Source organism: Leucobacter fengyongliangi, from assembly GCF_052386045.1.
The window spans coordinates 915,869-973,539 of record NZ_CM126356.1; the positions used below are offsets into that span (position 1 = coordinate 915,869).

General features: G+C 63.1%; 53 protein-coding genes, 2 tRNA genes and 1 pseudogene (2 of these 56 running past the window's edge). 50 read left to right on the top strand and 6 right to left on the bottom strand.

Annotated elements, in window-relative coordinates:
* From ACTNFK_RS04305 to ACTNFK_RS04365, 13 genes are all read left to right on the top strand, one after another.
* A protein-coding gene (locus ACTNFK_RS04305; protein WP_435936206.1) for an L-threonylcarbamoyladenylate synthase crosses the window boundary here: on the top strand, window positions 1-633 show its 3' portion. Its footprint begins 33 nt before the window's first position; only the last 633 of its 666 coding nucleotides appear in the window; its start codon lies off the left edge, out of view; the stop codon is at window positions 631-633.
* Window position 634: 1 nt separating this feature from the next.
* Complete coding sequence (locus tag ACTNFK_RS04310) at window positions 635-1,804, top strand: MraY family glycosyltransferase (protein ID WP_435936207.1); 1,170 nt, start codon at window positions 635-637, stop codon at window positions 1,802-1,804.
* Window positions 1,801-2,268 carry a Cg1360 family ATP-synthase-associated protein gene (locus ACTNFK_RS04315; protein WP_435936208.1) on the top strand — a complete coding sequence of 156 codons (468 nt, stop codon included), beginning with the start codon at window positions 1,801-1,803 and terminating at the stop codon, window positions 2,266-2,268. The genes ACTNFK_RS04310 and ACTNFK_RS04315 overlap by 4 nt, the downstream gene beginning before the upstream one ends.
* A gap of 183 nt (window positions 2,269-2,451) precedes the next feature.
* Window positions 2,452-3,273: a F0F1 ATP synthase subunit A gene (atpB, locus tag ACTNFK_RS04320; RefSeq protein WP_435936209.1), complete on the top strand. Its 822-nt coding sequence runs from the start codon at window positions 2,452-2,454 to the stop codon at window positions 3,271-3,273.
* A 49-nt stretch (window positions 3,274-3,322) separates the two neighbouring features.
* A complete protein-coding gene (gene atpE, locus ACTNFK_RS04325; protein ID WP_433645977.1) occupies window positions 3,323-3,547 on the top strand; it encodes an ATP synthase F0 subunit C in 225 nt (74 codons plus the stop codon).
* 37 nt (window positions 3,548-3,584) lie between these two features.
* Entirely contained in the window at window positions 3,585-4,136 is a 552-nt protein-coding gene (locus ACTNFK_RS04330) for a F0F1 ATP synthase subunit B (protein ID WP_433645976.1), read from the top strand.
* Window positions 4,136-4,915 (top strand): F0F1 ATP synthase subunit delta, encoded by a 780-nt coding sequence (locus ACTNFK_RS04335; RefSeq protein ID WP_435936210.1) that lies wholly within the window; start codon window positions 4,136-4,138, stop codon window positions 4,913-4,915. The genes ACTNFK_RS04330 and ACTNFK_RS04335 overlap by 1 nt, the downstream gene beginning before the upstream one ends.
* Before the next feature lie 54 nt (window positions 4,916-4,969).
* Window positions 4,970-6,598 (top strand): F0F1 ATP synthase subunit alpha, encoded by a 1,629-nt coding sequence (gene atpA, locus ACTNFK_RS04340; protein ID WP_435936211.1) that lies wholly within the window; start codon window positions 4,970-4,972, stop codon window positions 6,596-6,598.
* A gap of 84 nt (window positions 6,599-6,682) precedes the next feature.
* Window positions 6,683-7,573 carry a F0F1 ATP synthase subunit gamma gene (locus tag ACTNFK_RS04345; RefSeq protein ID WP_433645973.1) on the top strand — a complete coding sequence of 297 codons (891 nt, stop codon included), beginning with the start codon at window positions 6,683-6,685 and terminating at the stop codon, window positions 7,571-7,573.
* A 24-nt stretch (window positions 7,574-7,597) separates the two neighbouring features.
* The gene (atpD, locus tag ACTNFK_RS04350; RefSeq protein WP_433645972.1) at window positions 7,598-9,043 is read left to right on the top strand and encodes a F0F1 ATP synthase subunit beta; all 1,446 of its coding nucleotides are present in this window, start codon (window positions 7,598-7,600) and stop codon (window positions 9,041-9,043) included.
* Window positions 9,044-9,046: 3 nt separating this feature from the next.
* Window positions 9,047-9,316, top strand: coding sequence for a F0F1 ATP synthase subunit epsilon (locus ACTNFK_RS04355; RefSeq protein WP_433645971.1), 270 nt, complete (start codon window positions 9,047-9,049; stop codon window positions 9,314-9,316).
* 77 nt (window positions 9,317-9,393) lie between these two features.
* Complete coding sequence (locus ACTNFK_RS04360; protein ID WP_435936212.1) at window positions 9,394-10,203, top strand: YaaA family protein; 810 nt, start codon at window positions 9,394-9,396, stop codon at window positions 10,201-10,203.
* Window positions 10,204-10,232: 29 nt separating this feature from the next.
* The gene (locus tag ACTNFK_RS04365) at window positions 10,233-11,114 is read left to right on the top strand and encodes a PP2C family protein-serine/threonine phosphatase (protein ID WP_435936213.1); all 882 of its coding nucleotides are present in this window, start codon (window positions 10,233-10,235) and stop codon (window positions 11,112-11,114) included.
* Here the strand turns inward: ACTNFK_RS04365 and ACTNFK_RS04370 are convergent.
* Complete coding sequence (locus ACTNFK_RS04370; protein WP_435936214.1) at window positions 11,111-12,445, bottom strand: aminotransferase class III-fold pyridoxal phosphate-dependent enzyme; 1,335 nt, start codon at window positions 12,443-12,445, stop codon at window positions 11,111-11,113. The two genes, ACTNFK_RS04365 and ACTNFK_RS04370, sit on opposite strands and share 4 nt — an antisense overlap.
* Window positions 12,446-12,524: 79 nt before the next feature.
* On the opposite strand from ACTNFK_RS04370, the gene ACTNFK_RS04375 reads away from it, so the two are divergent.
* The 11 genes from ACTNFK_RS04375 (at window position 12,525) to ACTNFK_RS04425 (ending at window position 24,052) form a co-directional block, all read left to right on the top strand.
* Window positions 12,525-12,992, top strand: a complete 468-nt coding sequence (locus ACTNFK_RS04375) for an OsmC family protein (RefSeq protein ID WP_435936215.1) — start codon at window positions 12,525-12,527, stop codon at window positions 12,990-12,992.
* 42 nt (window positions 12,993-13,034) lie between these two features.
* Window positions 13,035-14,612, top strand: coding sequence for a methionine--tRNA ligase (gene metG / locus ACTNFK_RS04380; protein WP_435936216.1), 1,578 nt, complete (start codon window positions 13,035-13,037; stop codon window positions 14,610-14,612).
* On the top strand, window positions 14,609-15,520 hold the full coding sequence (locus ACTNFK_RS04385; protein ID WP_435936217.1) for a TatD family hydrolase: 912 nt from the start codon (window positions 14,609-14,611) through the stop codon (window positions 15,518-15,520). Before metG ends, ACTNFK_RS04385 begins: the two co-directional genes overlap by 4 nt.
* Window positions 15,517-16,377, top strand: a complete 861-nt coding sequence (gene rsmA, locus ACTNFK_RS04390; RefSeq protein ID WP_435936218.1) for a 16S rRNA (adenine(1518)-N(6)/adenine(1519)-N(6))-dimethyltransferase RsmA — start codon at window positions 15,517-15,519, stop codon at window positions 16,375-16,377. The genes ACTNFK_RS04385 and rsmA overlap by 4 nt, the downstream gene beginning before the upstream one ends.
* A gap of 30 nt (window positions 16,378-16,407) precedes the next feature.
* On the top strand, window positions 16,408-17,337 hold the full coding sequence (locus ACTNFK_RS04395) for a 4-(cytidine 5'-diphospho)-2-C-methyl-D-erythritol kinase (RefSeq protein ID WP_435936219.1): 930 nt from the start codon (window positions 16,408-16,410) through the stop codon (window positions 17,335-17,337).
* 72 nt (window positions 17,338-17,409) lie between these two features.
* Window positions 17,410-18,087, top strand: coding sequence for a DsbA family oxidoreductase (locus tag ACTNFK_RS04400; protein WP_435936220.1), 678 nt, complete (start codon window positions 17,410-17,412; stop codon window positions 18,085-18,087).
* 107 nt (window positions 18,088-18,194) lie between these two features.
* Window positions 18,195-18,380: a hypothetical protein gene (locus ACTNFK_RS04405; RefSeq protein ID WP_435936221.1), complete on the top strand. Its 186-nt coding sequence runs from the start codon at window positions 18,195-18,197 to the stop codon at window positions 18,378-18,380.
* 69 nt (window positions 18,381-18,449) lie between these two features.
* Window positions 18,450-20,297: an ABC-F family ATP-binding cassette domain-containing protein gene (locus ACTNFK_RS04410; protein ID WP_433645959.1), complete on the top strand. Its 1,848-nt coding sequence runs from the start codon at window positions 18,450-18,452 to the stop codon at window positions 20,295-20,297.
* Between the two features lie 88 nt (window positions 20,298-20,385).
* The gene (locus ACTNFK_RS04415; protein WP_433645958.1) at window positions 20,386-21,438 is read left to right on the top strand and encodes an extracellular solute-binding protein; all 1,053 of its coding nucleotides are present in this window, start codon (window positions 20,386-20,388) and stop codon (window positions 21,436-21,438) included.
* A 56-nt stretch (window positions 21,439-21,494) separates the two neighbouring features.
* Entirely contained in the window at window positions 21,495-23,030 is a 1,536-nt protein-coding gene (locus ACTNFK_RS04420; protein ID WP_435936222.1) for an ABC transporter permease, read from the top strand.
* Entirely contained in the window at window positions 23,027-24,052 is a 1,026-nt protein-coding gene (locus ACTNFK_RS04425) for an ABC transporter ATP-binding protein (protein ID WP_433645956.1), read from the top strand. The genes ACTNFK_RS04420 and ACTNFK_RS04425 overlap by 4 nt, the downstream gene beginning before the upstream one ends.
* A 9-nt stretch (window positions 24,053-24,061) precedes the next feature.
* Here ACTNFK_RS04425 and ACTNFK_RS04430 read toward each other — a convergent pair whose 3' ends face one another.
* Window positions 24,062-24,772 carry a TetR/AcrR family transcriptional regulator gene (locus tag ACTNFK_RS04430; protein WP_435936223.1) on the bottom strand — a complete coding sequence of 237 codons (711 nt, stop codon included), beginning with the start codon at window positions 24,770-24,772 and terminating at the stop codon, window positions 24,062-24,064.
* 149 nt (window positions 24,773-24,921) lie between these two features.
* On the opposite strand from ACTNFK_RS04430, the gene ACTNFK_RS04435 reads away from it, so the two are divergent.
* Complete coding sequence (locus ACTNFK_RS04435) at window positions 24,922-26,145, top strand: acyl-CoA dehydrogenase family protein (protein WP_433645954.1); 1,224 nt, start codon at window positions 24,922-24,924, stop codon at window positions 26,143-26,145.
* A 36-nt stretch (window positions 26,146-26,181) separates the two neighbouring features.
* Here the strand turns inward: ACTNFK_RS04435 and ACTNFK_RS04440 are convergent, their stop codons facing one another.
* Entirely contained in the window at window positions 26,182-26,694 is a 513-nt protein-coding gene (locus tag ACTNFK_RS04440; RefSeq protein ID WP_435936224.1) for a MarR family winged helix-turn-helix transcriptional regulator, read from the bottom strand.
* 64 nt (window positions 26,695-26,758) lie between these two features.
* Here ACTNFK_RS04440 and ACTNFK_RS04445 point away from each other — a divergent pair.
* The 6 genes from ACTNFK_RS04445 to mfd all read left to right on the top strand — a co-directional run bounded on the left by ACTNFK_RS04445 (window position 26,759) and on the right by mfd (window position 34,772).
* Window positions 26,759-26,830: transfer RNA gene (locus ACTNFK_RS04445), tRNA-Gln, on the top strand.
* Window positions 26,831-27,059: 229 nt separating this feature from the next.
* A complete protein-coding gene (gene glmU / locus ACTNFK_RS04450; RefSeq protein WP_435936225.1) occupies window positions 27,060-28,493 on the top strand; it encodes a bifunctional UDP-N-acetylglucosamine diphosphorylase/glucosamine-1-phosphate N-acetyltransferase GlmU in 1,434 nt (477 codons plus the stop codon).
* Complete coding sequence (locus ACTNFK_RS04455; protein ID WP_433645950.1) at window positions 28,490-29,467, top strand: ribose-phosphate diphosphokinase; 978 nt, start codon at window positions 28,490-28,492, stop codon at window positions 29,465-29,467. Before glmU ends, ACTNFK_RS04455 begins: the two co-directional genes overlap by 4 nt.
* A 408-nt stretch (window positions 29,468-29,875) precedes the next feature.
* Window positions 29,876-30,460, top strand: a complete 585-nt coding sequence (locus ACTNFK_RS04460; RefSeq protein WP_435936226.1) for a 50S ribosomal protein L25/general stress protein Ctc — start codon at window positions 29,876-29,878, stop codon at window positions 30,458-30,460.
* A gap of 89 nt (window positions 30,461-30,549) precedes the next feature.
* A complete protein-coding gene (pth, locus tag ACTNFK_RS04465) occupies window positions 30,550-31,170 on the top strand; it encodes an aminoacyl-tRNA hydrolase (RefSeq protein WP_435936227.1) in 621 nt (206 codons plus the stop codon).
* Entirely contained in the window at window positions 31,167-34,772 is a 3,606-nt protein-coding gene (gene mfd / locus ACTNFK_RS04470; RefSeq protein WP_435936228.1) for a transcription-repair coupling factor, read from the top strand. Before pth ends, mfd begins: the two co-directional genes overlap by 4 nt.
* Window positions 34,773-34,809: 37 nt before the next feature.
* Here mfd and ACTNFK_RS04475 read toward each other — a convergent pair whose 3' ends face one another.
* Window positions 34,810-35,313, bottom strand: coding sequence for a hypothetical protein (locus ACTNFK_RS04475; protein WP_435936229.1), 504 nt, complete (start codon window positions 35,311-35,313; stop codon window positions 34,810-34,812).
* A gap of 85 nt (window positions 35,314-35,398) precedes the next feature.
* Here ACTNFK_RS04475 and ACTNFK_RS04480 point away from each other — a divergent pair, with 85 nt between their 5' ends.
* From ACTNFK_RS04480 to ACTNFK_RS04505, 6 genes are all read left to right on the top strand, one after another.
* The gene (locus ACTNFK_RS04480) at window positions 35,399-36,136 is read left to right on the top strand and encodes a MazG nucleotide pyrophosphohydrolase domain-containing protein (protein ID WP_435936230.1); all 738 of its coding nucleotides are present in this window, start codon (window positions 35,399-35,401) and stop codon (window positions 36,134-36,136) included.
* Window positions 36,137-36,142: 6 nt separating this feature from the next.
* Window positions 36,143-37,444, top strand: a complete 1,302-nt coding sequence (gene hisS / locus ACTNFK_RS04485; RefSeq protein WP_435936231.1) for a histidine--tRNA ligase — start codon at window positions 36,143-36,145, stop codon at window positions 37,442-37,444.
* Between the two features lie 75 nt (window positions 37,445-37,519).
* Window positions 37,520-38,803, top strand: coding sequence for a phosphopyruvate hydratase (gene eno / locus ACTNFK_RS04490; protein WP_435936232.1), 1,284 nt, complete (start codon window positions 37,520-37,522; stop codon window positions 38,801-38,803).
* Between the two features lie 60 nt (window positions 38,804-38,863).
* The gene (locus ACTNFK_RS04495; protein ID WP_435936233.1) at window positions 38,864-39,376 is read left to right on the top strand and encodes an FtsB family cell division protein; all 513 of its coding nucleotides are present in this window, start codon (window positions 38,864-38,866) and stop codon (window positions 39,374-39,376) included.
* Entirely contained in the window at window positions 39,373-39,879 is a 507-nt protein-coding gene (locus ACTNFK_RS04500; protein ID WP_435936234.1) for a DUF501 domain-containing protein, read from the top strand. The genes ACTNFK_RS04495 and ACTNFK_RS04500 overlap by 4 nt, the downstream gene beginning before the upstream one ends.
* A 167-nt stretch (window positions 39,880-40,046) precedes the next feature.
* The gene (locus tag ACTNFK_RS04505; protein WP_435936235.1) at window positions 40,047-41,378 is read left to right on the top strand and encodes an NAD(P)/FAD-dependent oxidoreductase; all 1,332 of its coding nucleotides are present in this window, start codon (window positions 40,047-40,049) and stop codon (window positions 41,376-41,378) included.
* Window positions 41,379-41,389: 11 nt separating this feature from the next.
* Here ACTNFK_RS04505 and ACTNFK_RS04510 read toward each other — a convergent pair whose 3' ends face one another.
* Window positions 41,390-42,859 (bottom strand): helix-turn-helix domain-containing protein, encoded by a 1,470-nt coding sequence (locus ACTNFK_RS04510; protein WP_433645939.1) that lies wholly within the window; start codon window positions 42,857-42,859, stop codon window positions 41,390-41,392.
* A 139-nt stretch (window positions 42,860-42,998) separates the two neighbouring features.
* On the opposite strand from ACTNFK_RS04510, the gene ACTNFK_RS04515 reads away from it, so the two are divergent.
* From ACTNFK_RS04515 to ACTNFK_RS04545, 7 genes are all read left to right on the top strand, one after another.
* Window positions 42,999-44,822, top strand: a complete 1,824-nt coding sequence (locus ACTNFK_RS04515) for a phosphoenolpyruvate carboxykinase (GTP) (RefSeq protein ID WP_433645938.1) — start codon at window positions 42,999-43,001, stop codon at window positions 44,820-44,822.
* Between the two features lie 233 nt (window positions 44,823-45,055).
* Window positions 45,056-45,129 (top strand) — tRNA-Leu (locus ACTNFK_RS04520).
* A 168-nt stretch (window positions 45,130-45,297) separates the two neighbouring features.
* Window positions 45,298-46,548, top strand: a complete 1,251-nt coding sequence (locus tag ACTNFK_RS04525; RefSeq protein WP_435936236.1) for an alanine racemase — start codon at window positions 45,298-45,300, stop codon at window positions 46,546-46,548.
* Window positions 46,539-47,849 carry a D-arabinono-1,4-lactone oxidase gene (locus tag ACTNFK_RS04530; protein ID WP_445117208.1) on the top strand — a complete coding sequence of 437 codons (1,311 nt, stop codon included), beginning with the start codon at window positions 46,539-46,541 and terminating at the stop codon, window positions 47,847-47,849. The genes ACTNFK_RS04525 and ACTNFK_RS04530 overlap by 10 nt, the downstream gene beginning before the upstream one ends.
* A gap of 57 nt (window positions 47,850-47,906) precedes the next feature.
* Window positions 47,907-48,476, top strand: coding sequence for a LemA family protein (locus ACTNFK_RS04535; RefSeq protein ID WP_433645935.1), 570 nt, complete (start codon window positions 47,907-47,909; stop codon window positions 48,474-48,476).
* 12 nt (window positions 48,477-48,488) lie between these two features.
* Window positions 48,489-49,355, top strand: a complete 867-nt coding sequence (locus ACTNFK_RS04540) for a M48 family metallopeptidase (RefSeq protein ID WP_433645934.1) — start codon at window positions 48,489-48,491, stop codon at window positions 49,353-49,355.
* Window positions 49,356-49,487: 132 nt separating this feature from the next.
* Window positions 49,488-50,951: an aspartate ammonia-lyase gene (locus ACTNFK_RS04545; RefSeq protein ID WP_433645933.1), complete on the top strand. Its 1,464-nt coding sequence runs from the start codon at window positions 49,488-49,490 to the stop codon at window positions 50,949-50,951.
* A 58-nt stretch (window positions 50,952-51,009) separates the two neighbouring features.
* On the opposite strand, the gene ACTNFK_RS04550 is transcribed toward ACTNFK_RS04545, so the two are convergent.
* A complete protein-coding gene (locus ACTNFK_RS04550) occupies window positions 51,010-51,870 on the bottom strand; it encodes a fumarylacetoacetate hydrolase family protein (protein WP_445117196.1) in 861 nt (286 codons plus the stop codon).
* Window positions 51,871-52,033: 163 nt separating this feature from the next.
* Here ACTNFK_RS04550 and ACTNFK_RS04555 point away from each other — a divergent pair, with 163 nt between their 5' ends.
* The 6 genes and pseudogenes from ACTNFK_RS04555 to ACTNFK_RS04580 all read left to right on the top strand — a co-directional run.
* The gene (locus tag ACTNFK_RS04555; protein WP_433645932.1) at window positions 52,034-52,405 is read left to right on the top strand and encodes an FKBP-type peptidyl-prolyl cis-trans isomerase; all 372 of its coding nucleotides are present in this window, start codon (window positions 52,034-52,036) and stop codon (window positions 52,403-52,405) included.
* A gap of 148 nt (window positions 52,406-52,553) precedes the next feature.
* Window positions 52,554-53,394, top strand: a pseudogene (locus tag ACTNFK_RS04560) (solute carrier family 23 protein).
* A gap of 72 nt (window positions 53,395-53,466) precedes the next feature.
* Window positions 53,467-54,189 (top strand): GntR family transcriptional regulator, encoded by a 723-nt coding sequence (locus ACTNFK_RS04565; RefSeq protein WP_435936238.1) that lies wholly within the window; start codon window positions 53,467-53,469, stop codon window positions 54,187-54,189.
* Window positions 54,186-55,724, top strand: a complete 1,539-nt coding sequence (locus ACTNFK_RS04570; RefSeq protein ID WP_435936239.1) for an MmgE/PrpD family protein — start codon at window positions 54,186-54,188, stop codon at window positions 55,722-55,724. The genes ACTNFK_RS04565 and ACTNFK_RS04570 overlap by 4 nt, the downstream gene beginning before the upstream one ends.
* Window positions 55,725-55,734: 10 nt before the next feature.
* A complete protein-coding gene (gene prpB / locus ACTNFK_RS04575; RefSeq protein WP_435936240.1) occupies window positions 55,735-56,634 on the top strand; it encodes a methylisocitrate lyase in 900 nt (299 codons plus the stop codon).
* A 19-nt stretch (window positions 56,635-56,653) separates the two neighbouring features.
* Window positions 56,654-57,671, top strand: partial view of a bifunctional 2-methylcitrate synthase/citrate synthase gene (locus ACTNFK_RS04580; protein WP_435936241.1) — the 5' portion only. 101 nt of this gene lie beyond the right edge of the window; the window shows 1,018 of its 1,119 coding nt (coding positions 1-1,018); its start codon is at window positions 56,654-56,656; the stop codon falls past the right edge of the window.

Consider the following 57,671-nt stretch of genomic DNA (forward strand, 5'->3'; position numbering starts at 1 on the left):
CAGCTGCTCGCGGCTGCGCGCAGTGCGCGACAGGCGCTCGGTAGGGGGCAACTCGTCGTGCTGCCCACCGATACGGTGTACGGGGTCGCGGCCGATGCGTTCGCTCCAGAAGCGGTGCAGCGATTGCTCGACGCAAAGGGGCGCGGCCGGCAGTCGCCTCCACCGGTACTGATTCCGAACACCGCCACGCTTGACGCGTTGGCTGCAGAGGTAGTGGATCCGGTTCGTGCGCTCGCCGATGCGTTTTGGCCGGGTCCGCTGACCATCGTGCTTCCGGCCCAGCCGTCGCTGAGTTGGGACCTGGGGGAGACGGGTGGCACCGTCGCGTTGCGCATTCCCGATCTGCCGCTGACGCTTGAGCTGTTGCAGGAGACTGGCCCCCTCGCAGTCTCGTCAGCGAACTCCACCGGCGACCCGGCTGCGCGCACCATCACCGAGGCGCAAGACATGCTCGGAGATGCCGTGGCAGTGTATCTCGATGCAGGGCCAGTCGTCGGCGACGGCACCGCATCGACGATCGTTGACGCCACGGGTGTGACGAACGAGGGCGGCACCCTGCGTATCCTGCGCGCTGGTGGTGTCTCGCGGGAGTCGATCGCGACCTTACTGCCTCAGGTGACGATCGAAGGCTGAGATGCTGCCATTCCTGGTGGTCACCGCCGTCGCGGCAGGAGTCACCGCTGTCGCCTCAGCCGGAGTGTTGCGTCTGAGTCGGAGATTTGGGCTCGCGCCCGAGGTGCGAGAGCGAGACGTGCACAGCGCTCCCACGCCGAGGCTGGGGGGCGTGGCGATGTATCTCGGCATCCTCGCGGCTGCCTTGGTCGCGGCATTTCTCGTCAATTTCGACGAGGTCTTTGCCGAGACGACGCAACTCTGGGCTCTTCTGGGTGCCTGCACCATCATCGCTGTGGTGGGCGTGCTTGACGACCTCCTCGATCTTGACTGGATGGTGAAGCTTGCGGCTCAGCTTGCCGCGGCAGGTCTGCTCGCTTGGCAGGGTGCGCAAATTGTCTCGCTGCCTGTCGGAGACACGCTTATCGTGGGCTCGCCGACGGTGAATTTCATTCTCACGGTCTTCCTCATGACGCTGGTCATGAATGCGGTGAACTTCGTCGACGGCCTCGACGGGCTTGTCGCCGGCGTGGCCATCATCGCAAACTCCGTGTTCTTCATCTATACGCAACTCCTCGTCGCAGAGACGGGAGCTGACCCCTCCATTTCACTCGCCGCGCTCATAGCGGCAATCGTCGTGGGGATTGCGGCGGGCTTTCTCCCGTTTAACTGGCATCGAGCGAAGATGTTCATGGGCGACACGGGCGCCCTGTTGATCGGGCTTCTGATGGCCACCTCGACGGTGTCGGTGACGGGTCAGCTGAACCCAGGTCAACTCGACCAGAAGCTGGTGATTGCCAGTTTCATTCCCATCATTCTTCCCGTCGCAGTGCTCGCTCTCCCGCTCGCCGATTTTTCACTCGCTGTGTTCAGGCGGCTTCGTGCGGGCAAGAGTCCGTTCACGGCGGATCGGCTTCACCTCCACCACCGCCTGCTGAACATGGGCCATTCACCCGTGCAGGCAGTCATCATCTTCTATCTCGGAACGGTGGTCGTCTCGGTGGCGTGCCTGATGGTCTTCACCATGCAGGACTATTTGTGGCCGGCGCTCGTCGCGATCTTGGGGACAGCGCTCTGTGTGGTGGTGACGCTCCTACCTGTGTCACGAATACGTGCAATTCTCATCCAGCGCGGCTTGCTACGGTTGTCGCAGGCAGAACGCGCCACCAACGAGAGGACCACAGTCGAGTGAGTGACGAGACCACGCTTCCCGAAGAACGACGTTTGCCTACCTCTCAGCCCGTACTGCTGAGAGCGCTGGGGCTGGGTGCAATTGCCACAGGTGTGCTCATGGCGGGATTTGGTGTTGTCGGATACTTCGTGTCTGGGGCACCGGGGGCTCTGGGCGGCGTGCTTGGAGCGGTACTCGCGTTTGTGCTCCTCGGGCTCACGATTGGCAGCATTGCCTTCGCAAACGCGAAGTTCATCAACAGTGAGAACTTCGTGGTCATCTTTTTCGCGATCGTCATGGGCGCATGGCTCATCAAATTGGTGGCCTTCATCGTCGTCGTGATCGTTCTTCGCGATGCCACCTGGCTTGACACCAGAATTCTTTTCTTCTCCCTGATCGCGGGGGTGCTTGTCTCGCTCATTATTGACGTCTTGATCGTTACACGCACACGCATGCCCTACGTTTCAGACGCCCGCGGCGCGTGAGCGGCAGCCGCGAGGTTTCTGTGCTGAGCTACGAATCCGGGGCCTCGGTTTCGCCGAGGGAAGAATCCTTGATAGGATCGTTACGTTCCCTGCCGGGTCGCTATTGGTGCGTGCCTGTGCGTTCTGGGGGCACGACCATCGTTCGCCGCTGTGTGGATGCAATTCACACCCCGAATCAGGAGAATGGCGCTGTTCGCTAACGCTGTGCAACTCGTGACCCCGACCCTCAACTTTATGGCGGAAGAATTTCATGCTCCGTCGATTTCGGAGTTTTTTCCCGACATCGTTCTGTTTGAGGGCACACCGTTTGCGATGAACCGGATCATGATGATCCGCGTTCTCATGACCGTGCTGCTACTGGTGCTGTTCTGGCTGGGTACTCGCAAGATGCGAGTCATCCCGACCAGGGGCCAGTCGCTCACTGAAATGGCGCTCGACTTCGTCCGCGTCAATATCGCAGAAGACCTTCTTGGCAAGGTTGATGGTCGCCGCTTCTTGCCGATCCTCACCGCGATGTTCTTCACCGTTCTGGCGTTTAACATCACCGGCATTGTCCCGGGCCTCAACATTGCCGCTTCGGCGGTGATCGGCTTGCCGCTCGTGCTGGCGCTCGTCTCGTACGTCACCTTCATCTACGCCGGAGTAAAGAAGAGCCCCAAGAAGTTCTTCAAGAACTCGCTCTTCCCCGCCGGGGTACCGAAGCCGATTTACATCATCGTGACTCCGATCGAGCTCATCTCGACCTTCATCATTCGGCCAGTCACGCTGACGTTGCGATTGCTGATGAACATGATGGTCGGCCACCTGTTGTTGGTGCTGCTGTTCGCTGCAACTCAGTTCTTCCTCTTCTCCGGAGAGGGATTCTTCAAGCTGTTCGGTATCGGAACCTTCGCCTTCGGCTTTGCGTTTACCCTTTTCGAGATCATGGTCGCAGCTCTGCAGGCCTACGTCTTCACTTTGCTCACCGCTGTCTACATCCAGCTCGCGCTGGCTGAAGAGCACTAATACGGGTTCGGCAACCGCCGCACTCACCATACGGAAGGAAACACCTACTGTGTCTGTTCTCGCTGAAATCTCGGGAAACATCGCGACCGTCGGTTACGGCCTCGCTGCCATCGGCCCCGCCATTGGCGTGGGTATCGTTGTCGGCAAGACAATCGAGGGCGTCGCACGTCAGCCCGAGCTGGCCGGCCGTCTGCAGGTGCTGATGTGGATCGGTATCGCGTTCACCGAGGCACTCGCGTTCATCGCGATTGCAACGCCGTTCATCTTCGTCTAAGCCACTCACCTTTCCTTAGTCTCGAAAGGGAGGCTCGATGATTAACGCAGTGTATGTCGCTGCCGAGGAAGGCGCGACGCAAAATCCGCTCATTCCCGCGACCTACGACATCGTATGGTCGGCAGTTGTCTTCGCGATCATCCTCATTGCATTCTGGAGGGTTTTTCTCCCGAAGATGAAGACCATGCTCGACGAGCGTGCGGCCGCAATTGAGGGCAACATCGCAAAGGCTGATGAGGCTCAGGCAAAGGCCGAGGCTGCGCTGCAGGAGTACAACGCTCAGCTCGCCGGTGCCCGTCAGGAAGCTGGCGATATCCGAGACGCTGCTCGCGCAGATGCCTCCAAGATCGTGGCCAAGGCAAAGGAAGACGCAGTGGCCGAGGCTGCTCGCGTGACCCACGCCGCACAGTCGCAGATCGAAGCTGAGCGCCAGAGTGCCGTTGTATCACTCCGCCGCGAGGTGGGAACGTTGGCTATCGACCTCGCCTCTGGCGTGGTGGGCGAACAGCTGTCGAACGATCAGAAGGCTTCGGCACTGGTCGATCGCTTCCTCGCCGAACTCGAGGCCTCTGAGAAGGCAGCGAACTAGTGGGAAGCGCGTCACGCGAAGCATTGGCACGCGTCAAGTCGACGCTCGGAACCGAGCTGCTTGGCGCTGAGGCTGGCGGAGACTTGCTCTCTGCCTCGGCTCAGATCGGCTCGGCTCGGGCACTACTCGCAGCGCTCGCAGATGCCTCTGCCCCCGCATCGGAGAAGGCAAAGCTCGTTGAGCGATTGTTCTCTGCAGCATCCCCTGGCGCCCGGTCGGTTCTCTCGTCCGCGGTGTCACAAACTTGGTCGACACCGGCCGAGTTTGTTGCGGGCCTCGAAGAGCTCGGGCTTCGTGCGATTGCGAATTCCAACGCCGCGCTCGCCGACGAGTTGCTTTCGGCAGCGGGTGTGGTCGACTCGAGCCATGAGCTTGAGCTCAGCCTCGGCAACAAATTGGGTGATCCGTCGGCCAAGATCGTGTTGGTGGATCGCCTGTTTGCTGGCAAGATCTCGAACTCCGCACTGAACGTCGTTCGCCACCTGGTGGCGAACCCTCGCGGCCGCAAGCTCAGCGCGGCACTTCGTTCCAGCGCGCGAGTGGCAGCAGACCAGGGTGGAAACGAACTGGCTACTGTGACGATTGCGGCCCCACTGAGCGATGCTCAGCAGGAGCGACTCTCGGTGTTGCTCGCGCAGAACGCTGGCCGTCCGGTTCGTGTGACGACGGTTCTCGACCCCTCGCTGGTCGGAGGAGTCCGTATCCAGATCGGTAACGACGTAATTGACGGCAGCGTCCGCTCACGTCTCGCCGACCTCCGACTCAAGCTCGCAGGCTAGAGCACAACTTTTCACTCCGGGGCCGGCGGCTTCGGTACAGACAGAGGAAACGAAATGGCAGAACTCACAATCAGCCCAGACGAGATTCGCGATGCTCTCAAGGACTTCGCCTCCTCGTACGAGCCGTCGGGTGCAGCGACGACAGAGGTCGGCAGCGTCATCGACGCAGCAGACGGTATCGCCCACGTCTCGGGTCTCCCTGGCGTCATGGCAAACGAGCTGGTGCGCTTCGCAGATGGCACACTCGGACTCGCCCAGAACCTCGAGGAACACCAGATCGGTGTCGTCGTGCTCGGTGAGTTCACCGGCATCGAGGAGGGCCAGCAGGTTACTCGGACCGGAGAGGTGCTCTCAGTGCCCGTGGGCGAGGGATACCTCGGTCGCGTAGTCGATCCGCTCGGAAAGCCCATCGATGGCCTCGGCGAGATCACCGACATTGAAGGGCGCCGCGCGCTCGAGTTGCAGGCACCCGGTGTGATGCAGCGCAAGTCGGTTCACGAACCGCTGCAGACTGGCATCAAGGCAATTGACGCGATGATCCCGGTCGGTCGCGGTCAGCGTCAGCTGATCATCGGCGACCGTCAGACCGGTAAGACCGCAATTGCTATCGACACGATCATTAACCAGAAGGCCAACTGGGAATCCGGTGATGTCAATAAGCAGGTGCGTTGCATCTACGTTGCCATCGGACAGAAGGGCTCGACGATCGCCTCCGTAAAGGGAGCGCTCGAAGAGGCAGGCGCGATGGAGTACACCACGATCGTTGCGTCGCCCGCTTCTGATCCCGCTGGATTCAAGTACCTGGCCCCCTACACCGGTTCCGCCATTGGTCAGCACTGGATGTACGGCGGCAAGCATGTCCTCATCATCTTTGATGATCTGTCGAAGCAGGCCGAGGCCTACCGCGCAGTCTCACTGCTCCTGCGTCGTCCACCGGGGCGCGAGGCTTACCCGGGCGATGTGTTCTACCTGCACTCCCGTCTGTTGGAGCGTTGTGCAAAGCTCTCCGATGAGCTGGGTGCAGGATCGATGACCGGTCTCCCGATCATTGAAACCAAGGCGAACGATGTCTCGGCCTACATCCCGACGAACGTGATCTCGATCACCGACGGACAGATCTTCCTCCAGTCGGACCTCTTCAACGCGAACCAGCGTCCCGCGGTCGACGTGGGCATCTCGGTGTCTCGCGTCGGTGGCGACGCGCAGGTGAAGTCCATCAAGAAGGTTTCGGGCACGTTGAAGCTCGAGCTTGCGCAGTACCGCTCGCTCGAGGCATTCGCCATGTTCGCCTCTGACCTTGATGCGGCAAGCCGTCGTCAGCTCGACCGTGGCGCGCGTCTCACTGAGCTGCTCAAGCAGCCGCAGTACTCGCCGTACCCGGTTGAAGAGCAGACCGTATCGATCTGGGCCGGAACCAAGGGTCACCTTGATGATGTTCCGGTGGTTGATATTCTTCGCTTCGAGCGCGAGTTCCTTGACTACCTCGGTCGCAACTCCGAGGCGTTGAACACGCTCCGCGAGACCAACGTGCTCGACGACGCGGTACTCGCTGAGATCGAGGCGAAGATCGCAGCCTTCAAGCTGGAGTTCCGCACCTCGGCTGGCCAGGCTCTTCACGAGCAGTTCGATGAACTGCCCGAGGAAGAGATCAAGCAGGAGCAGCTGGTCGTTTCCAAGAAGTAGCGGACGCGGTTGGGGGCCGCCCTGCGGCCCTCAACGATCCAGACGGAACCAGATCACGCCAGACTTACCAGACACAGGAGAGACATGGGAGCGCAACTTCGGGTCTACCGGCAGAAGATTAAATCTGCCCAGACGACCAAGAAGATCACCCGTGCGATGGAGCTGATCGCGGCCTCTCGCATTCAAAAAGCGAAGGCGCGGGTCGAGGCGACCTCGCCCTACACCAACGCGATCACCCGCGCTGTCTCGGCAGTCGCCACGCACTCGAATTTCGATCACCCGCTGTTGACCGAGCCTGAGACGATTACCCGCGCTGCGGTCGTGATCTTCACCTCGGATCGCGGCCTCGCCGGCGCGTTCAACTCGCAGGTCCTGCGAGAGGCCGAAGAGCTCAGCGAATTGCTGCGCTCCGAAGGAAAAGCCGTCACGTATTACCTCATTGGCCGGAAGGCGCAGGGATACTTCAAATTCCGTAACCGCGCCTCCGAGCGGATCTGGAGTGGCGGAACGGAAAGCCCCGTATTCGAGACTGCGAAGGAAATCACTGACGCGCTGCTCGAGGCGTTCAACACTGACGCAGCCGAGGGCGGGGTTGATGAGATCCATCTCGTATTCAACCGCCTGATCAGCATGGTCAGCCAGGTGCCCCAGGTTCATCGCCTGCTTCCCCTGCAGGTTGTCGAGGGCGTCGCTCAGGCCGAAACGGGCCCGACATCGCTGTACGAATTCGAACCCGACGCGGAAACCGTGCTCGATCGTTTGCTCCCTGCGTACATTGAGTCACGCATCTTCAACGCCCTGCTTGAGTCGGCTGCCGCAAAGCATGCTGCGACGCAGAAGGCGATGAAGTCGGCCAGCGACAACGCCGACACCCTGATCCGCGATTACACCCGCCTTGCAAACAACGCGCGCCAGGCGGAGATCACACAGCAGATTTCCGAGATTGTTGGCGGCGCAGACGCGCTGTCTGACTAGCCACGCCACGAAGAAAGAGAAACCATGACCGATCAGGCCACCACCAAGGTTGCCGGGCGCATCGCTCGCGTTACCGGCCCCGTCGTTGACATCGAGTTCCCGCATGATGCGATTCCCGGGGTGTACAACGCTCTTCAGACCACGATCGATTTCGGCGATGGACAAGAGCCGCTGAAGCTCGTGCTCGAGGTTGCTCAGCACCTGGGCGACAACGTTGTTCGCGCCATCGCGCTGAAGCCGACCGACGGCCTCGTTCGCGGCCAGGAAGTCTTCGACACCGGCGAGTCGATCACCGTGCCCGTGGGTGACGTCACCAAGGGCAAGGTCTTCAACGTGACCGGCGACGTGTTGAACCTCGGCGAGGGGGAGACCATTGAGGTCACCGAGCGCTGGGGCATCCACCGCACGCCGCCCGCCTTCGATCAGCTCGAGTCGAAGACTCAGCTGTTCGAAACCGGTATCAAGGTGATCGACCTTCTGACCCCCTACGTGCAGGGTGGCAAGATCGGCCTCTTCGGCGGTGCCGGTGTCGGCAAGACCGTCCTGATCCAGGAAATGATCCAGCGCGTAGCGCAGGATCACGGCGGTGTGTCGGTGTTCGCCGGTGTGGGCGAGCGCACCCGTGAGGGCAACGACCTGATCCACGAGATGGAAGAAGCTGGCGTCTTCGACAAGACCGCCCTCGTCTTCGGCCAGATGGATGAGCCGCCGGGAACGCGTCTGCGCGTGGCACTCTCGGCCCTGACCATGGCGGAGTACTTCCGCGACGTGCAGAAGCAGGACGTGTTGCTCTTCATTGACAACATCTTCCGCTTTACCCAGGCCGGTTCTGAGGTCTCGACCCTGCTGGGTCGCATGCCCTCCGCCGTGGGTTATCAGCCCAACCTCGCCGACGAGATGGGTGTGCTCCAGGAGCGCATCACCTCGACCCGTGGCCACTCGATCACCTCGCTGCAGGCTATTTACGTTCCTGCAGACGATTACACCGACCCGGCTCCCGCGACGACGTTCGCCCACCTCGACGCGACCACTGAGCTCTCACGTGCGATCGCTTCAAAGGGCCTGTACCCGGCTGTGGATCCGCTGACCTCCACCTCGCGTATTCTCGACCCCCGCTACTTGGGCGAGGATCACTACCGCGTCGCTACCACCGTGAAGCAGATCCTCCAGAAGAACAAGGAACTGCAGGAAATCATCGCCATCCTTGGTGTCGATGAGCTTTCCGAGGAAGACAAGATCACTGTGGCACGCGCACGTCGTATCGAGCAGTTCCTCTCACAGAACACCTACATGGCGAAGAAGTTCACCGGTGTTGAGGGCTCGACGGTTCCGCTCAAGGAGACCATTGAGTCCTTCGACGCGATCGCCAAGGGTGAGTTCGACCACGTGGCAGAGCAGGCATTCTTCAACGTCGGTGGGATCAGCGACGTTGAAGAGAAGTGGGCGCAAATCCAGAAGGAGAACGGCTAAACCATGGCCGAACTACAAGTCAGCGTCGTCTCAGCCGACCGCGAGATCTGGTCAGGCATCGCCTCGCAGGTCATCGCGAAGACGGTCGAGGGCGAAATCGGTATTCTTGGCGGTCATGAGCCCCTGCTCGCCATGCTCGCTCAGGGTGAGGTTCGCGTCACCACGAGCGGCGGCGAAAAGGTTCGGGTCGATGCAGAGGGCGGGTTTCTCTCGGTCGATCACGACGTGATCACCATCGTGGCAAGCCAAGCTTCGATCGTGGCGAACGCCTAGCTTTTCGATTGAGCGTAAGAGGCCGGTCGTAGCTCGTTGAGCAACGGCCGGTCTTTTCGTGTGCCGAGGGGGAATCCATGCAGGTGTTCTTGCCGCCTTCCGAGACCAAGCGGGCTGGAGGTTCGGGGCATTGGGCAAGCTCAGCGCTCTCTCACGCGTCAGCGCTCGCACCCGCGCGGGATCTGGTGATGCGTGCGCTTCGCGAGCTGAGCGTTGACGAGGCAGCCGCGATCCGCGCACTGAAACTCGGTGCGAAGTCGCGGGCTGAATTGGCGCACAATTTGGAGCTTGAAACCTCGGGGATGCTGCCGACGATCGAACGATACACCGGTGTGCTCTACGATACGCTTGACGTGAGCAATCTCGATGGTGCCGCGCGCCAGTGGATCTCGGCGCACGTGTCGGTGCAGTCCTCCCTCTTTGGCCTGATCGGCGCCGATGACCCGATTCCTGCGTACCGCCTCTCTGCGAGCTCGCGATTGCAGGTCGATGGTGGCGCATCCCTGCAAGCGGTGTGGCGATCTGCGCACGAGTCTATTGACTGGCGTGGTTTGGGCTGGATCCTTGACCTTCGGTCGAAGGACTATGCCGCACTCGCGCCGTTGCCGCAGGGTTCGGGTGCCACACTGCAGGTGGTTCAGCGTTCCGAGAGTGGTGTGATCAGGGCATTGAACCACTTCAACAAGGCGGCGAAGGGCGACCTGGTGAGGCGACTGGCAAGCACCCAGGCACAACCCGAGAGCGCCGCCCAGTTAGTCGACTGGGCAACCGAGAACGGACTTGAGCTGCGCCTCGGGAGTGATTCTGCCGAGCTGATCCTGGTGACCGACGTGCGTGCCGGGGGCGCTCGCTCTCAGGCGCAGCGTTCGGCACTTCGCGCAGGGTAGGCTGAACAAGTGAATTTTGAGGGAACCCCGTGAGTGTGAGGGGCGCAAGCGCAGTTCGGCGGCGGGTCTCCTATTTCGAGGATGCCGTGTCGTTGATCGAACTGTCGTGGCACGGTCTTACCGACGTGGGGCACCGGCGAGAGGTCAACCAAGACAGTCTCGTCATGTCACCGCCAATCTTTGCGGTCGCGGATGGCATGGGTGGCCACTCGGCCGGCGAAGTGGCATCAGCCGCAGTTGTGCGGCGGTTGGCAGAACTTGGCGGCACGGTCTCGATCACTGAGGCCGACATTAACGGCGCGCTCAGCGACGCGGTCGACGACATCGAGCTTGACGCGGGCGAGACCGATCTCGGTGCGGGTACGACGGTCACCGGCGTCTCTCTCGGCGCGCTGGGGAACAGCCCAACCTGGACGGTCTTCAACATTGGCGACTCGCGCGTCTACCAATACTTCAAGGGTGCGCTCACGCAACTCACGGTGGATCACTCCGTGGTGCAGCACCTGCTTGATACGGGCGCGATCACGGCCGAAGAGGCCGAGATCCACCCGCACGCGAATGTAATCACCCGTGCCGTCGGTTTCAACGAGCAGCCAGCCCCCGACTACACCCAATTGGCGGTGGTCGCCGGTCAGCGACTGCTGCTGTGTTCAGACGGACTCACGAAAGAGCTGACCGAGGTGGGGATTCAGCATTTCTTGGCGACGGCCAAGAGTGCTGAAGAAGCCGCACACCAGCTCGTCCAGCGCGCGCTCGACAACGCCGGGCGTGACAATGTCACCGTCATCGTCATCGACGTGCACGCGGTCGGGGATTCCCGAGACACTAGCGACCAGGCGAGCCTGTCAGCGTCGGGCCGCGACACGAACTCGAATCGCGATGCCGACACCGCAGAGATTCCGACGCTCTAAGCTGCCTCCGCGGCAAACGCTTCGTCGAGCACTCGCAAGACGGTCGCGATGAGCTCATCGGTGAACTGCAGGGAAGGCAAGAACCGAATCACGTTCGAGTAGATACCCGCGCTCAACAGCAGCACGCCCTGCCCCATGGCCCGCTCGATTACTCGCGAGACCAGCTCGGGGTCATGCTCAAGTGTGCCCGGCTTCACGATCTCGATCGCGAGCATCGCACCCTTGCCGCGCACCTCAGCGATCGCCGGGTGCTGGGCAGCGAGCTCTCGGAGCCCGGAACCAAACACCTCTTCGATGTGCTGTGCACGTGCAAGCAGACCCTGCGCTTCGATTTGTTCGAATACCGCGACGGCCGCGGCGCAGGACACGGGGTTGCCGCCGAAGGTACCGCCGAGACCGCCCGGTTGCGAGGCATCCATGATCTCTGCTCGACCGGTGATGCCGGCGAGCGGCAACCCACCAGCGATGCCCTTGGCGGTGAGAAGGATGTCGGGCTGTACGCCGAAGTGCTCGATCGAGAAGACTGCCCCAGACCTGGCAATTCCGGCCTGCACTTCATCTGCGATGAACACGATGCCGTTGCTGCGGCACCACTCGGCGAGCGCGGGCAGGTAGCCGTCGGCTGGCACCACAAAGCCGCCCTCACCCTGAATCGGCTCGACGACGAGGCACGCGAGATCTTCGGCCCCGGCCACCTTTTCGAGGTACGCAGTCGTGCGAGCGGCGGCCTCGGCACCACTCAGACCGTCTCGCAGGGGGTAGGAGTTCGGCGCCTTGTAGATGTCGCCGACGCGCGGGCCGTAGCCAGCAGCGTATGGGGCACCCTTGAAGTTCATGCTTGAGGTCAAGAGTGTGCGGCCGTGATAGGCGTGCTCGAGCACGGCGACCCCGGGCCTCCCCGTGTACTTGCGGGCGATCTTGACACCATTCTCGACGGCTTCAGCCCCGGAGTTCATCAGCAGCGTCTTGTACTGGCCCTCGCCGGGCACGTGCTTCGCAAGATGCTCCGCGACCGCGATGTAGGGCTCGTAAGGCGTCATGGTGAATAGAGTGTGCGTCACCTTGTTCAGCTGGGCAGTCGCGGCGGCGACCACTGCCTCATCCGTGTGGCCAATGGTCGTCACGCCGATTCCACCGCACACGTCGACGATGTGGTTGCCGTCGACATCAACGAGGATCGACCCGTGCGCGCGATCAATGTAGATGGGCATGACGCTGTGCACCCCTGGCGGTACCACTGCCTGGCGCCGCTCGTGCAGTTCTCGGCTGCGCGGGCCGGGAATTTCGGTGACGATGCGGGGTTCCTGAGCGATGGCAGTATCAGCAGTCATGCGAACGAGTTTACTCCCGTTCATGTTTCAACTCCGTTACCCCCGGTCGGCGCGAGATGCGCCCGCGTACACTCGACACATGGGTGACACGCATGAGTATCGGGTGGGCATCGAGTGGCAGGGTAACCGCGGCCGGGGCACCATCGGATACCGGGACTACGGCAGGCAATTGGTGATCCGCGCCCCGGGAAAGATCGAGTTGCCCGGGTCTGCAGACAAAACCTTTCATGGCGATGCTGACCGCTGGAATCCCGAGGAACTGCTCGTCGCTGCACTCGCGCAGTGTCACATGCTCTCGTACCTCCACATGGCGGTTCGTGCCGGCGTGGTCGTGACGGCCTACACTGACGACGCGCTCGGGGTGATGCGTCAGGAGGGGCTCGGTGGAGCTTTCGAAGAGGTGCTGTTGCGGCCGCTGGTCACGGTAGCGGAGGCTTCGATGGTGGATCGCGCCCGCTCTGCCCACGCGGAGGCCTTCACGCACTGCTTCATCGCCAACTCGGTGAACTTTCCTGTCAGGCACGAGCCCACGATCCGCGTCGGTTGAGCGTCGGGGTGGGCATGTCCGAATCGAAGTAGAATGGAATCCATGGCCAAGTCCCCGTCGTTCTCTATTTCCACGCCGATCTTCTATGTGAACGATGCACCCCACATCGGGCACGCCTACACGGAGGTTGCCGCAGATGTGCTGGCCCGGTGGCACCGCCAGGCGGGTGACGATACCTGGTTCCTCACCGGTACCGACGAGCACGGCCAAAAGATCTTGCGCACGGCAACCGCGAACGGTGTCGAGCCCAAGGAGTGGGCGGATCGTTTGGTTGAATCGGCCTGGAAACCCCTGCTCGACACCATCAACATCTCAAACGACGACTTCATTCGCACCACCGACGAGCGCCACGAGCACGGTGTCAAGGTGTTTCTGCAGAAGCTCTACGATGAGGGCCACGTCTACGCCGGCGAGTTCGAGGCGTTGTACTGCGTCGGGTGCGAGGAATTCAAGCCAAAGAGCGAGATCGTCGACGGCGCGGGAGCGTTTGAGGGGGAGAAGGTCTGCGCGATCCACTCGAAACCTCTGGAACTGTTGCAGGAGAAGAACTATTTCTTCAAGATGAGCGCGTTTCAGGAGCGTCTGCTCGCACTGTATGAGGAGCGCCCAGATTTCGTGCAGCCCGCGAGCGCGCGCAACGAGGTCATCGCGTTTGTGCAGCAGGGCCTCGACGACCTCTCTATTTCGCGCACCTCGTTCGACTGGGGTATTCCGATTCCGTGGGACAGCTCGCACGTCACTTATGTCTGGTTCGACGCGCTGCTCAACTACATCACCGCCCGCGGGTATGGTGAGGGAGAGATTCGGCACTGGCCCGGCGTGCAGATCGTCGGGAAAGACATTCTGCGCTTTCACGCGGTGATTTGGCCGGCGATGCTGATGGCAGCGGGGCTTGAGGTGCCTCAGCACGTCTTCGCGCACGGGTGGCTGCTCGTCGGCGGCGAGAAGATGTCGAAGTCAAAGCTCACCGGCATCGCGCCGAACGAGATCACCGACACCTTTGGCAGCGACGCGTTCCGCTACTACTTCATGCGAGCGGTGTCGTTCGGGCATGACGGGTCATTCAGCTGGGAAGATCTGTCGGCGCGCTACCACTCCGAGCTGGCCAACGGCTTTGGCAACCTGGCGAGCCGCGCGCTCGCGATGAATAAGAAGTACTTTGCCGGGGTCATGCCGGAGGCGGGTTGCGAAGAAGCGCCGGATACCGCTATTCGTGAGCTCGCCGCGCGGGTCTCGCGCCTCGCCGACGAACGCATCGAGGCCTTTGCCATTCACGAGGCCATTGCCGAAATCTGGCAGCTCGTCGATGCGCTCAACGGGTACATCACCGACCAGGAGCCCTGGGTGCTCGCGAAAGACGAGGCCCGGCGCGAACGCCTCGCCACGGTGCTCGCCACCGTGACTGAGGGCCTGCGCGTGCTGGCAGAGTTGCTGCACCCGGTCATTCCGGAGGCGACCGCAAAGCTTTGGGCCGCGCTCGGCGCGGAGGATGCCCTGGGCTCGCTTGAGGCTCGGCCGCTGCGCAACGCTGGCGAGTGGGCACAGCTTCCAGCGGGCACCGCCCAGCAGCCACTCGCGGCGCTCTTCCCACGCATCGAAACCGAGGGCACCAAACAGTGAGCGACGCTGCCCCGAGCGGCGGGTTGCGCGCCCGCAGCGCGAGCCCGGGCCGCGATCTCACGAGGCCTCCGGCACCCGAGCCGCTGCCCGTGGCGCTCTACGACAATCACACTCACCTCGAATTTGAAGACGGGGTGGATCAGCTCGACCCGATCGAGTCCCTGGAACGTGCCACGGCTGTCGGTGTGCGCGGTGTCGTGCAGGTGGGTACCGACCTGGAGACGAGTGGTTGGGGGGCGCGCCTGGCGGCGACCGATGCACGCGTGCTTGCGGCCGTGGCGCTGCACCCGAACGAGGCTCCCAAGCTCGCCGCTCAGGGACTGCTCGATGAGCACCTGCGCGGGATAGCTGAGCTCGCCGCCGAGCCGCGCGTGCGCGCGATCGGAGAGACGGGTCTCGACTTCTTTCGCACCGGAGAGGATGGCCGCGCAGCGCAGGCTCGTGCGTTCGAAGCGCACATCGAAATCGCGAAGGAGCACGGCCTCGCCTTGCAGATTCACGACCGAGATGCCCACGACGAGGTTGTCGCCACCCTGCTGCGGGTGGGTGCCCCGGAGGGAACGGTGTTCCACTGTTTCTCGGGCGATGCGGCGCTTGCTCGGATCTGCAACGATCACGGCTGGTACCTGTCCTTCGCCGGCACCATGACGTTCAAGAATGCACCAGCTCTGCGGGAGGCACTCGCGGTCGCCGATCCCTCGCGGGTGCTCGTCGAGACTGATGCGCCGTTTCTGACGCCCGAGCCGCTTCGGGGTCGCCCAAACGCCCCGTACTTGTTGCCCTACACGGTGCGCCGGATGGCGGAGGTGCTGGGTGATCCGCTCGAGGAACTGTGCGGGCGGCTCGCGGAAAACACTGAGCGCGTGTACGGACAGTGGTCGCCAGAGGCCGAAACGGTGACCCCGTGAGCCTGCTCGGGCCCGCCGAGGTACGTGAACTCGCTGAGCGGCTGGGGGTGACGCCGACGAAGAAGCTGGGCCAGAACTTTGTGATCGACCCCAACACGGTGCGCAAAATTGTGCGTCTGGCGGGTGTGGAGAAGGATGACCGGGTCATCGAGATCGGGCCTGGACTGGGGTCGCTGACACTCGGAATCACCGAGACCGGGGCCGACCTCACCGCGATCGAGATAGACCATCGGCTAGCGGCAGAGCTCCCGGGAACCGTGGCCGCGATGCAACCGGAGGCGGCTGGCCGCTTTCGTGTCGTGCGCTGCGACGCGCTCGAGCTTGGCCGCGAACACCTGAGCGAACTTCCCGGGGCACCCGAGGTGCTCGTGGCGAATCTGCCCTACAACGTGTCGGTCCCGATCCTGATGCACCTGCTTGAGCTGATTCCCGAGCTTCGCGCGGGCCTCGTGATGGTGCAGGCGGAGGTCGGCCATCGCATTGCCGCAGGTCCCGGGTCGCGCATGTACGGTAGCCCGAGCGCGAAGGCAACCTGGTACGGTGACTGGGCGATTGCGGGCAACGTGAGTCGGCGCATTTTTTGGCCCGTACCGAACGTGGATTCCGTGCTGGTGTCGTATCGGCGGCGCGAGGTTCCTCTGGGCAGCGAGGCAGATCGAGTTGCTGTGTTCGACCTCGTGAACGCCGCGTTCGCGCATCGACGCAAGATGCTGCGGCAGTCGCTGCAGCCGGTGCTGGGAGATCTGGACCGCGCGACCGCGGTCATGGATGCGGCGGGTGTGGATCCCACGACCCGCGCTGAGCAGCTCAGCATTCAGGACTTCCTGTCGATCTCGCGCGCGGCAGCTGCGGTGTGACGCGCGCGCCAGTTCTAGTACGTTAGAGGCATGGTGGAGACACGTTCGGTGACGGTGCGCGCACCCGGAAAGATCAACGTGTATTTCCGCGTCGGGGCCCTGCAAGACGACGGCTATCACGAGGTCGCGTCGCTTTACCAGGCAGTGTCGCTCTACGAGGACATCACTGCCGAGCCAGCCCCGAATTTTTCCGTGCGTTTTGTGGGGCCGATAGACACCTCCGGGCTGCAGATCGATGAGTCGAATCTCGCGATCCGCGCGGCCAAGCTTCTCGCTGAACACACTGGGTACACCGGTGGTGTGCAGCTCACCGTGCACAAGCGCGTTCCGATTGCGGGTGGGATGGGGGGCGGATCCGCTGACGCGGCGGCGACGCTTCTCGCGTGCGACGAGCTCTGGGGCACCGGGGTGGGCCGTCATGGGCTCGTTCCGCTCGCCGCGCAGCTCGGCGCTGACGTGCCCTTCGCGCTCGAGGGCGGCACCGCGGTGGGTACTGGCCGAGGTGACGAGCTGAGCCCCGCGCTCGCACGCGGCAGCTTCCACTGGGTGCTCGCGTTTTCTGACGCGGGCCTGAGTACCCCCGTGGTATACCGCACCCTTGACCAGCATCGCGCCGATCACGTTGCCGATCTTGCACCCGCGCCCTCGCAGGTGAGTGTCGACACGGCAGTGCTGCAGGCGGTGCGGGCCGGTGATGCAGAGACGCTCGCCGACTCGATGCACAATGACCTGCAGGCGGCCGCGCTCCGGCTCGCGCCCGAACTCAGCGAGTTGCTCGAGCTGGGGGAGTCCCGTGGAGCGCTCGCTGGCATCGTCTCCGGCTCCGGGCCGACGGTGGCATTCCTTGTGGCCTCGTCGGTCGCCGCAGCCGAGCTGCAATCGATGCTGACACGAGCGGGGGTGCGCTCGCTCGCGGTGACTGGCCCCGTCGCCGGTGCGCGCCGACTCGATGTGCCGTGATCCACTCTCTCGTGTGATTCGGTATCTGAAGCGAGAGGGAATACCTGCGCACGTCGTACGGTTCTCCTTGATGTGAGTGAAACTATCCGCGTAGATATTTGGTCTGATATTGCTTGCCCGTGGTGCTATATCGGGAAGCACCGATTCGAGGCGGGCGTCGCGGCGTTCACCGCGCAGTATCCCGACGTTGAAATTGAGGTCGAGGGGCACAGCTACGAACTGGCGCCAGAAACCCCCGAAAACTTCCAGGGGAGCGAGATTGACTTCCTCGCGAAGTACAAGGGCATGTCGCACGAGCAGGTGGAAGACATGCTCGAGCAGATGACCGCATTGGCTGCTTCCGAGGGGCTCCTGTTCGACTGGGAGAAGCTGCGCCACGCGAACACCAGTCGCGCACACCGAGTGCTGCACCTCGCAAAAGAGCAGGGTTTGCAGCTCGAGATGCAGGAGCGGCTGTTTCGCGCCTACTTTTCTGAGGGGGCCGAGATCGCCGACCCCGACACGCTTGCCGCGCTCGGCGAAGAGGTGGGCCTGGACGGCGACGAGGTGCGCGATGCGCTGGAGGACGAGGATTACGCCGACGCGGTGGATCAGGACATCACCCGCGCACGCATGCTCGGCGTCAACGGCGTGCCATACTTTCTCCTCGAGGGGAAGTACGGGGTGTCGGGGGCGCAGTCGGCCGACACGTTCCGCAGCGTGCTCGACCGGGTGCTGGAATTCCAGCGGACCGGCACTGAGCCGGAATAAGCGCACCTGAGTATGCGTCACCTCGGAAGCTGAGTAGAGCAGACGAGGTGGTGGGAGTGACCGTCAGGATCATCCGTTACATTTTCCGTATCAACCAAGGAGTGACCATGTCAGAGCGCATCACCGAGCCCCAGATCCCCACTGAGCAGGCTGAGAGCTTCGAGCAGACCGTGCCCGCCTCGTTCACCGGAGCCGCTTCGTTCGCCGACGCGGAGAGCCGGGAGATTCTGAATCTCTTGGGAGAGGGCGACTCTGCTGGCGCGTGCTGTGGTGGCAGCTGCTGTTCTGCGTAGCGAGTAACGACGCGGCTTCTGCTGCGCTTCGATTCTCGGCACAGGTGGAACGCCTACACTTGAGAGGTTATGGCACATTTGCTTGGGGCTGAGGCCCTCCATCTCGAAGTTCCGACCAAGGTCGTCTTCGATTCCGTCACGCTAGGAATCGCCGAAGGCGATCGCATTGGCATCGTCGGCCGCAACGGCGACGGCAAGTCAAGCCTACTTATGATGCTCGCGGGGAGGCGAAGCCCAGACGGCGGCAAGGTGACCGTGCGCAGCGGCACGACGATAGGCGTGCTCGATCAGGCCGACGTGTTTGCTCCGGGCGAGACTGTCGGCAACGCGGTCGTCGGCAATCTCCCTGAGCACGAATGGGCGGGGAATCCGCGGGCGAGAGATGCCATTGCGGGACTGGTTAGTGACCTGGACTGGGATGCGCCACTCGATGAACTCTCCGGAGGACAGCGCCGCAGGGTTGCCCTTGCCCGGTTGCTCGCTGGCGACTGGGACATTCTCGCGCTTGATGAACCAACGAACCACCTCGATGTCGAGGCGATCGCTTGGCTCGCAGAACATCTGAAGCGGCGGTGGCCGAAGAACCAGGGTGCGCTCCTGGTCGTCACCCACGACCGGTGGTTCCTTGACGAGGTGTGCAACACGACCTGGGAGGTGCACGACCGTATCGTTGAGCCCTTCGAAGGCGGGTACGCGGCCTACATCCTGCAGCGCGTCGAGCGCGATCGGCAGAATGCGACGATCGAGCAGAAGCGCCAGAATCTCGCGCGCAAGGAGCTCGCCTGGCTTCGTCGTGGCGCCCCGGCGCGTACGACGAAACCGAAGTTCCGCATTGACGCCGCAAACGAACTTATCTCGGATGTCCCCGAGATTCGAGACACGGTGGCACTGCAGTCGCTCGCGGTGACGCGACTCGGTAAAGAGGTCGTCAACCTGCTCGACGCGGGCGTAAGTTACGGTGAGCGGGAGGTACTGCGCGACATCGAATGGCGACTGGCACCGGGCGAGCGCACGGGCATTCTCGGAGTCAACGGAGCCGGGAAGTCCACGCTCCTCGGCCTGATTTCGGGGGCAGTGGATCCCACCTCCGGGGTCGTGAAGCGTGGGAAGACGGTGCAGGTTGCCACGCTCACCCAGCGACTCGACGAACTTGAGGCGCACCTCAACGAACCGGTGCGTGAGGTCATCTCTCGCCTGCGCACGAGCTTCGTGGTGGGCAGTGGCTCAAAGGCGCAGGAACTCACCCCGGGGCAGCTCCTTGAACGAATGGGATTCACGAACGCACAGCTCTCTACCCCCGTGAAAGATCTGTCGGGTGGCCAGAAGCGTCGACTGCAGTTGCTCTTGATCCTGCTGTCCCAGCCCAACGTGTTGATCCTTGACGAGCCCACGAACGATCTCGACACCGACATGCTTGCAGCCATGGAAGATCTGCTGGACTCGTGGCCGGGCACCCTCATCGTTGTCTCACACGATCGCTACTTCCTCGAGCGTGTGACCGATCAGCAGTACGCCATCCTCGGCGGGCGTCTGCGTCACCTTCCCGGCGGGGTGGATGAGTACTTGAAGCTTCGGGGTGCCGAGGACCGCGCGCGCGAAGCAGGGGGTGCTCCTTCCGCCACGTTGCGGTCGTCGCAGTCTGATTCGATGGCGGCCGCTGGGGGTGTCTCTGCTCGCGCAGCGGGTTCTGAGCTGAGCGGAGCCGAACGGCGCGCGGCCGAGAAGGAAGTGCAGTCCATCGAGCGCCGTCTCGCAAAGCTTGACAAGCTCATTGCGTCGGTGCACGTGCAGATGGCTGGAGCGGACCCGAGCGACTACGAAGCAGCTGCGCGACTCGGCGACGAGGTCGCGCGGGCAACGTCAGAGCGCTCCTCTCTTGAAGAGCGCTGGTTCGAGCTGTCAGAGCTCACCGGCTGATCCGGGCGCACGCATGCGAGTAAGGTAATCCTTAACTAGTTTTTTCTCTCGGGGCGTGCGCCTCGTTTCTGAACCACGGAGTGTGCTCATGCGCCAGAATCGTCGCCTCCCTCAGATCGTGGCGGCTGCCAGCACCGCCCTCCTCCTCGTCGGATGCGGTACGGGAGCGAGCGGGGGATCCGCCCCCGTGACTGGGGAGCCGGTGAGTGACGGCGTGTTCACGCTCTATTCGGGCCGGAGCGAGTCTTTGGTGCAGCCCCTGATTGACCTGTTTGAAGCGCAGAGTGGGATTTCCGTTGAGGTGCGCTACGGCGACACCGCCGAGCTTGGGGCTCTGCTCCTCGAAGAGGGGGAGAGCTCTCCGGCGCAAGCATTCCTGTCACAGGATGCCGGCGCGCTGGGGGCCCTCGCAGAGGCCGATCTCTTCGCCCCCTTACCATCCGAGATTGCGGATCGGGTTCCCGCAGGTTTCACCTCAACCGATGATTCGTGGGTCGGTGTCACCGGGCGGGCACGCGTGATCGTCTACGACAGCGACGTACTCACGTCAGAACAGGTACCCGCGAGCGTGGAGGCGTTTGCTGCACCGGAATGGTCCGGCAGGCTCGCCATCGCGCCCTCCAACGCGAGCTTTCAGTCGTTCATCACCGCGTACCGGGTGCTCAAGGGAGAATCTGTGGCCGACGAGTGGGTCGCCGCTGTCGCGGCAAATGATCCGCAGCTGTTCGAAAACAACGGCGCGATCCTGACCGCTGTGAACGACGGTGTGGCCCCGGTGGGTCTTATCAATCACTACTACTGGTACAGGCTGGCATCAGAAGTCGGCGACGACCAGATGCGTGCCCAACTTTCGTTTCCGCAGGCTGGCGATCCCGGATCGATTGTGAACGTCACCGGTGCGGGCCTCTTGCGATCAGGTGCCACCGATGCCGATGCACTTGAATTCATCGATTTTCTGGTCTCTCCTGACGCGCAGCAGTACTTCGTCGACGAGACGTTCGAGTACCCGCTGATCTCCGGGGTCGCGGCTCCTGAGGGCTTGCCCAAGCTTGATTCTTTGCTCAATGAGGATCTCGACCTCGCTGATCTGCGGACCCTTGAGGTCACGCAGGCGCTGCTTGCAAAGTACGGTCTCATCTAACGCATGTTGGGTTATCGGGTCGTCTCGTGACGCTGGCGAGAGGTGGGAGGTCTCGCGTGCGGCTAATCTCTCGCGGCGTGGCAAGGCCTCCGCTGTGGCTGCTGGGGTTAGCCACTCTCTGCGCCGGGGCTGCGGCGATCCCACTGGTCTACCTGATTGTTCGTGCCGCGGATGCCGGATTTACAGAGTTTGTCGACACGCTGTTTCGCGCGCGAGTTCTGCAACTTACGCTGAACTCGGTGGCTCTCACCCTGGCGGTGACCGGGACATGCCTCGTGATCGGCATAGCGGTCGCGATCGCACTCAATCGAATCCATCTTCCCGGAGGGCGTGCGTGGGTGCTCGCTGCGGCACTCCCGTTGGCAGTACCTTCCTACCTCGGGGCCTACGGCTGGCTGGTGTTGGCCCCCGCGTTCAACGGATTCTTCGCGAGTTGGCTCGTCATGTCTGCGGTGTGCGTGCCGTATGTGGTCTTGCCAGTGGCTGCGGTGCTCAGAAACACCTCCGGAGATCTCGAAGCGGTGGCTCGTTCGCTCGGGCGCGGTGCGGTCGGTGCCTTCCGCGCCGCAACGTGGCCGAGGGTGCGGGCGGCCGCACTTGCCGGCGCGCTCCTGGTTGCGCTGTACACGCTGTCGGATTTTGGTGCCGTGTCGATGCTGCGTTTTCAGACGCTGACTTGGGGTATCAAATCGGCGTATGGGGCCAGCTTCGATCGGCACCAGGCGGCAATCCTTGCGCTCGTGCTCGTCGCACTCGCACTCGCCGTTGTTGTCGCTGAACGACGAACCCGCAAGCCAGCAGCCTCGGCAGCCGGCCGGAAGATGCCAGTGCGGAAGGCACGCGCGAGCTGGTTGTCGCTCGTACTTGCTCTGGTGCTCCTGTCTCCGATCTCTGCTGTGGGAGTGCCAATGAGCGGGCTCATCATGCAACTCGCGCAGGCGGAAACCATTCGCCGGATCGACGGGCCACGTCTGCTTGAAGCAATCGGTATGACCGTTGCGCTTGCACTCGCTGGCGCGATAGTGGCGGTCGCTCTCGCTCTCCCGATCGCGGCGCTCGCAGCGAGGTACCGCGGGCGCCTGGTCAACACGATCGAGTCCATCGGATATCTCGGGCACTCGTTGCCCGGAATTGTGGTCGGTCTCTCGCTGGTGTTCTTCTCGCTATCAGTGATTCCCGGCCTGTACCAGACCGCTTTCATGTTGGTGTTTGCATATGCGGTGCTCTTCATGTCGAAGTCCATAGGATCTGCGCGCAGTGGGCTCGCGGCGGTTCCCGAGAGTCTCACCGATGTCGCCCGGACCCTCGGACTTTCCGCGCGTGCGGCGTGGTGGCGGGTGACCTGGCGACTCGCAGCCCCGGCAATTGGGGTGGGTGCGTTGCTCGTAGGGATTGCCATCATGAAGGAACTCCCCGCGACCCTGCTCCTGCGCCCGACGGGGATTTCGACGCTCGCCGTCGAATTGTGGAATCGTACCGGTGTGCTCGAATTTGGCAGTGCCGCGCCGTATGCGGCCGCACTGGTGCTGCTTGCGGCAGTGCCAGCGTTTTTCCTGTCGGGTGTTCGGGGCGCGCAGATGGAGGAGACATGAGCTGGGTCACGGTCGAAGGTGTTCGTGTGAACTATGGCCGCCACGCGGTGCTCGATGGGATCGATGTAACCATTCCACAGGGTGAGATCGTCGCGGTACTCGGCCCGAGCGGATGCGGCAAGACGACCCTGTTGCGCTCGATCGCAGGGTTACTCCCGGTCTCTGAGGGCAGCATCTCTCTCGGGGGCCGGGTGATGTCGTCTGCAAAACTCAACGTGGCTCCAGAGCGCCGCGGAATAGGGTGGGTGCCCCAGGACTCATCACTGTTTCCGCACCTGAGTGTTGGTGAAAACATCGGATTTGGCATCCCCCAGGGGAGTGATCGAGCCAGCCGCATCGCGACTCTCGCGGCAATGGTCGGGCTCTCGGAGCACGTGGATCGGGCACCATCTCAACTCTCCGGGGGTCAGGCGCAACGGGTGTCACTCGCCCGCGCACTCGCCATTCGGCCAGCGGTGCTCCTGCTCGACGAACCCTTTGCGGCTCTCGATCCGATGCTTCGCTCGTCGCTGCGCACAGAGGTCGCGGAGTTGCTGCGCAGCCAGAATTCAACCGCCATTCTGGTCACGCACGACCAGGAGGAAGCGCTGTCACTGGCGGATCACGTCGCAGTGATGATGGGCGGGCGAATATTGCAGTGGGGGACGCCGGTGGAGGTGTACGAGCGACCAGCCACCCCGTGGGTTGCGCGCTTCGTTGGCAACACCGTCGAGCTCGCCGGTCGCTGGCTTGGTGGGGAGGTTTCGTGCGCTCTTGGGAACCTTCAAGCGGTGCTCATGGACGAGGAAGTTACGGAGGGCGAGCCCGTGCGTGTCGTCGTGCGACCGGAGTGGATCACCATTGGCGAGGGAGGCGTTGAATCCGTGGTGACTTCTGTCTCGTATTCGGGCCACGATGGAACCGCCACCCTGCAGCTGCCAGATGGCAGCCGAGTGCGGTCACGTCTGGCAGCAACTGAGCTTCCCGTTGTGGGTGATCGCGTCAAGGTATCAGTACGGCGGGGCGCACTTGCCTATCGGTGAACCAGCGCGTCACGCACGTGACTCGAGGGTTCTGCGGAGCGCGTCGATGATCTCATCCGTGCTTGCCTCCGAATCAAACGCGGTCACAACGACGCAAGAGGGAGGGGAATCGGGGGCGCCAAACCATGGTGCGTAGAGCGCTACCAGCTGCCGTAGCTCGGCATCGAGCCCCGCGACGATGCGAGGGTCGGGATCGCGAAGCCACCGCCGAAGCGCGGCGTTGTGCACGGCAACCACGCTCGCCGCAAGCGCAAATGGTGCCCAGCTCGGAGCGCTGGAGGCAGCGATCCCCGCGAGATACTCGGCGAAGACGCGCTCGTAGCGGTGGGAGATAACCAATTCGCGCTCGCGCAAGGAAGGTGTCTGGCGGAGCAGCTCCGATCGCAATCTCGCTGCTTCGGAGTCTCGGGTGAGCAGGAGCAGCACACCGACGGTCGCGCGTCCGATTGCCTCGGCGGGCACAGCGGCACTCCGACCCAATTCCTGGGTGAGTCTCTCAAGGGCGAGGTCGTGATCGATGAAGATGATGTCGTCTTTGCTGCCGAAGCGGCGAAAGAAGGTGCTGCGACTGATGCCGACGGCATCTGCCAAGTCACCCGCCGTCGTTGACTCGTAGCCGCGCTCTGCGAGGAGACGAATGGCGGCCGCGCCGATCGCGGTGGCCTCGGTGCCGAGAGGATGCTGCATACCCATACGGTGAAAGCTACCATCTCGGGTCATTGGTACCGAGTCTCTCGGCAAAATATCAAGCTATTGTGTCAATTACTGTCGATTATGTGGAAATTCGCACTTGCGCTGACACTCGGTCTCAGGCACACTCATGAGGGAACGCGGCCACGACCGGGGGTGCGTTGATCGGAGGGAACCCCATGGGAGAACGAAATCAGCACGTAAGTCTCGGCACCGAGGAGCCGGAGTACGATCTGTGGGAGCCGCTCGATCCAGACGTCGCGGGAGTGTTTCGTGGCCTTTCGGCACCCGACCTGGAGTATCGGGATCGGGCGCGAGCCTTTGTGCAAGACGAAGTCCGGCCGGTCATCGATGGGTACTGGGACCGTGCCGAGTACCCGCTGCACCTGGCGAAGCGACTGGGCGATCTCGACCTGCTGCGTGATGGGATCGACGTGCCGGGGTTTCCCGAGCAAAGCCTTCTGGCGGCGAGCCTCACCACTATGGAGCTCGCCCGCGGTGACGGATCGATCTCGACCATCGTGGGAGTGCAGGGGGCGCTCGCGCTGCGATCCATCGCTTTCTGCGGTTCCGACGAGCAGAAGCAGCGCTGGCTGCCCTCGCTTGCGCGAGGAGAAGAACTCGGCGCGTTTGCACTCACCGAGCCGACACACGGCTCCGATTCCGTGAGTCTCGAAACCAGTGCCCGTGCGGACGGAGACGAATTCGTCATTCACGGGCACAAGAAGTGGATCGGGTCTGGCAGTGTCGGGCAGATCGCAGTGGTGTGGGCTCGAGGTGACGACGGCCGAGTGCAGGGGTTCTTGGTGCCACAGAATGCACCCGGGTATCACGCCATCACAATTGAAGGAAAAATTTCGCTTCGCGCGATCTGGCAGGCTCACATCGAGTTCGACGGTGTGCGGGTCGGCGCTGACGCGAAGCTGCCGGGCGCGAATAGCTTCGCAGACACCGCTCGCGTGTTACAGGCGACGCGGCTCGGGGTCGCTTGGGCAGCTCTCGGACACGCGACCGCTGTGTACGAGACGGCGGTGCACTACGCGAATCAGCGGGTGCAGTTCGGGCGTCCGCTCGCTGCCTCGCAGGTCGTGCAGGGTCGGCTCGCCGAGATGCTGAGTCAACTCACCAGCCTGCAGACCCTCCTCATGCAGCTCACTCGCGCCGAGGAAACGGGCGACCTGACCGGGCCCGGTGCCTCGTTGGGTAAGTACACGGCGACGCGCACTGCGCGTGCCATGGCAGCCCAGGCCCGCGACATGCTGGGCGGTAATGGGATCCTGTTGCAGCACCGCGTTGCGCGACACTTCGCAGATATTGAGGCGATCCACACGTATGAGGGCACCGAAACGGTGCAGGCACTCATCATAGGTCGGGAGATCACGGGGATCTCGGCGTTCGTGTGAGCCGTCGCGGTGAAGCCTGTCGCTCGTGGGCAGGCTTCACTCGTCGCCGGGACTAAATCTATCCACGCTCAGCGCGAGCTTGCGCAGGAGTGTCGCGAGGCGATCTCGCTCGGCGCGAGGAACGCCGCCGAGTAACTGTTCCTCCGCATCACTCAAACGGGTCATGGCTGCATCGACGAGAGTCTGGCCCTGTTGCGTCATTTCAACGAGCACTCCGCGACCGTCGTTCGGGTCGGTGAGTCGACGCACGAGGCCGCGATTCTCCATTCGGTCGATACGGTTCGTCATCGTGCCGCTGGAGACCATGGTCTGCTGCACCAGGACCTTCGGGCTTTGCCGAAACGGTGCTCCGCCTCGACGCAACACTGCCAAGACATCAAACTCCCACGATGCAAGCCCCGAACGTTCGAATGCATGGACACGTGCGCGGTCGAGGTGCTTTGTGATACGTGTCATGCGTGAAAACACCGCCAGTGGGGCCAGATCAAGGTCGGGCCGGGCAGTTGACCAGTCCTGCAGAATGCGGTCGACCTCGTCCTCGTGCTTCATCCTTCCATTATGGCGCGAGCACCCCTCTCGATCTGGCAAACTAGATGGGTGCCGCACGGCACGATCCGCCTTGGTGTAATGGCAGCACGACAGCCTTTGGAGCTGTTAGGTCCAGGTTCGAGTCCTGGGGGCGGAGCGACCGAAGCAAAGCGTAGCTTTGCGTGGTTGCTCCGAAAGCGGCGCTCACCAGCGCCGTCGAGAACTGAAAAGCGCAGCTTTCCTGTTTAAATGGGAGCGACCGAAGCAAAGCGTAGCTTTGCGTGGTTGCTCCGAAAGCGGCGCTCACCAGCGCCGTGGAGAACTGAAAAGCGTAGCTTCTCGGTCTGTCGGGAGCGAGGAACACGTCTGCAGGAAGGACCGCACCCATGGCAGGACGTTCACTGGCGGTAGTCATACTGGCCGCGGGGCAAGGCACCCGCATGAAATCCGCACTTCCCAAAGTGTTGCACCCGATCGGGGGTCGGCCGCTCATCTCGCATGTGCTGGATGCCGCAGCGGGCCTGAGCCCCGAATCGATCATCGCGGTCGTGCGTCATGAGCGGGCGAGGGTGACCGAAGTCATCACCAATCATGCGCCGCACACGACCATCGTCGAGCAAGACGAGGTTCCCGGGACCGGGCGCGCGGTTGAGCAGGCGCTCGCCGCATTACCCGCAAGCTTTGATGGCTCAGTGGTCGTCTTGTCGGGAGATGTTCCGCTCATCGATGTGGCGACGCTCGAGAGATTGACGCGCGGGCACGTCGAGCACGGGCGCGGCATGACGCTGCTCTCGGCGGTCTCCGAGGATCCGACCGGACTCGGGCGCATCTTGCGCGATGGGAACGGCGCGATGCTCGGCATTGTCGAAGAGAAGGATGCCAGTGACGCACAGCGTCGCATCACCGAGATCAATGGCGGAATCTACGTCTTCTCTCGCCATGCGCTCCAGCGTGCGCTTGCCGAAATCGATACGAACAACGCGCAGGCGGAAAAATACCTCACCGATGCCGCCGCGCGGATTCTCGCGGCGGGAGGCGTGGTTGACGCAGTCGCGACCGATGATCCGTGGCTGATTGCAGGAGTGAACGATCGGGTCCAGCTCGCCGATGCTGGTCGAGAGCTCAACCGCCGCATCATTGAGGCCCATCAGCGTGCCGGTGTCACGATTCAAGATCCCGCCACGACGTGGATCCATGCCGATGTCACCATTGAGCCTGATGTCGAGCTGTTGCCGGGCACACACCTACATGGCGCGACGAGCATCGCAACGGGTGCCATCATTGGGCCAGACACAACGCTCGTCGACTGTGAGGTTGGCGAGAACGTGCGTATTCGCCGGAGCGAGGCCACGCTCGCAGTCTTTTCTCCCGGTGCGCAGGTCGGCCCGTTCAGCTACATCCGTCCTGGCACGGAGCTTGGTGCCGGCGGCAAGATCGGCGCGTTCGTGGAAACGAAAAACGCGAAGATCGGTGATGGCAGCAAGGTTCCACACCTGAGTTACGTGGGGGATGCCACGATCGGTGCGGATTCGAACGTCGGTGCCGGCACCATCTTTGCGAATTACGACGGTGTGGCGAAGCATCACACGGAGGTCGGCGATGCCGTGCGAATCGGGTCGAAGAACGTATTGATCGCTCCAGTTACGATTGAGGATGGCGTATATACCGCGGCGGGGACTGTGGTGCGCAAGGACGTGCCCTCGGGTGCACTCGCCATGAACGTGGCGCCGCAGCGCAATGTTCATGGTTGGGTCGCCGAGAATCGCCCTGGAACAAGCAGTGCACAGGCAGCGGAATCGAATGGGAAAGAGCGGGCATGAGCGCAATTCAGATGGTCGGGCAGAAGAAACTGGTCCTCGTGTCAGGCCGGGCGTACCCCGAGCTTGCCGAGCGCGTCGCAGAGGAACTGGGCGCGGAACTCGTACCCACCGATGCGCGTACCTTCGCAAACGGGGAAATTTATGCTCGCTATGACGAGAGCGTGCGAGGCTGCGATGCCTTCGTGATTCAGTCGCACACGCACCCCATCAATGAGTGGCTCATGGAGCAACTCATCATGGTGGACGCGCTGAAGCGGGCCTCCGCAAAACGCATCACCGTCGTCGCGCCCTTCTATCCTTACTCACGTCAAGATAAGAAGGGGCGAGGGCGCGAGCCGATTTCGGCCCGACTCGTCGCCGATCTGTTCAAGGCAGCGGGTGCGGATCGCATCATGTCCGTGGATCTGCACGCTGCGCAGATCCAGGGGTTCTTTGATGGCCCAGTGGATCATCTCTTCGCGATGCCCGTGCTGCTCGAGCACTTCAAGAAGACGATCGATCGCGACGATCTCACGGTGGTCTCGCCCGACATGGGGCGCGTACGCGTGGCAGACATCTGGAGCGACAAGCTCGGCGCCCCCCTCGCGATCATTCACAAGCGGCGCGACCCGTTGGTGCCGAATCAGGTGTCTGTGCACGAGATTGTCGGCGAGGTGAAGGATCGCTGGTGCGTCGTTGTTGACGACATGATCGACACCGGCGGCACGATCGCCAAGGCTGCTGAGGCGTTGAAGGCCGCTGGTGCACGTGGGGTCACCATCGCCTGTACTCACGCGATCTTCTCGGGGAAAGCCACGGAGTACCTGTCGCAGGATTTCATCGACCAGGTGGTCGTGACCGATACGCTGCCCATCCCGCCGGAAAAGCGTTTCGAGAAGCTCACCGTGCTCTCGATCGCCCCGCTGCTCGCGCAGGCGATCCACGAGGTGTTCGAGGACGGTTCCGTAACCTCCATGTTCGAGGGCGCGGCGTAGCCAAAACGCATCGCGTTTTTGCAAGCCGCGGTGCCGCCAACGGCGGCAGCCTACGGAGCGTAGCGCGGGGTGGCGGCGTAGCCAAAACGCATCGCGTTTTTGCAAGCCGCGGTGCCGCCAACGGCGGCAGCCTACGGAGCGTAGCGCGGGGTGGCGGCGTAGCGAAAACGCATCGCGTTTTTGCAAGCCGCGGTGCCGCCCTCGGCGGCAGCCCACGGAGCGTAGCGCGGGGTGGCAGCCTGGAGCGTGTAGACTTACTAGCTGTACTTCGGCGAGGGATGCGCAGGCATCCGTAATCGACGCGGGCGAGCCTCCAGTGAGGCCTCTTGCTGCGTCAACTCGGCAAGACATCACACACTGGCGGGTTGCCCCGCCTCGTTTGGGCGAGAGCCCGCAAGGAGAACACTGATGAGCGAGACCTTTAAGCTTGAGACCGTCGCCCGCGAGACCTTCGGCAAGGGAGTCGCCCGTAAGCTTCGCGCTGCCGGTCGCACCCCCGTGGTTGTTTACGGTCACGGCACCGAGCCGATCCACCGTTCGGTTGAAACCCACCCGCTGGGCCTGATCGTTCGCCACTCGAACGCGCTGATCGAGCTCGACATTGACGGTGCGAAGCAGCTCGTTCTCGTCAAGGACGTGCAGAAGGATCACGTGCGTCAGATGATCGAGCATGTCGACCTGGTTGTCGTGAACCAGGGCGAGCGGGTCGAGGTTGAGATCCACCTGAGCATCGTGGGCGAGCCCTTCGCTGGCGCGAACGCGCTGCAGGAGATGAACACCCTGCGTCTGAGCGTTGCGGCAATTTCCATCCCCGAGTCGCTGGAGATCAACGTTGAGGGCCTCGAAGACGGCACCCAGATCCTCGCCGGTGGAGTGATCCTCCCCGAGGGCGCAGAGCTGCTCGACGACCCGGAGCAGCTCGTGGTAAACATCGTGTCGCCGCGCACGGCTGCCGAAGATGAGGCAGCCGAGGCCGCAGCCGCAGCTGAGTAGCACATTCCGCTTCGCGGGAAACCTCGAGCCCGCCGGGCGACCACACGGTCGATTCCGGCGGGCTCGGTTCGTTCAGTAGGAGAATTGTGATGTGGTGGCGCAAGCGCAAAATCGAGGGGGAAGAAGTGTCTGACGCGTGGCTGGTTGTTGGGCTTGGAAACCCGGGCGCGAAGTACGAGGCAACCCGGCACAATGTCGGGCAGATGGTGCTTGATGTGCTTGCCGCGCGCGCGGATGCCCGTTTCGTCTCGCATCGTACGAACTCCCGCGTGGCTGAGGGGCGGGTCGCGCCTGGCGGCCCGAAGCTGATCTTGGCAAAGTCAAACGGTTTCATGAATACCTCTGGCGGCCCGGTGAGCGGGTTGGCCCGGTATTTTGACATCCCGGCCGATCGCACGGTCGTGCTTCATGATGAGCTTGATCTGCCTTTCGACACGGTGAAGGTCAAACAGGGCGGCGGCCACGGGGGCCACAATGGTCTGCGTGATATCGCGAAGGCGCTGGACACCCCCGAGTTCTTGCGCGTACGAATCGGGATCGGCCGCCCGCCCGGTCAGCAGGATCCCGCAGATTATGTGTTGAAGCCCTTTGCCTCTTCCGAACGTGATCTGCTCGCAGTGCTACTCGAAGACGCGGCAGACGCGGCCGAGATGCTGACCACCGATGGCCTGTTGGCGACACAACAGAAGTTTCACGGGAGGGCGAAGTGAGCCTCGCGGGTCTCGAGCGGCTGCTCGAGCGCTCAGAGTCCTTCGTTCGTGCGCTGAACTACGCTGACCGCGACGCGGAATTCGCGATCAGCGAGTCGCTCCGGCCGGCGCTCCTCGCGGGGTTACTGCATCGTAAGCGAGAAAGCGGCGGCTTTGGGCCGCTTCTGCTCATCGCCGCGACCAGCCGCGAGGCAGACTCGCTCCGCGCCACACTTGCGGCGATCATGCCGGAGGCGCAGACCGTCGAGTTTCCCGCATGGGAGACGCTTCCGCACGAGCGACTCAGCCCGAGCGCGGAGACCGTGGGGAGGCGTGCGATCGTGCTGCATACGCTGCGCGAGCACGATGGCACCCGGCCACTCGTAATCGTCGCCTCGGTGCGCGCGGCGCTGCAACCCGTGTCGCCGCATGCCGCGCACGCGGATCCGATTGTGCTGCGTGCGGGCGAGGAGTCGCTCGGCCTTGACTCCATCTCCCGCGCCCTGGTCGACAGTGCCTACACCCGGGTCGACATGGTGACTCGCCGGGGGGAATTTGCGGTGCGCGGCGGGATCCTTGACGTGTTTCCACCGACGCTTGACCACGCGGTGCGCCTCGATTTCTTCGGAGAGGAGATCGACCAGATCCGTCGCTTTGCAGTCTCCGATCAGCGCAGCGCGGGTGAGGCGATCGCCGAGGTGGAATTGTGGCCTGCGCGCGAGCTGCTGCTGACCGATGATGTGCGCGAGCGTGCGGCTGCGCTGCTGCCGCAGTTCCCGGCCCTGAGTTCGCTGCTCGAGAAAGTGAGCCAGGGAATCGCTGTCGAGGGCATGGAGAGTCTCCTGCCCCAACTGGTTCCCGAACTCTCGCCATTCACGGCACTCTTGCCCGCGGGATCCGCTGTGGCGGTCATTTCGCCCGAGCGTGTCGCGACCCGCGCCATCAGCCTTGTTGAGACCAACCGCGAGTTCCTGGAGGCGGCCTGGGCGGCCGCAACAGCGGGTGGTGAGGCGCCGGTGCCTACCGATGACCACGGCATGCTCACGATGCGTGAACTGCGAGATGCTGCGGGAGAGAACTCCTGGTGGACACTGTCGAGCTTCGAGCAGGATGAATCGGTTGACTTCAGTCTCGTCACGGTGCGCAGCGAGCAGCTCCCGCGGCCGGTTCCCGGAGCCGAGGCGACAGCCTCGGCGATCCACCATCTGAGCGAACGTCTTGGCGAGGGCTGGACGGTGATCGTCAGTGCACAGGGCGTGGGCCTCGTCGAACGCGCACGCGACGTGCTCGCCGACGCAGGCATCGCCGCACGCATGGTCGATGAGCTTCCCCCGGAGCTGGACGAGCGCGTTGTCTATGTCGTGCCGGGCACGGCCTGGGCCGGCTTCGAAAGCGCCGAGGCGCGGGTGCTCTTCTCGACCGAGGTGGAGTTCTTTGGTCGTGCGGTGAGTTCGCAGCAAGGAGCCGGGCAGAAGCTCCCGAAGCGCCGCACGAAGAACGTCGTCGACCCGCTGAAGCTTGTCGCTGGCGACTACGTGGTGCACGAGACGCACGGTATCGGCCAGTTCGTCGAACTGACGCAGCGCATGGTGCCGACCGGCATGGGTCGCGACGCGGGGAAGGCACTGCGGGAATATCTGGTGCTCGAATACGCTTCCTCCAAGCGAGGGATGCCCAGAGACAAGCTCTACGTGCCGACCGATCAACTCGATCAGCTGTCGCGATACGTGGGCGGTGAGGCGCCGCCGCTGTCGAAGATGGGCGGAAGCGACTGGTCAAACGCGAAGAAAAAGGCACGCAAGGCGGTTCGCGACATCGCGGTGGAGTTGGTCAAGCTCTACTCCGCGCGTGTGGCTGCGGGCGGCCATGCCTTTTCGCCCGACACGCCCTGGCAGCACGAGCTCGAAGAGGCGTTCCCGTACGTTGAGACAGTGGATCAGCTCACCACGATCGACGAGGTGAAACGTGACATGGAGCGACCGATCCCGATGGATCGACTCGTCTCTGGCGACGTCGGCTTCGGGAAGACCGAGATCGCGATCCGCGCCGCGTTTAAGGCAGTGCAAGACGGCAAGCAGGTAGCGGTGCTGGTTCCCACCACCCTCCTCGTCAAGCAACACCTCGAGACCTTTCAGGATCGTTTCGCCGGGTTCCCGGTGCAGCTGCGCGCGCTCAGCAGATTCCAGACGGAGAAGGAATCGAAGGACACGATCGAGGGGCTCGCCGCGGGCACCGTCGACGTGGTCATCGGAACCCACCGATTGCTGACCGACACAGTGCGCTATAAGGATCTCGGTTTGCTCGTGATTGACGAGGAACAGCGGTTCGGCGTGGAGCATAAGGACAAGCTCAAGAAACTGAAGACCGGTGTCGACATTCTCGCGATGAGTGCCACCCCGATCCCGCGCACCCTGGAAATGGCCGTCACCGGCATCCGTGAGATGTCGACTCTTGCAACGGCGCCGGAAGATCGGCACCCGATTCTCACCTTCGTGGGCCCACGCAGTGACAAGCAGATCACCGCCGCGATTCGTCGTGAGCTCATGCGTGAGGGTCAGATCTTCTTCGTGCACAACCGGGTGCAGTCGATCAATCGCGTGGCAGCTCAGATCTCGGAACTCGTGCCCGAGGCGCGAGTGGCGGTTGCGCACGGCAAGCTCGGTGAGGCACAACTTGAGCAGATCGTGGTCGACTTCTGGGAGCGGAAGTACGACGTGCTCGTCTCGACCACCATCATCGAGACCGGTCTCGACATTGCCAACGCGAACACCATCATCATCGACGCGGCCGACAAGTACGGCCTGAGCCAGTTGCACCAGCTGCGTGGACGCGTCGGCCGCAGCCGGGAGCGGGCCTACGCCTACTTCCTCTACGACCCCGATCGTCCGTTGACCGAACACGCGCACGAGCGGCTCGAGACGATCGCCACGAATAACGAGCTCGGTTCGGGCATGCAGGTGGCGTTGAAGGATCTCGAACTGCGCGGCGCAGGAAATCTGCTGGGCGGTGAACAATCCGGCCACATCGCGGGGGTGGGGTTCGACCTGTACCTGAGAATGATTGGCGAGGCCGTGGCAACGTTCAAAGGCGAGGATGTCATCGGGGCGACAGAGCTCGTGCTCGAGCTGCCGGTCGACGCGCACATCCCGGAGGACTACGTCGAGAGCGAGCGACTTCGACTTGAGGCGTACCAGAAGTTCTCGGCAGCGGCCCATCCGCAGGCACCCGAAGACCACGTCGCACTCGTTGTCGAAGAACTCACCGATCGCTACGGGGAGCCTCCCGCAGAGGTGCAGCGACTCGCCGCGGTGTCCGCCCTCAGGCGACGAGCTGCGCGACTCGGCCTGACGAAGGTCGTCGCGAGCGGATCCGCGCTGCGTCTCGAACCGGTGACGCTGCTCGACTCACGGCGCATGCGCATGAACCGCATGTACCCGGGTTCGCGTTACACGGAGGCGACAAAGAGTCTGCAGGTGCCCCTGCCTGGTGGCACCGCATCAGCGCGGAGCCCGCTTGCCGGGGTAGGGCAGAAACACATGGGGGACGAGGGCGACGTCGCCGCGTGGACCGGTCGCGTGCTCGCCACGCTTCTGGAACCCGACGCACAGGCGTCTGCGGGGTAGCCGTCTCCCGAGGATGAGCCCGGTCTCTCGCAGCTCGCTACTGGAAGTTGCAGAGCGTGCGGAGGTCTTGCCCAGCCTCGGTGAGTGCAGCCAATTGCCCGTTGAGCGCCGCGAGGTAGGCGGGCACCCCCAGAATCGAACCCGGTTGTTCGATGTCTTGAAATCCCGTGAATCCGTCTGTGATCCGTCCGATCGCCGCGGAGACTTCTGAGTTCGTGATGGTCTCCTGCGTCAGCTCAAACGATCCAGACAGCGACTGCGTGAGGAAACCAAACGATGGCATTTCGCCGCGCAGGAGATCTTTGCCAGCCTCTTCCAGGCCGGCCTTCACCGATTCCTCCGCCATTACCACCAGACGATCCACTTCGTCGCGAGAGAGACCGCAAGCCTCACTCACCGACTGCTCGGGGGCCATGGTTGGTGCCTTATAGGGTGCCGCCTCCTGTGCGGCTGGCTCGGCGGCACACGCCGACGCCGATGCGACGAGGGACACCGCAGAGATCGCGAGGGCGAGCCGCGCCACGTTCATTCCCTTGACCATATGGTGATCCTAACGAGCGAAAGATGGCGTTCGCTGAGTGCCCGATGCCACGCGAAGGTGGGTGTGCAGGCGGTAGGGTGCCGCTATGGGCACGCCACAATCTAACCCTGTAGTTCCACCACCCAGTGCCGAACTCGGCGGCATTCGCGCAACCATCCGACAGCTAGTGTGGCCGGGTGGGTGTGCCTGGCACGCCACACAAACTCACGAATCGCTCACTCCGTTTCTCGTTGAGGAAACCGCGGAGCTGATTGACGCGATCGACCGACAGCGCCCGCCGAGCGAAATTGCAGGTGAGCTGGGCGACGTGCTCTACCAGGTGCTGTTTCACGCCGCCATCGCCGAGCGAGACGGTGAAGGATACGACTTCGACTCGGTTGCGCAGGCGCTGAACGAGAAGCTCATCGCGAGGCACCCCCACGTGTTTGGTGATCGAGGATACATGTCGGTTGAGGAACTGAACGCCGAGTGGGAGCGCCTGAAGGAGGACGCCGTGGGGGAGCGGCGCGGTTCGCGTGGTGCGCTCGACGGCATCCCACGTGACATGCCGACGCTGGCCCGCGCCGCGAAGGTGGTGGAGCGGCTGAAGCGCGCTCGATTGTTCGACCCCGGCAGTGCGGTCGCGATCCACACCCCTGCGATGACGCCGGAAGGCTCTGAACCGACGCGAACTGCCGATTCGGTGGATCGCGACGACTCGGGCAGGGAGATCGGCGACGCGCTGCTTGCGCTGGTCGTTCGGGCGAACGCGGAGGGTATTGATCCAGACCGTGCGCTGCGGCTCGCGACCGCGCGACTGGTCGACCGGCACGTGGGAGAATAGGGAACCATGGCCACACAGGTAAACCCGCCCCGCGGGATGCGCGATTTTCTGCCCGCGGACAAGGCGCGGAGGGAGCACGCGCTCGGCGTGATCCGCGGGGTCTATCGCGCCCACGGATTCGATGAAATTGAGACTCCCGTCGTGGAGGACTGGGCGCGCCTACACGCGGGGCTCGGTGGCGACAACGAGAAGCTGTCGTTCTCCATCCTCAAGCGAGGCATCACGCCTGACGCGCTTGCCGCAGCGGCATCGACGGGCACCCCCGATGATCTCGCGGACCTCGGCTTGCGTTTTGACCTCACCGTGCCGCTCACACGCTTCTACGCAAGTCATCGAGCCGAGCTGCCGCCTGTTTTTCGCGCCATCCAGATCGCGCCGGTGTGGCGTGCGGAGCGGCCGCAGAAGGGGCGATACCGGCAGTTCGTGCAGGCCGACATCGACATCATTGGCGAACGGAGCATGCTGGCCGAGGTCGAACTCATCACGGCCACCTCGCAGGCGCTCTCGGCGCTCGGTCTTGAGGGGTGCGTGATTCGTGTGAATGACCGACGCATTCTGTTTGGTCTGCTCGACCACTGCGGCTTTGCGGCTTCGCTGCACGACCGGGCACTCATCAGTATCGACAAGCTCGACAAGATCGGAACCTCAGGGGTTATCGACGAGCTGACTGAACTTGACGCGACCGGTGCGGCGGCACTGGGCACCGTGCTCTCGCGGGTCGAACCGCTGCTTGCTGGCGACGGTATTGCGTTGACCCGCGAGTCGATTTCATCCGCGTTGCCCGAGGGGGCCGCGCAGGCAGGGGTCGACAATCTGGCCGTGATCGGGGATGCGCTCGTGGGGGCGCTGCCCGTAGGGGTCGAGATTCGCTTCGACCCGACGCTCGTGCGAGGGATGGGCTACTACACGGGCACGATTTTCGAGGTCGCGCACCCTGGGTCGGGGAGTTCCGTCGGTGGCGGAGGTCGCTACGACGGAATGGTTGGTCGCTTCCTCGGTCAGGACGTTCCCGCGGTCGGGTTCTCCATTGGGTTTGAACGAGTGGTCGACCTGATTGAGCTGCCCGAGCACGAGGGGCCCGAGTCGGTTGCGCTCGTCTTCGACGCTGATGCCAATCCGGCCGACCTGTCCGCGTTGAAGCGTCAGCTCATCGGCGAGGGGCATCGGGTGCGGCTGGAGCGTCGACAGAAGAACATGAAGGCGCTGCTCGACAGGCTCTCGGGTGAGGGCTTCACGCGCTTCGCCAACGTCCGGGCGGGCGAGCGTGAACGTGATTCGTTGGAGCTACGCGAGCTTGGGCGCGGTTAGACTTACTCCCGGCGCGCACGCGCCACTGGCTTTGATACACAACGCAACAGCAGCTCAACATGCAAGGAGTGCACGGTGGCATTTATCGACGCGGTAATCGCTCGCGAGATTCTCGATTCGCGAGGCAACCCGACTGTGGAGGTCGAAGTTGGCCTGACCGATGGCTCAGTGGGCCGCGCGGCAGTGCCATCGGGCGCCTCTACCGGAGCCTTCGAAGCGTACGAACTGCGTGATGGCGACCCAGCCCGCTACCTGGGTAAGGGCGTCACCCAGGCCGTCGATGCCGTGTTCGGCGAGCTCGGCCCGGCGATCGAAGAGCTTGCCGCCGACGATCAGCGGCTGATCGATCAGGCGCTGATGGAGATCGATGGCACCGAGAACAAGCAGCGTGTTGGCGCAAACGCGATTCTCGGCGTCAGTCTTGCCGTGGCGCATGCCGCAGCTGATTCGGCCGATCTGCCACTGTACCGCTACCTCGGTGGCCCGACCGCACACACCCTGCCCGTGCCGCTCATGAACATCATCAATGGTGGCGCACACGCCGACACCGGTGTCGACATTCAGGAGTTCATGGCGGTGCCCCTGGGGGCAGACACGTTCTCGGAGGGCCTGCGCTGGGGTGTAGAGGTGTACCACTCGCTCAAGGCGCTACTGAAAGAAAAGGGATACGCGACCGCACTCGGTGACGAGGGTGGATTCGCGCCCGACCTGCCACACAACTCCGCAGCCCTCGACCTTATCGTCGAGGCAATCGAACGCGCCGGCTACGTGCCCGGCCGCGACATCGCACTTGCGCTGGATGTGGCGTCGACCGAGTTCTTTGAGGGGGGCACCTATCGCTTCGAGGGTCAAGAGCGCAGCGCCACCGACATGATCGCGTACTACGCAGATCTCATCGAGCGGTACCCCCTCGTGTCGATTGAGGATCCGCTTGCAGAAGACGACTGGGAAGGCTGGCGCCAGCTCACCGCTGAACTCGGGGACCGGGTTCAGCTGGTCGGTGACGACCTGTTCGTGACGAACCCGGCCCGACTGGCCGACGGCATCGCACAGGGCTGCGGAAACTCACTCCTGGTGAAGGTCAACCAGATTGGCACGCTCACCGAGACGCTCGACGCCGTGAAGCTCGCGCAGCGGTCGGGGTACACGGCGATCCTGTCGCATCGCTCGGGCGAAACCGAAGACGTGACCATTGCCGACCTGGCGGTGGCGACCGATTGCGGTCAGATCAAGACCGGGGCTCCCGCGCGCAGCGAGCGTGTGGCCAAGTACAACCAGCTGCTGCGCATCGAGGAAGAGCTTGGTTCCGCGGCGCGCTACGCCGGTCGGGGTGCATTCCCGCGCTTCACCGCGAAGTAACTGGCGGCGGGCCGGTTCGCGAAAGCGGCACACAGGATGGTGAGGCGAATATTCGGTGAAGTGGGGGACTGGGTTGCCAGCCTCCGCTTCAGCGGGTTCACGATATTGATCGTCGCGTTGATCGCGGTCGGTGCCATTATTGTGAGCCCGACGCTGTCCACCTATGTGCAGCAACAGCGAGAACTTGCCGAGTTGCGCGAGAGTGTCAGACTCAGCCGTGATGCTGTGGCCGAGGCCGATGCCGAGCGTTTGAAATGGCAAGATCCAGCGTATGTGCGCTCGCAGGCGCGAGGGCGCTTGTTCTACGTAATGCCGGGTGAAACTCAACTGAACGTCATCGACGACATTGTCATTCCCGCGGACTCGGTCGAGGAGACGAGCGAGGAGCTCACGCGCATCGAGCGCAACTGGGTGAGTTCGCTTGTCTCCTCGACGCTCATCGCGGGTACGACGAGCGCGAGTCCCGCGGACTTGCCCGGCGCACAGGCGGACCCGGTAGCTCCGGCCGTCACCATTGCACCCGCCGCAGAGAATCCCGCACCACTACCAACCGAAGAGGAGAGTGTCGAGTGAGTCGGCCACCATACACCGAGCCCACAGAGACCGACATTGCCGCGGTGAGCGAGCAGCTCGGCCGCGAGGCGCGCGGGGTTGTGGGAATCGCGGCCCGGACTGCTGACGGAAGCCCCACGGTGGTCGCGACCGCTCCGCGGCTCCAAGACGGCAGTCCGTTCCCCACGTTCTACTACCTGTGCCACCCCGAAGCGGTCGCAGCGGCCTCTCGGCTTGAGGCGGTCGGGGTGATGAACGAGTTCAATGACCTGCTTGCCGAGGACGAGGCCATTCGCGCTCAGTACGCGCGCGCACACGAGCAATACATTGCGGATCGCAACAGCGTCGGGGAGGTGCCGGAACTCGCGGGGGTGAGCGCGGGCGGGATGCCGAATCGAGTGAAGTGCTTGCACGCGCTGATCGGACACGCTCTCGCGGCAGGACCAGGGGTGAATCCGATCGGTGACCTCGCGCTCGAACGGTGCGGCTGGTCGCCTTCCGCAGAACCTGCGGTCACTGCCTAAGCAGATGTCAAATTCACGCGAATGGTGCAGGCTTGCCGAAGCTTCGGTCGGGACCTCGCGGCAATCGTATTAAGATGTGTGAGTCGGGTGAATGTCGCCCGAATTTTTCTGTGCCCGAAGGCAGTCGGGCACTGATCCTCTGCATCGCGCTCTAGGGAGACAGCTTCGTGGCGAAGAAGATTTTGATCGTTGGTGGCGGCTACGCCGGGTTCTATACGGCGTGGAAGCTTGAGAAGTTGTTGCGTGCGGGTGAGGCCGAGGTGACGATTGTGGATCCGCTGCCGTACATGGCGTATCTGCCGTTCCTGCCCGAGGTGGCTTCGGGTTCGATCGAGCCGCGGCACGCGGTCGTCGCGCGGCGTCGGCACCTTGCCAGCACGCACAACATCGCGGGCAAGGTCACTGCGATCTCGCATGCGTCGAAGACCGCGACGGTGACCCCCGAGGTGGGGGAGCCGTTCGAGTTCGCGTATGACCACATCGTGGTCACCACCGGTTCGGTCTCCCGCACCTTCCCGATCCCCGGGGTTGCCGATCAGGCGATCGGGATGAAGACGATTGAAGAAGCGGTGGCTGTGCGCGATCGCATGGTGGGCAACTTCGAGCGTGCAGCGTCGCTGCCCAAGGGTTCCGCGGAGCGCGATCGCCTCCTCACCGTCACCGTTGTGGGCGGCGGGTTCGCCGGAATCGAGACGATCAGCGAGCTGCGGTCATTCGCCACGTCGCTGCTTCGCCGGTACCCCGAGATCACGTTTGACGAGACGAAGTTCCACCTCGTCGAGGCGATGGGCCGCATCATGCCCGAGGTGTCGCTCGAAACGTCGGAATGGGTGATCAAGGATCAGACCCGTCGCGGGGTGAACATTCACCTCGATACGCAGCTCTCGAGCGCTCTGGACGGAAAGATCGAGCTCTCCACCGGCGAGTCGTTTGAGAGCGATTTGATTGTGTGGACCGCTGGCGTCATGCCCCGTCCGTTCTTGCGCGGTACGGATCTCCCGATCGGGCCGCGCGGTCACGTGGTCGCGAGCCCGAACTTGAAGATCACGACCGAAGACGGCGCGGAGCTTGCGGGTGCGTGGACCGCGGGCGATACCTCGCAGGTGCCAGATACGTCGGCGACGCCGGGCCCTGGCGGGTTCTGTGTTCCGAACGCGCAGCACGCGGTGCGTCAGGGCAAGCTCCTCGCGAAGAACATTGTCGCGGATCTCCGTGGTGAGGGTGTGCGTGAGTACAGCCATAAGAACGCGGGTGCGGTCGCTGGCCTGGGTATCAATACGGGCGTCTTCCAGTCGGGCAACTTCGCAATGAAGGGCTACTTCGCGTGGCTCGCGCACCGGTTCTATCACGGTCTTGCGATTCCGTCGTGGGAGCGGAAGTGGCGGGTGTTTGGTGGCTGGGCCTCACACTTCTTCCTGGGTCGCGACGTGGTGAATATTGAAGCGGTGACCGAGCCGCGGGCGATCTTCGAGGAGTTCGCCTCTCGCCCGAAGGCGTAACCCGTTCTGCGTTAGCCCTGGGGCGCGTGGTTGCTCAAAAACTCGTACATCTCGGTGTCGTCGACACCGGGGAAGGTGCCTGTGGGGAGCGGCGAGAGCACGTGGGCGTGCATGCGGGCGCTCGGCCACGCCTTGCCATCCCAGCGTTCGAGTAGCTGGCTATCTGGCGTGCGGCAGCACGTGGGGTCGGGGCAGGTCGACCTGGTGCGGGCAGTGGTGTCGCGCCCACGAAACCACTTCGCGTCGTTGAAGGCCACCCCACAGGCGATCGAGAATTGCCCCTGAGCGGTGTCGCCCGACTGCACGCTCGACCAAAAGGTACCGACTGGGGTATCCGTGTACTGATAGAACTCGCTCGTGCGATTGGTGCGGTCAAACGCGGTGCGGCCCGCCCAGTTGCGGCAGACGACCTGGCCCTCCACCGCTCCGGTATTGTCTTCGGGGAAGGGCGTGCCGTCGTTCTCGTAGCCCCGCACGAGCACCCCCGCGGTATCGAGTCGATAGTGGTGCACCCTAAGTCCGAGATGCTTCGTGGCGAGGTTCGTGAAGCGGTGCGCGGCCGCCTCATGGGTGACCCCGAATGCGTCGCGGAGATCCTCAATCGCCAGATTTCGTTCACGCTTCGCGTCTTGGAGAAACGCCGCGGCGTGAGTCTCGGGCAGCAGGCAGGCAGCAGCAAAATAATTGATTTGCAGTCGCTGCTCGAGAAATTCGGCGTAACTTGACGGCCGGTCATGCCCAAGCACCCGGTGCCCCATTGCCTGAAGCGCGAGCGAACGCAGCCCATGGCCTCCTGGAATCGAGGCCGGCGGGAGATAAATTCGACCATTTTCGAGGTCGGTAATGCTGCGGGTATTCGAGGGAAGATCATCGGCAAAAATAAGTGTGAAACCGAGTCGTTCGGCGAGTACCGCAACCTCGCGGTGGGTGACCGCGCTCGTCGAGTGGCCAATGCTCGCCATCAGCTCCTCAGCCACACGCTCGATATCTGGCAAGTAGTTGTCACGCTCACGCATGTGGAGGCGGATCTTCGTGTTCGCACGCCGCGCCTCCTCGGGAGTCGCGGCTGCCGCGCGAGAACGACGTGCGAGTTCCCGATGCAGCCCAACGATTGACTCGAGCGCCTCATCACTCAAGGTTCGCGGTGCCCGCACGTGCGGGAGATTGAGCTGCAGGTACGCCGGTGTGGTCTGCGCTCGTTCGAGTTCGATCTCAAGGGCGCTTCGGTGATCTGGCGCCTCCTCCCGGAGCAGGTCGGAACTGTCGACCCCGAGTTCGCGCGCGATGCTTTGGAGGAGCGTCAGCCGCGGCTCGCGCCGCCCGTTCTCCACCAGGGAAAGCTGACTGCTTCCCACGCCGACCCGCTCGCCAAGCTGGTCAAGAGTGAGGCCCGCGTGAGTTCGAAAATGGCGGATCCGCTTTCCAATGATCAGCCGCTGGAATGCATCATTTCCGAGGTTCGGGGTCGACTCAGGTGCCATGTATTGACTATAAGTCAAAAAAGCCAATTCTTTACTCACCGAATTCACGGGGGAGACACCCGCAGTTCACCCAGAATGGAGGAACAGCAGTTTCTTATCAAGGAGAACGAACGTTATGGGCAGCGCCTCGACTCTCGAGATGAACGATTCGATCGCCGAAAAGGTGGCCGAAGGAGCAACCACTTCCAACCCAGAAGTGGTGCAGTGGGTGACTGAAGTCGCCACGCTGACGCAACCAGACGCGATCGTGTGGTGTGACGGTTCGCAGGACGAGTGGGATCGTCTCACCGCGGAGATGGTCGAAGCTGGATCCCTGATCCCGCTCAACAAGAACCTACGACCGGGGAGCTACCTCGCGCGGTCTCACCCTGGCGATGTCGCTCGCGTGGAGGATCGCACCTTCATCTGCACCGAGAACGAGGCTGACGCCGGACCCACGAACAATTGGCGCACGCCGGCTGACATGAAGGCCGAAATCATGCCGCTATTCACGGGATCGATGCGCGGCCGCACCCTCTACGTGGTTCCCTTCTCGATGGGCCCTGTGGGTGGCGCGATTACCCAGCTCGGCATTCAGATCACCGATTCGCCGTATGCCGTGCTGAACATGCGGATCATGACCCGCATGGGTCAGGCCGCCCTCGATGGCATCACGCCGGGCAGCCTGTGGGTGCGCACCGTTCATTCGGTTGGTGCCCCGCTGCTTGACGGCGCGGAAGACGTCGCTTGGCCCTGCAACGACACGAAGTACATTACGCACTTCCCCGAGACGCTTGAGGTGTGGTCGTACGGTTCGGGGTACGGCGGCAATGCACTGCTGTCGAAGAAGTGCTTCGCGTTGCGGATCGCAAGTGTGATGGGCAAGAACGAGGGGTGGCTCGCCGAGCACATGCTGCTCCTGAAGCTCACCAACAGCGACACCGGAAAGTCATACCACCTCTCCGCGGCGTTCCCGTCGGCGTGTGGCAAGACGAACCTCGCGATGCTGCAGCCCACGATACCCGGCTGGACGGTCGAGACGATCGGTGACGACATTGCCTGGCTGCGTCCCGGAGCTGACGGTCGTCTCTACGCGATCAATCCTGAGGCGGGATTCTTCGGCGTCGCACCGGGAACTGGTGAATCGACCAATCCGGTCGCGATGGAGACCCTCTGGGGAAACACCATCTACACCAACGTCGCGCTCACGGACGACGGCGATGTGTGGTGGGAGGGGAAGACCGACTCGGTGCCCGAGCACCTGATCGACTGGCGGGGCAACGAATGGACTCCAGAGTCCGGTCGGGTCGCCGCACACCCGAACTCTCGGTTCACCGTGCCAATCCAGCAGACCCCCACGCTCGCCGATGCCTGGTTCGAGCAAGACGGTGTGCCCATCGATCTCATTCTCTTCGGTGGTCGCCGCGCAACGAACGTACCGTTGGTGGCTCGTTCACTTTCGTGGGAGCATGGCGTCTTCGTGGGTGCGACGATTTCGTCCGAGAAGACCGCCGCTCAGGAGGGAACAGTTGGTGAACTCCGCAGGGATCCCTTCGCTATGCTGCCGTTCTGCGGCTACAACATGGCCGACTACTGGGGTCACTGGCTGAAGATGGGCGAGACGCTCGGCGAGAACGCCCCGAAGATCTTCCAGGTCAACTGGTTCCGTAAGGGCACCGACGGGCGCTACCTGTGGCCAGGCTTCGGTGACAACTCGCGCGTGATCGACTGGGCTATCCGGAGCCTTGAGGGAGAAGTCACCGGTCGCGAGACCGCAATCGGCCTGCTGCCCGCGGAGGGCGAGTTGAACCTTACCGGGATCGAAGAGGTGGCGGAAGATCTAGACGAGATCTTCGCGATCGATCGACAGTCGTGGCTTGATGAGTGCGCGCTGACCGAGGAGTTCTTCGAGCAGTTCGGCGACCGACTCCCGGAGCAGCTCCGCACCGAGCTCCACGCGCTGCGGGAGCGGCTCGGAGCCTAACCAACGCTCGCCATCGCGAGCCCACAGACTGTGGATCCTGGTATCTGCCCAGGTCAGGATCCACACCATGCCGTGAGCCCCGAGTTCTGCCCAACTCGGGGCTCACTTGTGCCCAGGGCAGCCGCAGTTGGTAAGCTCTGAAACGGCCTGCGCGGTTCGGATCGCATTTCTGTGTGACTGTGGCTGGCCGCCCCGGGCACGTTCCGCTCGGGGTGTTGCGCGAGGCCGAGTTTCCCCCTGTAGCCCAATTGGCAGAGGCAGACGACTTAAAATCGTCGCAGTCTGGGTTCGAGTCCCAGCAGGGGGACTCGCATGATCGAGTCCAACCTCACCGGGTAAGTTGTGAACGTGGCCTTTGCAAAACTCGTCCTCATTATCGTCATCCTGGTGGTCGTCGTGCTTGCGCTGTACCTTCGCGTGCGGCGCTTCCGCGCGCGCCGAGGTCGCCGCGACTAGCCGGTATTAGGCTGCAGGCATGACTGTTGATCTCGCGGCTCCCGGCTTGCGAGCGTTGGCATCACGTCGCAGGTGGACTCGCCCTGCCGAGTTCTGGCAGGGCCTCACCTCGGCGACAGCGCACCTGAGCGCCCCGGTTGTTGCGCTCAGCCTCGACGCGCTACATGCGAATGCGACAGACCTGACGCGGCGGGCCGGCGGTCTGCCGATCCGTATTGCTTCGAAGTCGATCCGGGTGCGGGGAGTGCTCGAGGCTGTACTCGCACTGCCGGGCTATCGCGGCGTGCTTGCCTACACGTTGCCAGAAGCACTCTGGCTCGCCGAGACTATCGACGATGTCGTGCTCGGCTATCCCACAGTGGATCGCGCGGCGATCGCCGCGCTCGGTACCGATGCCCGCGCTGCCAGCAGGGTGACGGTGATGATCGACAGCCTCGAACAGCTCGACCTCATCGATGCCGTCGCCCCCCATCACAAGCGAGCAGAGCTTCGCGTTTGCCTCGATTTTGATGCCTCGTGGGAGGCTCCTCTCCTCGGACACGTCGGGGTGCTGCGTTCGCCGGTGCGAACGGCGGTGGCACTGCGCGAACTCGCCGAACAGGTCGTGAGGCGACCTGGCTTCCGACTTGTGGGGATCATGTCATACGAGGCGCAGATTGCCGGGGTCGCAAACTCCCCGGCTGGTCGTCCACTCCTCGGCGCCTTACTCCGTGAAGTGCAGCGTGCAAGTGGCACCGAGCTTCGGGAGCGACGAGCGCAGGCCGTCGCGGCCGTGAGTCAGATTTCCCCGCTTGAATTTGTGAATGCCGGTGGCACCGGCTCGCTTGAGCGCACGGCTGCCGAAGAAGTCGTCACAGAGGTCGCGGCCGGAAGTGGTCTTTTCGGCCCGCATCTCTTTGATCACTACCGCGAGTTCGCGCCTGCGCCCGCCGTGGCATTTGCACTCGACGTTGTGCGCAGGCCACGCGCAGATACCGTCACTCTTCTCGGGGGCGGGTGGATCGCATCCGGACCTCCTGGGGCCGACCGACTACCGCAGGTGGTGTGGCCACAGCACCTGCGGTTTGCACCGCGTGAGGGCGCGGGTGAGGTGCAGACCCCGGTGAGTGGAGCGGCCGCCCGTTCTTTGGCCATCGGCGATCGCGTGTGGTTGCGACACACCAAGTCAGGAGAACCCATGGAACATGTCGATGCGGTGGTGCCGGTGTGCGCTGGGGTCGGGGGCGATCCACTGGCGACTTATCGTGGCGAAGGGCGGTCATTTCTGTGAGCCGGTATTGGACCAATTGGGCGAGAAGCGAACGCTCGGAGCCCGCGCTCGTGGTCGCGCCGCGCAGCGTGGAACAGGTGCGACTCGCGGTGCTGCGCGCACTCGAGACCGGGCACACGATTAAACCCATTGGGGCCTCCCACAGCTTCAGCGGAATCGGCGCGACCGACGGCATCCGCCTCGATATGAGCCGCATGCGCGGGCTCGTTGATGTCGACCTTGAGCGCGGCCAGGTCACCCTGTGGGCGGGCACGCACCTGTGGGAGCTTCCCGCGATTCTGAATCCGCTCGGTCTCGCCCTCGAAAACATGGGCGATGTGGATCGGCAGACCATCACCGGGGCAACGCAGACCGGCACGCACGGCACAGGTTTGCGCTTCGGTGGAATTTCCACACGCATTGTGGGTGCGACGATCGTCACGGGAATCGGCGAGGTGCTTTCGGTGAGTGAAACGCAGCACGCGGAACTGCTTCCGGCCATTGCCCTTGGTCTGGGCGCGCTCGGGGTGCTGGTGACGGTGACCGTGCAGTGTGTGCCGCGCTTCCTGCTGCGCGCGGTTGAGGCACCGGTGCCGCTCGCTGAGGTGCTCGACGCGTTCGAAGAGCGAAACCGGGAGGTGGATCACTTCGAGTTCTACTGGTTTCCGCACACCGAAGGCACGCGCACGAAGACGAACCATCGGATGCCAGTAGAAGATGTTGCCAGGCCACTCACGTCAGTTGCTCGATTTGTCGATGAGGAGTTCGTGAACAACTTCGTGTTCGGCACCGTCGTCGCCGCCGAGCGACGAGTGCCGAGCGCAATCCCCACTTTGAATCGGACAATTCAGTCAATCTCGAGCCGTCGTGACTACAGCGACGAATCCCATCGAATCTTCACCACGCGCAGAAGAGTGCGGTTTCGTGAGATGGAGTATGCCCTTCCGCTCGCAGAAGTTCCCGCGGCGGTGCGCGAGCTACAGACCATGATTGAGCGGCAGAGATTCCGGGTGTCGTTTCCGATCGAGGTTCGATCCGCCGCCGCCGACGACCTATGGATGTCGACGGCGCACGGCCGTGACAGCGGCTATGTGGCGATTCACCGCTACTGGAAAGAGCCGTTTCAGGAATATTTCCGCGCAGCTGAAGCCATTCTTGTTGCTCACGGCGGCCGACCGCACTGGGGCAAGATGCACACGCGAGATGCAGCTCAGCTTTGTGAGTGTTACCCGAGGTTTGAAGATTTCGCTCAGGTTCGCGATCGGCTCGATCCCGAACGGGTGTTCACGAATTCGACCCTAGATCGCACCCTCGGCACGTAGGGTCGGGACAGCCCGACACACAGCGAATTCGGGGAAGACACAGATAGGATTCCGACCATGAGTGGCTCACTGATCGCAATCCTTGTCGCCGTCGGAATCATTGTGATTCTGGGCATCTATGTTTGGGCAACGTATAACTCGCTGGTCACCCTGCGCGTTCGGGTCGACGAGGCGTGGAGTGACATCACGGTGCAGTTGAAGCGTCGTGCCGATCTGATCCCCACCCTCGTTGAGACGGTCAAGGGCTACGCGGCTCATGAGCGGGGCGTTTTCGAATCGGTCACCCAGGCTCGGGCCGAGACGATCTCGGCGCAGGGCCCGGCAGAGGCCTCGGTCGCAGAGGGTCACATGCAGCAGGCCTTGAAAAGCATCTTCGCAGTGGCAGAGGCCTACCCGCAGTTGCAAGCGAGCCAGAACTTTCTGCAGCTCCAGAGCGATCTCGTCGACACGGAGAACAAGATTCAGGCGGCTCGCCGATTCTTCAATGGCGGCGTGCGTGAGCTGAACACGAAGATTCAGATCTTTCCCAACAACATCTTTGCAAAGATGTTTGGCTTCACGGCGCGCGAGTTTTTCGAGGTCGAAGATGTCGCGGCAATTTCGGAACCGCCGCGTATCCAGTTCTAAGCGGAGGCCGCGGTGTATCGCGCAATTCGGCGCAATAAGATCAATAGCGTCCTCATCATTCTGCTTTTCCTCGTAATTATCGCCGGGCTCGGTCTTCTCGCGTCGCACATCTACAACTCGGCAGCAATCGTGATCTGGGTGGTGCTCTTCGCGGGCGGCTACGCGGCCTTCCAGTACTTCTCGGCGGGCAAGCAGGCGATCGCGATGAGCGGCGCTCGGCAGATCACCGAGGCAGATAACCCGAGGCTTTACCGCATAGTTGAGAACCTGGCTATCACCACGGGCACTCCGATGCCGGAGGTCTACCTGGTCACTGACCCGGCACCAAACGCCTTTGCGACGGGCAGAAATCCCGAGAACGCCATGGTTGCGGCGACCACCGGGCTGCTTGAGATCATGACCGATGCCGAGCTTGAAGGCGTCATGGCGCACGAACTCGGTCACGTGCGCAACTATGACATTCGTGTGTCGATGATCGTCTATGGGCTCGTTGTGGCGGTGGGCATGCTCGCAGACATGTTTGTTCGAATTGCCTTCTTTAGCCGCAACAACAGCAACCCGGTGGTCTTGATATTCGGGCTTGTCGCCATGGTCGTAGCGCCGATCGTCGCGAGCATGGTGCAGTTGGCAGTCTCCCGACAACGCGAGTACCTGGCTGATGCAACCGGCGCGCTCACCACGCGCAATCCCGAGGGACTCGCAAGTGCCCTACACAAGCTCTCTGAATACGGGCGACCGCTGCAAAAACAGAGCAGCAGCATGGCTCACCTGTGGATCGCGGACCCGCTGAAGCCCGGGCTCGCGCAGCGGCTGTTTGCGACCCACCCGCCGATTCCTGATCGAATCCGTCGACTGCTCGACATGGGTGGCAAGTTCTAGCATTCTCCCGCGCCAAGTAGTGCTCGGAACAGGCCGCGCGCATGCCCAACTCGGCACCGGAGCCGGGTAGGCTTGGTGCCGTACTGCGGCGGCTCGTTCCGCCGCTCACGTCTATCTTCGGAGCCGAATACCGTGAGTGACTTCCTGTCATCCCAGACCCGCACTGAAACCGACTCGCTTGGCAGTGTTGAGGTGCCCTCCGCCGCGTACTGGGGGGTGCACACCGCGAGAGCGCAAGAGAACTTCTCCATCGCTCGCCGCCCGATCTCGGTCTATCCAGACTTTGTGCGCGCGTTTGCGTGTGTCAAGCAGGCTGCGGCGCGGGCCAACCTCGAGATCGGCGCACTGGACGAACAGCGGGTCACCCTGATTGATCGCGCCTGCGAGGAAGTGAAGAGCGGCATGCTGCTCGATCAGTTCGTCGTTGGAGTCGTGCAGGGCGGTGCCGGCACCTCCACCAACATGAACGCGAACGAGGTCATCACCAACCGCGCGCTCGAGCTTGCCGGCCGTCAGAAGGGTGACTACTCGTTCATTAACCCGAACGATCACACGAACCACAGTCAGTCGACGAACGATACGTACCCCACCGCGATCAAGATCGCGCTTGCTTTTTCCCTCACGAGCTTGCTCGACGAACTTGCACTTCTGGCAGATTCGTTCGCCGCAAAGGGTCGTGAATTTGCCCACATCATCAAGGTTGGTCGCACCCAGCTGCAAGATGCCGTGCCGATGACACTGGGACAGGAGTTCAACGCGTTCGCGGTGACGCTGCGCGAGGACATCGATCGGCTCAGGGAAGCTGTCACCCTCCTGCTCGAGGTCAACATGGGCGCCACCGCAATTGGCACGGGAATCAACGCACCCCGTGGATACAAGGAAGCCGTCGTGCGCCACCTTCGAGACATCACGGGCCTCGAGCTTGTCAGCGCGGGCGACCTCGTCGAATCGACGAGCGACACGGGCGTGTTCATTACCTTCTCTGGTGCGCTCAAGCGCAGCGCACTGAAACTCTCGAAGATCTCGAACGACCTTCGGCTCCTCTCCTCCGGGCCGCAGGCCGGATTCGGTGAAATCAACCTTCCGGCGCGTCAGGCGGGCTCGTCGATCATGCCAGGCAAGGTCAACCCGGTGATCCCGGAAGCCGTCTCTCAGGTGGCCTACTCCGTTGCTGGTGCCGATGTCACCATTTCCATGGCGGTGGAGGCAGGTCAGCTGCAGCTCAATGCGTTCGAGCCGATCATCGCTCACTCGCTCTTCCAGTCCATCACCTGGCTTGAGCGCGCGTGCCAGACGCTCCGAGTCAACTGCGTCGACGGCATCACCGCGAATGAAGACCATCTGGCCGACACCGTCGCTCGCTCGGTCACGGTCATCACCGCCTTGGCACCCGTCATCGGGTACGCGGAAGCTTCGAAGCTCGCAAAGGAAGCTCTCGCCACGAACGCGAAGGTCGCCGAGCTCGTGATCTCACGCGGTCTTTTGAACGCCGAGCAGCTGGCCGAGATCCTGCAGCCAGCCCGCCTCGCGGGGCTCGAGCCTGCTCCAGAGACCGGACCCATCCCGCACATTGAAAGCGAACGCGGCGAGGTCTAACCGCGCACGCACGCAGTGGGGGTGTGGATCGGGCGATCCACACCCCCACTGCGTGCGTCTAGGCCTGCACGCAGTGCGAGGTCAGCGAGCCGATACCTTCAATGGTGACGGTCACCTCGGTGCCTGGCATGAGGTACAGTGGCGGCTTGCGCGAGCGGCCTGCACCACCCGGCGAACCCGTCGAGATGAGCGTGCCGGGCAACAGTGTCAACGACTGCGAGATCGCGGCGATGAGCTGGGGGATTGAGCGAATCATGAATTCGGTCGTGGAATCTTGCACCCGCAACCCGTCGACATCTGTGGTGAGGTGCAGCGCATGCGGATCTGGGATCTCATCTGAGGTCACCACGACCGGCCCAACAGGAGAAAAGCCGTCAAACGACTTGCACCGCGACCACTGCGGCTCGGAAAACTGGATGTTTCTGGCGGTGATGTCGTTCACGACGGTGTATCCGAACACGTAGTCGAGCGCATCCTCAACGCGAACGTTCTTCGCCGCTTTCCCGATAATGACCCCGAGTTCGCCCTCGTAGTCCACCTCTTCGCTTAAGTGGGTGGGGATCGGAACATCCTGCCCGTGACCATTCAGCGAATTGGGAAACAGGGAAAACAGCACGGGGCCGGAATCATTGTCGAGGTTGAGTTCGCTCGCGTGCTCGTCATAGTTCAGCCCTACGGCCAGCACGATGGGGGGATCCAGCACCGCGGATGCAAAGGACGCATCGCCGAGCGGCGAGGCAGCGGGAGACTCCGCGGCGCGCGCGCGCACTCGACTCCACGCCTCTGGACCTGCCTCGATCAACTCCTGCAGCGTCGAAAACGGCTCTTCCATATCTTTCATCGCGACGAAACGATCACCTGAAACGATGACGAGTTCCGGCTGACGACTCCCTGCCCGGGTCACATGCGCAAACTTCACGTCCTCAGGCTATTGCATTCGGATGAGAGCCACTTGGTGAACAGGCACTATGGATACCTCACATCGTGTGTGGTTGGCGACAATGGGAAGGACACTCCCGGGCAACTTTCCCTGACAGCGAACGTTCGCCCCGCGATGGTCGGAAACCGGACAGAATGGATGCATGAGTGATTCAGCCTTGACCAAGCCCGAAATCGAGTTTCCCAACGGGCCTGCGCCCACTGAACTGCAGATCATCGAAGTTGTCGAGGGGAACGGGGAAGAGGCGCTCGCCAGTTCAACCGTAGACGTGCACTACCTCGGTGTCGACTTTGAATCGGGCGAAGAATTTGACAGTTCATGGGGTCGTGGCGAATCGATCAATTTCCCCCTCCGTTCTCTGATCCAGGGGTGGCAGCTCGGCATCCCCGGCATGAAGGTGGGTGGCCGACGCAAGCTCATCGTGCCTCCCGCTCAGGCCTATGGTGCCACCGGTGGTCACCCGCTCGCGGGCAAGACCCTCATCTTCGTCATCGATCTGCTCGGTGTGAGTTAACGCAGACCTGTCTCGACGTGTGCCCGCTGCCTACTTGGTGGCGGGCATTCTGCGTTCCAGGGCGTGCACTGAGTGATACCGTCGAATCCTTGACCGGCGGAACTGGGAAACGGGAATTGAAGTGGCAGAGACTGAGCCCACGGCTGATATGCAGGCGGAGACCGCGCTGCCTGGGGATGCCCGAACGGGGCAACTGCGGCAGTCGGGAGGCGTGATTGACCGCTATTTCGAAATCACCGCCCGCGGCTCGACAATCGGGCGTGAGGTGCGCGGTGGCCTGGTCACATTTGTCGCGATGGCCTACATCGTCATCTTGAACCCCATCATCCTTTCTAGCGGTGTCGACATCAACGGAGATTCGTTGCCGTTCGCCGCGGTCAGCGCAGTCACTGCGTTGACCGCAGGGGTGATGACGATCCTCTTCGGTCTCGTCACTCGACTTCCGTTTGCGTTTGCGGCTGGCCTCGGTATTAACGCGTTTCTGGCTTTCTCGGTGGTGGGGCAGGTGACGTGGCCGGAGGCGATGGCGATCGTCGTGATCAACGGCCTGCTGATTGTGTTGCTCGCCGTCACCGGCCTGCGCCGGATGATCTTTGACGCGGTGCCCGTCGAGCTGAAGCTTGCGATCACCGTGGGTATCGGTTTGTTCATCGCATTCATCGGCTATGTTCTTCACGCCGCTCACGCAGATCGTTCCGACCGAGGTTGCGGCGGCGGCGCTCGTGATCGTCGGCGCGATGATGATGTCTCAGATCACTCACATCAAGCTCACCGATTTCACTGTGATGCTTCCCGTTTTTCTCACGATCACCGTCATGCCGATGACCTATTCGATCGCCAACGGCATTGGCGCGGGGTTTGTCTCGTGGGTGATCATCAACGCGCTGTCAGGCAAGTCACGCCACGTGCACTGGCTGCTGTGGGTGGTGGCGGCAGGTTTCGTCGTCTTCTTTGCTCGTGGGCCGATTGAGTCGCTGGTCGCAGGCTGAGCGCACAGGCTCTTGTATACATGGGTAGTCATTTAGTTTGACTAAAGCGACTTTTTGAATCACCATGTATACATGGGACGAGAATTGGCCGAGCGTGCGAGCGATCGCGCCTACCGCATGCTGCGGCAGGAGATCCTCGAACTGGCGCTCTCGCCTGGCGAGGTGATCGCCGAGGTTGAGACCTCAGCCCGGTTGGGGGTCTCCCGGACACCGCTGCGCGAAGCAGTCGGAAGGCTCCTGGCCGACGGACTGATCGTGCCGGAGGGGGCGCGCGGCGTGGCCGTCGCGCCGATTTCGCCGGAAGATGTCACCGCGCTGACTGAACTGCGTGAGGGTCTCGACACCCAAGCTGCCCGGCTCGCCGCACTCCGCGGCGATCCCGAGACCTTCACGCGGCTCGCTGACGAGTTCGCGGTGCTTGCCGCGTCTCTTCCCGGGCCCGATGGTGCGATGGCCGATCGGGAGGCCACCTATGGTCTCGCAGCGCGACTCGACCTGGCGATCGATGCGGCTGCCGCAAGCCCCGCGCTGGCCGCCTCGCTCGCCCAGGTACGGCTGCGGCTTGCCCGGGTACGTCGGCTGGCGCAGGATCGGCCCGCGCGCCTCGCCGAGTCGGCGAGCGAGCACCGTCAGATCGCCGAATCTATCTCGTGGCGCGATCCCGAGCTCGCAGCGAACGCGGTGCGTGTGCATCTGCATCGAAGCCTGGACCACGCACGGAAACGTCTCGCCGAACGGGAAGCCGAACTCTCGTCAGATCACACCACTCTCACCTCTGCAAAGGAATCAGTATGACCGAACTTCACCCCGTGCGCGTCTACCGCAGCGAAGAATCCCTGCCGCGAACCGAACAGTTGGCCTGGAAGATCGCGGAGGTGGCCACGGACCGCGCTCCGCTCGACCCTGAGGCGGTCGACATGGCGGTGAACCGGGTGATTGACAACGCATCGGTGGCAGCAGCATCGCTCACTCGATCTGCGCCCAGCGCAGCGCGCCAGCAAGCGCAGCAGCATCCCGCATCGACGGGTGGATCGGGATCCACTATTTTTGGCCTCGCAGCCAGCGACCGGCACTCGCCCGAGTGGGCAGCGTGGGCGAACGGTGTGGCGGTGCGCGAGCTCGACTACCACGACACGTTCCTGGCGGCCGAGTACTCGCACCCGGGCGACAACATTCCGGCGATCGTCGCGGTCGCCCAGCACCTGGCGGAGGCGCGGTCGCTGACCGGGCTTGACGTCGTGCGCGGAATTCTCACCGGATACGAGATTCAAATCGACCTGGTGAAAGCAATCTGCCTGCACGAGCACAAGATCGACCACGTGGCCCACCTTGGGCCCTCTGCCGCGGCCGGCATCGGCACCCTGCTGGGCCTCGACACCGAGATCGTCTTCCAGGCGATCGGTCAGGCGTTGCACACCACGACGGCTACCCGGCAGTCACGCAAGGGCGAGATTTCGTCGTGGAAGGCCCACGCACCAGCGTTAGCCGGCAAGGTCGCGGTAGAGTCCGTCGACCGGGCGATGCGTGGAGAAACCAGCCCGACCCCAATCTATGAGGGAGAGGACGGCGTGATTGCCTGGCTGCTGGGCGGCAAGGATGCGCGATACGAGGTGCCGCTCCCGGTGAAGGGTGAAGCGAAGCGCGCGATCCTCGATAGTTACACTAAGGAGCACTCGGCCGAGTATCAGGCACAGGCGTGGATTGACCTAGCGCGGAAGCTGCATCGCGAGTTCCCCGAGATCAGCGACCCGGCGAACGTCGACCGCATCGTGATTGAGACGAGCCACCACACCCACCACGTCATTGGCTCGGGTGCAAACGACCCGCAGAAGTACGATCCGACGGCGAGCCGCGAGACGCTCGATCACTCAATTCCTTACATCTTCACCGTCGCCCTGCAAGACGGCGAGTGGCATCACGAGCGCTCCTACGCTCCCGAGCGCGCGGCACGCCCCGACACCGTTGACCTGTGGCATAAGACCACCACCATTGAAGCCAGCGAATGGACGCGACGTTACCACTCGCTCGACATTGCCGAGAAGGCATTCGGTGGGGCGGTAGAGATTGTGCTCACCGACGGTCGCGTGATCCGCGATCAGATCGCAGTTGCCGACGCACACCCGCTCGGCGCCCGGCCCTTCGCCCGCGAGCAGTACGTGCAGAAGTTCCGCATGCTCGCAGAAGAGGTGCTGGAGCAGTCAGAGATCGAGCGCTTCCTCGACCTCGCGCAGCGGCTCCCTGAACTCACCAGCGCCGAGTTGGGCGGTCTCACGATCCAGGCGCGCCCGGGGCTCCTTGACACCGTTCGATCCACTGCCGGAATCTTCTAGGGAGCCACACGTGCTGTATTCAACTCACACAGCCGAGGCCAAGCGGGCGCGGTTTCGCGAGGAGCTTGCGAGTGGGACGCTTTTGCGAGTGCCCGGTGCCTTCAATCCGCTTTCGGCGAAGCTCATCGAGCAGAAGGGTTTCGACGGTGTGTACATCTCAGGTGCCGTGCTCTCGGCCGATCTTGGGCTACCCGACATCGGCCTGACCACGCTAACGGAGGTCGCGGGAAGAGGCGCGCAGATCGCCCGCGTGACCGAGCTGCCGACGCTGATCGATGCCGACACGGGGTTTGGGGAACCGATGAACGCGGCCCGAACGGTGCAGGAGATGGAGAACGCCGGCATCTCGGGCCTCCACATTGAGGATCAGATCAACCCCAAGCGTTGCGGGCATCTCGACGGGAAAGAGGTCGTCAGTATCGATATCGCCGTCCGCCGCATTCGCGCGGCGGTAGAGGGGCGGCGGGATCCGAACTTCCTCATCATGGCGCGCACCGATGTGCGGGCGGTCGACGGGTTGGCTGCGGCGCAGGATCGCGCGAAGGCGCTCGTCGACGCGGGCGCAGACGCAATCTTTCCCGAAGCGATGCGGTCGCTCGAGGAGTTTGCAGCGATTCGTGCGGCGGTCGATGTACCGGTACTCGCGAACATGACGGAATTCGGCAAGAGCGATCTCTTCACCACCGACCAGCTCGGATCGGTGGGCATCAACCTGGTGATCTATCCCGTTTCGCTGCTGCGGATGGCGATGGGGGCCGCTGCGCGTGCGCTCGACACGATCACCGCGGAGGGGTCGCTCACCAGCCGACTCGACGAGATGCAGCACCGCGCTGATCTCTACGAGCTCATCGAGTATGAGAGCTATGCCGGCTTCGACGCGAACATCTTCACCTTCTCGGTCGAAAAATAGGGTTCAAGGAGGAACTGCAATGACTGAACATGCGACAGAAATCAGAAAAGGCCTCGCCGGGGTGGTCGTCGACGAAACGGCGATTTCGAAGGTGAACCCTGAGAGCAACTCGCTGCTGTACCGCGGGTACCCCGTGCAGGAGCTATCGGCCAAGTGCTCATTTGAGGAGGTCGCGTGGCTGCTCTGGCACGGGGAGCTGCCGAGCGCCGACGAGCTTTCCGCGTTCACGGCACGGGAACGTGCGATGCGCGCCCTCGATCCCGCGGTGAAGGCCACGATTGACCTGTTGCCGATTCAGGCGCACCCGATGGATCTCACGCGCAGCGCAGTGAGCGCGATCGGGGCGCTCGACCCAGGCGCAAACGCGGAAGGGCAGGAAGCGAACCTCGCGAAGGCTGAGCGGCTCTTCGCGCAACTGCCGGCCGTCGTCGCGTACATTCAGCGCAGGCGTCGGGGGCTCGAGCTGATTGACCCTCGCGACGACCTCGACTACTCGGCCAATTTCCTGTGGATGACCTTCGGTGAGCTCCCGTCCGCCGCGGCGATCGATGTGTTTCGGGTCTCGATGGTGCTCTACGCGGAGCACTCCTTCAACGCGTCGACGTTCACCGCGCGCGTCATCACCTCCACCACGTCCGATCTCTACTCGGCGGTCACCGGGGCGATCGGTGCGCTCAAGGGCGCGCTGCACGGGGGAGCGAACGAGGCCGTCATGCACATCTTCACCGAGATTGGCGCAGCCGAGAACGTGAAGTCGTGGCTCGACGAGGCGCTCGCCTCGAAGCGCAAGATCATGGGCTTCGGTCACCGGGTGTACCGTAGCGGTGACTCCCGAGTGCCAACCATGAAAGCTGCGCTTGACGTGCTGATCGCGGAGCGCGGCGCAACCGAGCTGATCGCCCTCTACGACGCACTCGAGGCCGATTTCGTGGCACGCAAGGGGATCTATCCCAACCTCGACTATCCATCGGGCCCGGCCTATCACTTGCTGGGCTTCGATACGGAGGTCTTCACGCCGCTCTTTGTGGCGAGCCGCG

Coding starts and splice junctions, on each gene's coding strand:
- ACTNFK_RS04480 (WP_435936230.1), top strand. CDS start 35,399: ATGGGCACGCCACAATCTAACCCTGTAGTTCCACCACCCAGTGCCGAA.
- ACTNFK_RS04510 (WP_433645939.1), bottom strand. CDS start 42,859: ATGGCACCTGAGTCGACCCCGAACCTCGGAAATGATGCATTCCAGCGG.
- ACTNFK_RS04425 (WP_433645956.1), top strand. CDS start 23,027: ATGAGCTGGGTCACGGTCGAAGGTGTTCGTGTGAACTATGGCCGCCAC.
- ACTNFK_RS04515 (WP_433645938.1), top strand. CDS start 42,999: ATGAACGATTCGATCGCCGAAAAGGTGGCCGAAGGAGCAACCACTTCC.
- ACTNFK_RS04570 (WP_435936239.1), top strand. CDS start 54,186: ATGACCGAACTTCACCCCGTGCGCGTCTACCGCAGCGAAGAATCCCTG.
- ACTNFK_RS04525 (WP_435936236.1), top strand. CDS start 45,298: ATGACTGTTGATCTCGCGGCTCCCGGCTTGCGAGCGTTGGCATCACGT.
- ACTNFK_RS04455 (WP_433645950.1), top strand. CDS start 28,490: ATGAGCGCAATTCAGATGGTCGGGCAGAAGAAACTGGTCCTCGTGTCA.
- ACTNFK_RS04345 (WP_433645973.1), top strand. CDS start 6,683: ATGGGAGCGCAACTTCGGGTCTACCGGCAGAAGATTAAATCTGCCCAG.
- ACTNFK_RS04395 (WP_435936219.1), top strand. CDS start 16,408: ATGGTGGAGACACGTTCGGTGACGGTGCGCGCACCCGGAAAGATCAAC.
- pth (WP_435936227.1), top strand. CDS start 30,550: ATGTGGTGGCGCAAGCGCAAAATCGAGGGGGAAGAAGTGTCTGACGCG.
- metG (WP_435936216.1), top strand. CDS start 13,035: ATGGCCAAGTCCCCGTCGTTCTCTATTTCCACGCCGATCTTCTATGTG.
- ACTNFK_RS04410 (WP_433645959.1), top strand. CDS start 18,450: ATGGCACATTTGCTTGGGGCTGAGGCCCTCCATCTCGAAGTTCCGACC.
- ACTNFK_RS04375 (WP_435936215.1), top strand. CDS start 12,525: ATGGGTGACACGCATGAGTATCGGGTGGGCATCGAGTGGCAGGGTAAC.
- ACTNFK_RS04535 (WP_433645935.1), top strand. CDS start 47,907: ATGAGTGGCTCACTGATCGCAATCCTTGTCGCCGTCGGAATCATTGTG.
- ACTNFK_RS04405 (WP_435936221.1), top strand. CDS start 18,195: ATGTCAGAGCGCATCACCGAGCCCCAGATCCCCACTGAGCAGGCTGAG.
- ACTNFK_RS04475 (WP_435936229.1), bottom strand. CDS start 35,313: ATGGTCAAGGGAATGAACGTGGCGCGGCTCGCCCTCGCGATCTCTGCG.
- atpB (WP_435936209.1), top strand. CDS start 2,452: ATGGCGCTGTTCGCTAACGCTGTGCAACTCGTGACCCCGACCCTCAAC.
- ACTNFK_RS04355 (WP_433645971.1), top strand. CDS start 9,047: ATGGCCGAACTACAAGTCAGCGTCGTCTCAGCCGACCGCGAGATCTGG.
- ACTNFK_RS04370 (WP_435936214.1), bottom strand. CDS start 12,445: ATGACTGCTGATACTGCCATCGCTCAGGAACCCCGCATCGTCACCGAA.
- hisS (WP_435936231.1), top strand. CDS start 36,143: ATGGCCACACAGGTAAACCCGCCCCGCGGGATGCGCGATTTTCTGCCC.
- ACTNFK_RS04430 (WP_435936223.1), bottom strand. CDS start 24,772: ATGACCCGAGATGGTAGCTTTCACCGTATGGGTATGCAGCATCCTCTC.
- atpA (WP_435936211.1), top strand. CDS start 4,970: ATGGCAGAACTCACAATCAGCCCAGACGAGATTCGCGATGCTCTCAAG.
- ACTNFK_RS04310 (WP_435936207.1), top strand. CDS start 635: ATGCTGCCATTCCTGGTGGTCACCGCCGTCGCGGCAGGAGTCACCGCT.
- ACTNFK_RS04565 (WP_435936238.1), top strand. CDS start 53,467: ATGGGACGAGAATTGGCCGAGCGTGCGAGCGATCGCGCCTACCGCATG.
- ACTNFK_RS04330 (WP_433645976.1), top strand. CDS start 3,585: ATGATTAACGCAGTGTATGTCGCTGCCGAGGAAGGCGCGACGCAAAAT.
- ACTNFK_RS04415 (WP_433645958.1), top strand. CDS start 20,386: ATGCGCCAGAATCGTCGCCTCCCTCAGATCGTGGCGGCTGCCAGCACC.
- ACTNFK_RS04435 (WP_433645954.1), top strand. CDS start 24,922: ATGGGAGAACGAAATCAGCACGTAAGTCTCGGCACCGAGGAGCCGGAG.
- glmU (WP_435936225.1), top strand. CDS start 27,060: ATGGCAGGACGTTCACTGGCGGTAGTCATACTGGCCGCGGGGCAAGGC.
- ACTNFK_RS04555 (WP_433645932.1), top strand. CDS start 52,034: ATGAGTGATTCAGCCTTGACCAAGCCCGAAATCGAGTTTCCCAACGGG.
- atpD (WP_433645972.1), top strand. CDS start 7,598: ATGACCGATCAGGCCACCACCAAGGTTGCCGGGCGCATCGCTCGCGTT.
- ACTNFK_RS04440 (WP_435936224.1), bottom strand. CDS start 26,694: ATGAAGCACGAGGACGAGGTCGACCGCATTCTGCAGGACTGGTCAACT.
- ACTNFK_RS04360 (WP_435936212.1), top strand. CDS start 9,394: ATGCAGGTGTTCTTGCCGCCTTCCGAGACCAAGCGGGCTGGAGGTTCG.
- ACTNFK_RS04460 (WP_435936226.1), top strand. CDS start 29,876: ATGAGCGAGACCTTTAAGCTTGAGACCGTCGCCCGCGAGACCTTCGGC.